This is a genomic window from Dysosmobacter sp., assembly GCF_034093755.1.
In the GTDB taxonomy this organism is placed as follows: Bacteria; Bacillota; Clostridia; order Oscillospirales; family Oscillospiraceae; genus Oscillibacter.
This window is the reverse complement of sequence record NZ_JAXEBZ010000063.1, coordinates 1-56,958: the sequence shown is the minus strand read 5'-3', so window position 1 is coordinate 56,958 and position 56,958 is coordinate 1. Positions and strand designations below refer to the sequence as shown.

General features: G+C 60.3%; 57 protein-coding genes, 1 other RNA gene, 1 pseudogene and 1 riboswitch (1 of these 60 only partly in view). Of the genes and pseudogenes, 3 read left to right on the top strand and 56 right to left on the bottom strand.

From position 1 onward, the window contains the following. On the bottom strand, positions 1-354 hold the beginning of the coding sequence (locus SOX55_RS08535; protein WP_325287018.1) for an S-layer homology domain-containing protein. The gene continues 2,190 nt to the left of window position 1, outside the view; 354 of the gene's 2,544 nt are visible here — the first part of the coding sequence; its start codon is at positions 352-354; its stop codon lies beyond the left edge, outside the window. Positions 355-468: 114 nt separating this feature from the next. Beyond that, positions 469-683, bottom strand: a riboswitch (cobalamin riboswitch). A 258-nt stretch (positions 684-941) separates the two neighbouring features. Beyond that, the gene (spo0A, locus tag SOX55_RS08530; protein WP_325287017.1) at positions 942-1,706 is read right to left on the bottom strand and encodes a sporulation transcription factor Spo0A; all 765 of its coding nucleotides are present in this window, start codon (positions 1,704-1,706) and stop codon (positions 942-944) included. Positions 1,707-1,967: 261 nt separating this feature from the next. Here spo0A and SOX55_RS11100 point away from each other — a divergent pair. Both SOX55_RS11100 and SOX55_RS08525 read left to right on the top strand, forming a co-directional pair. Then, positions 1,968-2,072 (top strand): annotated as a pseudogene (locus SOX55_RS11100) (helix-turn-helix domain-containing protein); the annotation flags it as partial. Positions 2,073-2,171: 99 nt separating this feature from the next. Beyond that, a complete protein-coding gene (locus SOX55_RS08525) occupies positions 2,172-3,083 on the top strand; it encodes a helix-turn-helix transcriptional regulator (RefSeq protein ID WP_325287016.1) in 912 nt (303 codons plus the stop codon). A 54-nt stretch (positions 3,084-3,137) separates the two neighbouring features. Here SOX55_RS08525 and spoIVA read toward each other — a convergent pair whose 3' ends face one another. From spoIVA to murD, 43 genes are all read right to left on the bottom strand, one after another. Continuing rightward, the gene (gene spoIVA / locus SOX55_RS08520; RefSeq protein WP_325287015.1) at positions 3,138-4,616 is read right to left on the bottom strand and encodes a stage IV sporulation protein A; all 1,479 of its coding nucleotides are present in this window, start codon (positions 4,614-4,616) and stop codon (positions 3,138-3,140) included. Between the two features lie 114 nt (positions 4,617-4,730). Then, entirely contained in the window at positions 4,731-6,269 is a 1,539-nt protein-coding gene (locus SOX55_RS08515) for a DUF3794 and LysM peptidoglycan-binding domain-containing protein (protein ID WP_325287014.1), read from the bottom strand. A 97-nt stretch (positions 6,270-6,366) separates the two neighbouring features. Next, complete coding sequence (locus SOX55_RS08510) at positions 6,367-7,440, bottom strand: DUF5655 domain-containing protein (protein WP_325287013.1); 1,074 nt, start codon at positions 7,438-7,440, stop codon at positions 6,367-6,369. Between the two features lie 3 nt (positions 7,441-7,443). Continuing rightward, positions 7,444-8,190, bottom strand: coding sequence for a peroxide stress protein YaaA (gene yaaA / locus SOX55_RS08505; RefSeq protein WP_325287012.1), 747 nt, complete (start codon positions 8,188-8,190; stop codon positions 7,444-7,446). 277 nt (positions 8,191-8,467) lie between these two features. Continuing rightward, complete coding sequence (locus SOX55_RS08500; RefSeq protein ID WP_325287011.1) at positions 8,468-8,620, bottom strand: hypothetical protein; 153 nt, start codon at positions 8,618-8,620, stop codon at positions 8,468-8,470. Between the two features lie 103 nt (positions 8,621-8,723). Next, on the bottom strand, positions 8,724-9,614 hold the full coding sequence (gene rsgA, locus SOX55_RS08495) for a ribosome small subunit-dependent GTPase A (RefSeq protein ID WP_325287010.1): 891 nt from the start codon (positions 9,612-9,614) through the stop codon (positions 8,724-8,726). Continuing rightward, positions 9,611-11,587: a Stk1 family PASTA domain-containing Ser/Thr kinase gene (gene pknB / locus SOX55_RS08490; protein WP_325287009.1), complete on the bottom strand. Its 1,977-nt coding sequence runs from the start codon at positions 11,585-11,587 to the stop codon at positions 9,611-9,613. Before pknB ends, rsgA begins: the two co-directional genes overlap by 4 nt. A 14-nt stretch (positions 11,588-11,601) precedes the next feature. Next, positions 11,602-12,339 (bottom strand): Stp1/IreP family PP2C-type Ser/Thr phosphatase, encoded by a 738-nt coding sequence (locus tag SOX55_RS08485; protein WP_325287008.1) that lies wholly within the window; start codon positions 12,337-12,339, stop codon positions 11,602-11,604. Next, positions 12,336-13,379: a 23S rRNA (adenine(2503)-C(2))-methyltransferase RlmN gene (gene rlmN, locus SOX55_RS08480; protein ID WP_325287007.1), complete on the bottom strand. Its 1,044-nt coding sequence runs from the start codon at positions 13,377-13,379 to the stop codon at positions 12,336-12,338. Before rlmN ends, SOX55_RS08485 begins: the two co-directional genes overlap by 4 nt. Before the next feature lie 9 nt (positions 13,380-13,388). After that, positions 13,389-14,714, bottom strand: a complete 1,326-nt coding sequence (gene rsmB, locus SOX55_RS08475; protein WP_325287006.1) for a 16S rRNA (cytosine(967)-C(5))-methyltransferase RsmB — start codon at positions 14,712-14,714, stop codon at positions 13,389-13,391. Continuing rightward, positions 14,711-15,457 (bottom strand): zinc metallopeptidase, encoded by a 747-nt coding sequence (locus SOX55_RS08470; protein WP_325287005.1) that lies wholly within the window; start codon positions 15,455-15,457, stop codon positions 14,711-14,713. Before SOX55_RS08470 ends, rsmB begins: the two co-directional genes overlap by 4 nt. Positions 15,458-15,489: 32 nt before the next feature. Then, the gene (gene fmt / locus SOX55_RS08465; protein ID WP_325287004.1) at positions 15,490-16,404 is read right to left on the bottom strand and encodes a methionyl-tRNA formyltransferase; all 915 of its coding nucleotides are present in this window, start codon (positions 16,402-16,404) and stop codon (positions 15,490-15,492) included. Continuing rightward, complete coding sequence (gene def, locus SOX55_RS08460) at positions 16,401-16,901, bottom strand: peptide deformylase (RefSeq protein WP_325287003.1); 501 nt, start codon at positions 16,899-16,901, stop codon at positions 16,401-16,403. Before def ends, fmt begins: the two co-directional genes overlap by 4 nt. Positions 16,902-16,922: 21 nt before the next feature. Continuing rightward, positions 16,923-19,388, bottom strand: a complete 2,466-nt coding sequence (priA, locus tag SOX55_RS08455) for a replication restart helicase PriA (protein WP_325287002.1) — start codon at positions 19,386-19,388, stop codon at positions 16,923-16,925. 19 nt (positions 19,389-19,407) lie between these two features. Continuing rightward, a complete protein-coding gene (rpoZ, locus tag SOX55_RS08450) occupies positions 19,408-19,662 on the bottom strand; it encodes a DNA-directed RNA polymerase subunit omega (RefSeq protein ID WP_325287001.1) in 255 nt (84 codons plus the stop codon). A gap of 48 nt (positions 19,663-19,710) precedes the next feature. Beyond that, the gene (gmk, locus tag SOX55_RS08445; protein WP_325287000.1) at positions 19,711-20,307 is read right to left on the bottom strand and encodes a guanylate kinase; all 597 of its coding nucleotides are present in this window, start codon (positions 20,305-20,307) and stop codon (positions 19,711-19,713) included. A gap of 1 nt (position 20,308) precedes the next feature. Further along, positions 20,309-20,566, bottom strand: coding sequence for a DUF370 domain-containing protein (locus SOX55_RS08440; protein ID WP_325286999.1), 258 nt, complete (start codon positions 20,564-20,566; stop codon positions 20,309-20,311). Positions 20,567-20,576: 10 nt separating this feature from the next. Continuing rightward, entirely contained in the window at positions 20,577-21,455 is an 879-nt protein-coding gene (locus SOX55_RS08435; RefSeq protein ID WP_325286998.1) for a YicC/YloC family endoribonuclease, read from the bottom strand. 63 nt (positions 21,456-21,518) lie between these two features. Continuing rightward, the gene (locus tag SOX55_RS08430; protein ID WP_325286997.1) at positions 21,519-22,154 is read right to left on the bottom strand and encodes a J domain-containing protein; all 636 of its coding nucleotides are present in this window, start codon (positions 22,152-22,154) and stop codon (positions 21,519-21,521) included. After that, positions 22,147-23,055, bottom strand: coding sequence for a DUF5685 family protein (locus SOX55_RS08425; RefSeq protein WP_325286996.1), 909 nt, complete (start codon positions 23,053-23,055; stop codon positions 22,147-22,149). The genes SOX55_RS08430 and SOX55_RS08425 overlap by 8 nt, the downstream gene beginning before the upstream one ends. An 8-nt stretch (positions 23,056-23,063) precedes the next feature. Further along, on the bottom strand, positions 23,064-23,471 hold the full coding sequence (locus SOX55_RS08420; RefSeq protein WP_325286995.1) for a SoxR reducing system RseC family protein: 408 nt from the start codon (positions 23,469-23,471) through the stop codon (positions 23,064-23,066). Between the two features lie 12 nt (positions 23,472-23,483). Further along, complete coding sequence (locus SOX55_RS08415) at positions 23,484-24,794, bottom strand: CdaR family protein (RefSeq protein ID WP_325286994.1); 1,311 nt, start codon at positions 24,792-24,794, stop codon at positions 23,484-23,486. Beyond that, complete coding sequence (gene cdaA / locus SOX55_RS08410; protein WP_325286993.1) at positions 24,787-25,623, bottom strand: diadenylate cyclase CdaA; 837 nt, start codon at positions 25,621-25,623, stop codon at positions 24,787-24,789. Before cdaA ends, SOX55_RS08415 begins: the two co-directional genes overlap by 8 nt. A gap of 135 nt (positions 25,624-25,758) precedes the next feature. Then, positions 25,759-26,892 (bottom strand): aminotransferase class V-fold PLP-dependent enzyme, encoded by a 1,134-nt coding sequence (locus SOX55_RS08405; protein WP_325286992.1) that lies wholly within the window; start codon positions 26,890-26,892, stop codon positions 25,759-25,761. After that, complete coding sequence (locus tag SOX55_RS08400) at positions 26,889-27,143, bottom strand: DUF3343 domain-containing protein (RefSeq protein WP_325286991.1); 255 nt, start codon at positions 27,141-27,143, stop codon at positions 26,889-26,891. Before SOX55_RS08400 ends, SOX55_RS08405 begins: the two co-directional genes overlap by 4 nt. Positions 27,144-27,227: 84 nt before the next feature. Further along, a complete protein-coding gene (ispF, locus tag SOX55_RS08395) occupies positions 27,228-27,713 on the bottom strand; it encodes a 2-C-methyl-D-erythritol 2,4-cyclodiphosphate synthase (RefSeq protein WP_325286990.1) in 486 nt (161 codons plus the stop codon). Continuing rightward, entirely contained in the window at positions 27,710-28,438 is a 729-nt protein-coding gene (ispD, locus tag SOX55_RS08390) for a 2-C-methyl-D-erythritol 4-phosphate cytidylyltransferase (protein WP_325286989.1), read from the bottom strand. The genes ispF and ispD overlap by 4 nt, the downstream gene beginning before the upstream one ends. 123 nt (positions 28,439-28,561) lie before the next feature. Then, positions 28,562-29,902, bottom strand: a complete 1,341-nt coding sequence (locus SOX55_RS08385; protein ID WP_325286988.1) for a butyryl-CoA:acetate CoA-transferase — start codon at positions 29,900-29,902, stop codon at positions 28,562-28,564. Positions 29,903-30,074: 172 nt separating this feature from the next. After that, positions 30,075-32,039, bottom strand: a complete 1,965-nt coding sequence (locus tag SOX55_RS08380) for a bifunctional 4-hydroxy-3-methylbut-2-enyl diphosphate reductase/30S ribosomal protein S1 (RefSeq protein ID WP_325286987.1) — start codon at positions 32,037-32,039, stop codon at positions 30,075-30,077. Further along, positions 32,036-32,671: a lysophospholipid acyltransferase family protein gene (locus tag SOX55_RS08375; protein ID WP_325286986.1), complete on the bottom strand. Its 636-nt coding sequence runs from the start codon at positions 32,669-32,671 to the stop codon at positions 32,036-32,038. The genes SOX55_RS08380 and SOX55_RS08375 overlap by 4 nt, the downstream gene beginning before the upstream one ends. After that, entirely contained in the window at positions 32,668-33,342 is a 675-nt protein-coding gene (gene cmk, locus SOX55_RS08370) for a (d)CMP kinase (RefSeq protein WP_325286985.1), read from the bottom strand. Before cmk ends, SOX55_RS08375 begins: the two co-directional genes overlap by 4 nt. An 18-nt stretch (positions 33,343-33,360) precedes the next feature. Further along, positions 33,361-34,599 carry an NAD(P)/FAD-dependent oxidoreductase gene (locus tag SOX55_RS08365; protein WP_325286984.1) on the bottom strand — a complete coding sequence of 413 codons (1,239 nt, stop codon included), beginning with the start codon at positions 34,597-34,599 and terminating at the stop codon, positions 33,361-33,363. Continuing rightward, complete coding sequence (locus tag SOX55_RS08360) at positions 34,592-35,458, bottom strand: MurR/RpiR family transcriptional regulator (protein WP_325286983.1); 867 nt, start codon at positions 35,456-35,458, stop codon at positions 34,592-34,594. The genes SOX55_RS08365 and SOX55_RS08360 overlap by 8 nt, the downstream gene beginning before the upstream one ends. 127 nt (positions 35,459-35,585) lie before the next feature. Continuing rightward, complete coding sequence (locus SOX55_RS08355) at positions 35,586-36,302, bottom strand: pseudouridine synthase (protein WP_325286982.1); 717 nt, start codon at positions 36,300-36,302, stop codon at positions 35,586-35,588. A gap of 30 nt (positions 36,303-36,332) precedes the next feature. Continuing rightward, positions 36,333-37,406 carry a D-alanyl-D-alanine carboxypeptidase family protein gene (locus SOX55_RS08350; RefSeq protein ID WP_325286981.1) on the bottom strand — a complete coding sequence of 358 codons (1,074 nt, stop codon included), beginning with the start codon at positions 37,404-37,406 and terminating at the stop codon, positions 36,333-36,335. 43 nt (positions 37,407-37,449) lie between these two features. Further along, the gene (gene ytfJ / locus SOX55_RS08345) at positions 37,450-37,842 is read right to left on the bottom strand and encodes a GerW family sporulation protein (RefSeq protein ID WP_325286980.1); all 393 of its coding nucleotides are present in this window, start codon (positions 37,840-37,842) and stop codon (positions 37,450-37,452) included. Between the two features lie 14 nt (positions 37,843-37,856). After that, on the bottom strand, positions 37,857-38,525 hold the full coding sequence (locus tag SOX55_RS08340; protein ID WP_325286979.1) for a hypothetical protein: 669 nt from the start codon (positions 38,523-38,525) through the stop codon (positions 37,857-37,859). 33 nt (positions 38,526-38,558) lie between these two features. After that, positions 38,559-39,200, bottom strand: coding sequence for an SMC-Scp complex subunit ScpB (gene scpB / locus SOX55_RS08335; protein WP_325286978.1), 642 nt, complete (start codon positions 39,198-39,200; stop codon positions 38,559-38,561). Between the two features lie 12 nt (positions 39,201-39,212). After that, positions 39,213-40,007 carry a segregation and condensation protein A gene (locus SOX55_RS08330; protein ID WP_325286977.1) on the bottom strand — a complete coding sequence of 265 codons (795 nt, stop codon included), beginning with the start codon at positions 40,005-40,007 and terminating at the stop codon, positions 39,213-39,215. Position 40,008: 1 nt separating this feature from the next. Further along, entirely contained in the window at positions 40,009-40,662 is a 654-nt protein-coding gene (locus SOX55_RS08325; RefSeq protein ID WP_325287026.1) for a site-2 protease family protein, read from the bottom strand. Between the two features lie 164 nt (positions 40,663-40,826). Beyond that, a complete protein-coding gene (gene ligA, locus SOX55_RS08320) occupies positions 40,827-42,803 on the bottom strand; it encodes an NAD-dependent DNA ligase LigA (RefSeq protein WP_325286976.1) in 1,977 nt (658 codons plus the stop codon). A gap of 22 nt (positions 42,804-42,825) precedes the next feature. Continuing rightward, on the bottom strand, positions 42,826-43,521 hold the full coding sequence (yunB, locus tag SOX55_RS08315; RefSeq protein ID WP_325286975.1) for a sporulation protein YunB: 696 nt from the start codon (positions 43,519-43,521) through the stop codon (positions 42,826-42,828). Between the two features lie 47 nt (positions 43,522-43,568). Beyond that, the gene (murD, locus tag SOX55_RS08310; RefSeq protein ID WP_325286974.1) at positions 43,569-44,954 is read right to left on the bottom strand and encodes a UDP-N-acetylmuramoyl-L-alanine--D-glutamate ligase; all 1,386 of its coding nucleotides are present in this window, start codon (positions 44,952-44,954) and stop codon (positions 43,569-43,571) included. A gap of 158 nt (positions 44,955-45,112) precedes the next feature. On the opposite strand from murD, the gene rnpB reads away from it, so the two are divergent. Beyond that, positions 45,113-45,469, top strand: an RNA gene (gene rnpB, locus SOX55_RS08305) — RNase P RNA component class A. Positions 45,470-45,671: 202 nt separating this feature from the next. Here the strand turns inward: rnpB and SOX55_RS08300 are convergent. The 11 genes from SOX55_RS08300 to SOX55_RS08250 form a co-directional block, all read right to left on the bottom strand. Next, positions 45,672-46,955, bottom strand: a complete 1,284-nt coding sequence (locus tag SOX55_RS08300; protein WP_325286973.1) for a TRAP transporter large permease — start codon at positions 46,953-46,955, stop codon at positions 45,672-45,674. Further along, a complete protein-coding gene (locus SOX55_RS08295; protein WP_325286972.1) occupies positions 46,952-47,443 on the bottom strand; it encodes a TRAP transporter small permease in 492 nt (163 codons plus the stop codon). The genes SOX55_RS08300 and SOX55_RS08295 overlap by 4 nt, the downstream gene beginning before the upstream one ends. A gap of 116 nt (positions 47,444-47,559) precedes the next feature. After that, on the bottom strand, positions 47,560-48,615 hold the full coding sequence (locus SOX55_RS08290) for a TRAP transporter substrate-binding protein (protein ID WP_325286971.1): 1,056 nt from the start codon (positions 48,613-48,615) through the stop codon (positions 47,560-47,562). Between the two features lie 83 nt (positions 48,616-48,698). Next, positions 48,699-49,676: a hypothetical protein gene (locus SOX55_RS08285; protein ID WP_325286970.1), complete on the bottom strand. Its 978-nt coding sequence runs from the start codon at positions 49,674-49,676 to the stop codon at positions 48,699-48,701. 15 nt (positions 49,677-49,691) lie between these two features. Continuing rightward, positions 49,692-50,888 carry an amidohydrolase family protein gene (locus tag SOX55_RS08280; protein ID WP_325286969.1) on the bottom strand — a complete coding sequence of 399 codons (1,197 nt, stop codon included), beginning with the start codon at positions 50,886-50,888 and terminating at the stop codon, positions 49,692-49,694. A 227-nt stretch (positions 50,889-51,115) separates the two neighbouring features. Further along, positions 51,116-52,048: a LysR family transcriptional regulator gene (locus SOX55_RS08275; RefSeq protein ID WP_325286968.1), complete on the bottom strand. Its 933-nt coding sequence runs from the start codon at positions 52,046-52,048 to the stop codon at positions 51,116-51,118. Between the two features lie 295 nt (positions 52,049-52,343). Beyond that, positions 52,344-53,747: an S-layer homology domain-containing protein gene (locus SOX55_RS08270; protein ID WP_325286967.1), complete on the bottom strand. Its 1,404-nt coding sequence runs from the start codon at positions 53,745-53,747 to the stop codon at positions 52,344-52,346. Positions 53,748-54,192: 445 nt separating this feature from the next. Then, positions 54,193-54,930: a YebC/PmpR family DNA-binding transcriptional regulator gene (locus SOX55_RS08265; protein ID WP_325286966.1), complete on the bottom strand. Its 738-nt coding sequence runs from the start codon at positions 54,928-54,930 to the stop codon at positions 54,193-54,195. A 5-nt stretch (positions 54,931-54,935) separates the two neighbouring features. After that, the gene (locus SOX55_RS08260) at positions 54,936-55,727 is read right to left on the bottom strand and encodes a Nif3-like dinuclear metal center hexameric protein (RefSeq protein WP_325286965.1); all 792 of its coding nucleotides are present in this window, start codon (positions 55,725-55,727) and stop codon (positions 54,936-54,938) included. Beyond that, positions 55,705-56,430 carry a class I SAM-dependent methyltransferase gene (locus SOX55_RS08255; RefSeq protein WP_325286964.1) on the bottom strand — a complete coding sequence of 242 codons (726 nt, stop codon included), beginning with the start codon at positions 56,428-56,430 and terminating at the stop codon, positions 55,705-55,707. Before SOX55_RS08255 ends, SOX55_RS08260 begins: the two co-directional genes overlap by 23 nt. 62 nt (positions 56,431-56,492) lie before the next feature. After that, complete coding sequence (locus SOX55_RS08250) at positions 56,493-56,702, bottom strand: DUF1858 domain-containing protein (RefSeq protein ID WP_325286963.1); 210 nt, start codon at positions 56,700-56,702, stop codon at positions 56,493-56,495. Positions 56,703-56,958: the final 256 nt, after the last annotated feature.

The window sequence follows — 56,958 nt, the reverse complement described above, 5'->3', positions numbered from 1 at the left end:
GCCGACAGTCCCGTCGCCGTAGTCACCGTAGGAGGCCACATAGTTTCCGCTGCCGTCATAGCCGTAGGCAAGACGCAGCTCCCCGCTGAAATCCAGGACGACATCCGCGGCATCCTCCGGAACCGTCACCTCATACAGCGGCGCGGTCCGCATCTCAACGGTCACGGGATTCCAGTTTTCGTCATACTCCGTCACCACAGTATACGAGTAGTCCTCCTCCGAGAGAACCACCTCCAGTGCCGTTTCCCCGCTGCGGGCGGAAAACGGCGGTGCCGCGTCATCGGCGGCCGCGGCGGGCACCGTCCCCAGAATCAGGGACACCGCCAAGCACAGGGACAGCATATTTTTCTTCATGAATACTCCTCCTTGCATACTGCCAAAGTCAAATGAAAAAGAAGGGCGCCTTGCGTCCTTCTTTGCGGCATGAGGAAAGGGAAACCTTTCCATGACAAGCAGGCCTCCCGTTTTCGGGAGGCTTGCCCTTTTGTAGGTCTTCTGACTGACATGTTCAGGCGCAGCCGCGCCAGCGCCCATCCTTCGCCTTCCCAGCCAAAGCCAGTGACCTGCTTTCGCAGAAAAAGGATGTGCTCCATGCTTACAGCACAGTGCCGGTAAACCGGTACCGTGTCCGGGGTTTTCACCCGGTTCCCTTGTTCAGCCGAACAAGATCGCGTGTCTCCGGAGAGGTCGCGCGAATGCCACAAAAGTCGGGGCAGTATGCGGTTTTCTGTGGAACCATCATAATACGCGAAAGCGCGGTTGTCAATTCCCGGCATTCCGGAAGTGAAAAACCGGCAGCCCCCGCTTCCGGAAAGGCCGCCGGTCCGCAGCGGGGATTATCCCGCCAACCTTGTAGGAAAATTTTAATTGACAAAAACTTGAAATTCAGATAAATTGATAGTAGTGGGACATTTTGTCTCATTTTGGTATATGATCATCCGTCACGCAGTGGATTCCGGCTGCTTCTCCTCCAGACAGATAATATCCGCCAGAGTCGCGATAAACTCCGAATTGGTGGGTCTTCCCGCATGAGGACTGATGGTATAGCCAAAGTATTTTTGCAGACACTCCACGTTTCCCCTGCTCCAGGCCACTTCAATGGCGTTGCGCATGGCACGTTCCACGCAGCTGGCAGTGGTCTTGTAGCATTTTGCAATATCCGGGTACAGGATTTTTGTCACCGCGCTCATGTTCTCCGGCGACTCCACCACCATCTGGATGGCCTGCCGGAGATACTGGTAGCCCTTGATATTGGCCGGAATGCCAAACTCCCGCAGAAGCAGGGAGATTCTGGCCTCCAGCGTGCCGTCGGGATGGCCCCTGACTGCCCGCGGCATGGGAAGAAGACCCGAAATGTCCCGCATGTATCGCAGCAGACCCTCCAGCTGGCTCTTGCGGCCCCGGTAATAATAAATGCCCAGCTCGGCTGACGGCGGTTCCGGAAAGTCTTTTCCGTTTCCGGAGACCACCAGGATCTTCACGGTGCTCTTCCGCTGGTGGATAAAGGGGAGCAGCACAAGCCCATTGCCAAGAGATAGGTCCATGACCACCATGTCCGGACAGCGCTCGTGAATGAGCCGCAGCAGTTCCCATCCGTCTTCTGCGGTTCCGACAACGCTGATGTCCGGCTCAAAAGCCAGCCGCTTTTTCAGAAGATCACGGAAAGCACGCTCCTGGTCTGCGATGACAACTTTGACTGTATTCACTTTTTATCCTCCCTTCTTTTTTCCTACGACCTTACTTTAGCAGAGAACGCCGATTTGTGCCTTACCGAAAATCTCCCAAAATCAGACAACATTTTTTCATCTTTTGAGGCACCGGAAAACCGCAATATTTTTCACCGTTTTTCACGCCTTCCGTCTGCCGATTTTTTTCAGGTTCATTTTCCCCGCCAATAGTTTTTTGAAAGGAGGAGCTGCGACTTGTTATTCAACCATAGCATTGCAGAAGCCGACCGCTGCGGTGACATGCTGGTCAAAAGCAGGACCCGTTCCGGATTAAGCCGGAAAGCAATGAGCCAAGCACTGGATGTCTCGGAAAGTACCATCAAAGCATGGGAAAGCGGGCAAGGCTCCCCCACTCTGCACGGAATCTTTGAATGGTTCCGGACTGTGGGCGAAAGCCCATTCCGCCCCATGCTGGATTTTTTCTGGCCGGAGGTATTTTCCGGGTTGTCCGCGGAAGATCCCGACGAACGGATCCGGCAGGCCGGAGAGTTCTACTTTTCCACAGTCGCCGGACCGGCGGAGATTCAAAAGCTTCACTATCTCATTTTCGGGCAGCACGGCTCCGAGTGGTCCGGTCTGCTGGACATGACCTCTGCCCATGTCCACACAAGCCTCGCCAGCCGGTACCGTGTGGCGGAGATCATTCAGGTATCCTATGATCTCAGTGCCGCCAACCACCTGATCCGTCAGCCTCCCAGAATTGAGGCGGACCGTCCGCTGCTGCTGAAAGCCATTGCCGCCGCGAAAGAGGCCTCACTTTCCGGGCAGAACGCCTCCGGATATACCATCTGGCAGCTCTACGAGCCGGGCTTCTGTTCCGCCATGATGGCACGGGCCAGGATTGACTCCGGCGCCACGCAAAAGGAGCTGGCAAAGGCCCTGGGAAAAACGGAGCATACCATCCACAACTGGGAATCCGGACACAGCCCGTCGTTTCTGGACCTGTGCGCCTGGTTCCGGGTCCTGAATATGCCGGCCTGGCGGTATATCCACTGCACACTTTACCCCTCGGAAAACCTGCCGGTTGTTGAGAATGACGAGACGCGCCGCGATGAGCTGATCCGCTACCTGTCCGGAACAAGCAGCCAGGAGCTTCGGAAGACCTTCTATCTGGTGGCCGGAACCCATGGCTCCAACTGGCTGGCCATACTGGAGATGATGTTTGAGCACGTCTGTTCCCCGCTGGCGCAGCGGGTGATCTCCGCCCGCTCCGTCCTCATCGGCTACCAGATGGAGCATTACAGCCAGCAGGCGGCGGGCGAGGTCCACGTCATGCCGGATCTGGAGAATCTGGAGCGCTGCATTCGCCTGGGAACCTATGCGGCCAAAAACGGGAAAGCGGCGTACAAGACCTGAAAACTTTTCGACAGTCTGAAAGCCGGACGGCCAGTGGCCGTCCGGCTCTTTTCATTACAGAATGATGCAGATCAGGCCGCCGCTGCCCTCATTGATGATGCGGGTCAGGGTCTCCTGCAGCTTCTTCCGGGCATCCTCCGGCATGCGGTGCAGCTTGTTCTGCAGGTCCTCGTTCACCAGCTCATGGAAGCTGCGGCCGAAGATGTTGGACTGCCAGATTTTCCGGGTATCTCCCTCAAACTCCTGAAGAAGGTAATTCACCATGTCCTCAGACTGCTTTTCGTTGCCAACAATGGGCGAGACCGCCGTCTCGATGTCCGCCCGGATCATGTGGATGGAGGGTGCGCTGGCCTTCAGCCGCACGCCGTAGCGGCCTCCCTGCCGGACAATCTCCGGCTCTTCCAGCCGCAGCTCCTCAATGCCGGGCACCACAATGCCGTAGCCCGTCTCCCGCACATCCTTCAGCGCCTCGGCCACCTTGTCATACTCCGCCTTCACCGAAGACAGCTTTGTCAGCAGGCTCATCAGATCGCCGTCATCTCCCACAGAGAAGCCGGACTGCTGAGACAGGGTCTGGTAAAACAGCGTCCGGGGCAGCTGGACCTCAATGGCGGCAATTCCGGTACCCAGGTCGATGCTGGTGATCTTCGCCTGGCTGATGTTCTCGCAGTCCCCCAGAGTCCGGGCCACGCCATCCACCTCCCGGATGTGGCGGAGCTGGGCGGTATGCTCCCGCACAGCCTCGTAAAGCCCGCTTTTGATGGGGTGATCCGCCGGAAGGGCGTCCACCCACGGCGGGAGAAACAGGTCCAGCTCCTGCATGGGGAATTCATAGAGCACCGCCTTGAGAATGCGGGTCACATCCTCCTCTCCCAGCTCCAGGCAGTTGACCGGCATGCAGTTCACCTGATGGCGGGCAGAGATGTCCCGGCTGATGGCGCCGGCCCGCTCAGAACCCGGCTCCGCGGAGTTCAGCAGCACAATAAAAGGCTTTCCCAGCTCCTGCAGCTCACGGATCACCCGCTCCTCCGCCTCCACGTAATCCTCCCGGGGGATATCCGCCACCGTCCCGTCGGTGGTGATGACAATGCCGATGGTGGAGTGCTCCGTGATCACCTTCCGGGTTCCGACCTCCGCCGCTTCCGTCATGGGGATTTCGTGGTCAAACCAGGGCGTGGTGACCATACGGGGCGTGTCATTTTCAAACTGCCCGATGGCGCCCCGCACCATATAGCCCACGCAGTCAATCAGCCGGACGGAAAAGGCGGCGCCGTCCTCCAGTCGGACCTCCACGGCCTCCTCCGGCACGAATTTCGGCTCCGCCGTCATGATGGTGCGGCCGGACCCGCTCTGGGGCAGCTCATCCCGCGCCCGCTCCCGGCGGTAGACATTGTCGATGCCGGGGATGACCTGCGTCTCCATGAACCGCTTGATAAAGGTGGATTTTCCCGTGCGCACCGGCCCTACCACCCCGATGTAAATGTCTCCGGCGGTGCGGGTGGCAATATTCTGATAGATGGATGTATTTGTCATAATATCCCGTCCTTTTCAGCCCTCCACGTTTTCATGCTACATCTGTATGAGCGGGGCTGAAAAAGTATGCGGCAAAAAACACGCAGCCGGCAGATACCGGCTGCGTGTTACGCATTATGCCCGTTTTTTAGGGATCAGCAGCAGCTTTTCCCGGGGAACGTCCCCCTCGCTCTCCAGCCCGTTGGCGGACAGAATATCCCCCACGGTGGTATTGTGTCGCTTGGCCAGCATCCAGAGCGTCTCGTCCCGGCCCAGGCCCCGCAGCACCAGAGACGGCGCCGCGGACAGGTCCTTGGGGGTATCCATGTCAATCCGGGCCGTAGAAAGGCAGACCCGCTTTTTCCGTGTGGTGACCTGCGCCTGAAACTCCACAGGAAACCGCACCTCAATTCCGTGATCGCCCAGACTGCCCTGCACCTCATCCGGGCAAATGGCCCGGGGAACTACCCGGCAGTCCTCCGGAATATCCATCTGGCAGGAGACATCCAGCCGGCGCTCCGTTACCAGCGGGACACCGCCCTCGTCCAGATACAGCGCCCGCACCAGTACCGCGGTCCGCAGCATGGTTCCGTCTCCCTCCCGGCCCACGGAAACGCTGCCGCAGGTGGCGGAAAGGGACAGAATGGAGTCCGCCACCACACCGATTTCCAGCACCTCCCGCACCATCTGCCGGCGGACCGGGGTATCGTACCGGTCTGTCAGCTGAAGGGGTTCCGCCTCATAGGTGACATTGTAGGCGGTGCTGTACAGATCGCTGAGGAGGGTGATGGTCTGCTCCTGCCGCAAAAGCGCCGCCGCGTGGACGTAAAGGCTGACTGCGATCTGCCGTCCCTCCGGGTCTGCGCCTCCGATCTGGACTTCCACGCCGGTCAGCTGCAGGGAAACGGACACGCCGGCGTTTTCCGGCGCTCCCTCCACCTCCATGATCTGGGAGAAGGGCAGTTCACCGCTGACGGAGGCGCACTGCCCGCCGGAGGTGCGGTACAGAACACTGACAGGAAACGTCCCCTTCAGAATCAGCTTACTGCCCACCAGCTTCGTCTCTGTCACCACCGGGGTAATCCGGCTGGACAGCACTTCGGCAGCACCGTCCTTTCCCGGCGACAGGGTGATTTCATCGGAAAAGGTGAAATCTTTTTCCGCAATCCGGGTCAGAAGCGTGGTGTGCTGTGTCTCCTGCTGCCGCTCCAGGCACAGCTCCTCCCCGCCCTCCACATCCGTGGAAAAGCACAGCGGCATTTTCCGATAGCCCACCAGCCGCAGCACCAGCTTGCAGTGGGTAAACACCTTGCGGGGATTCAGCATCCGGGTTTCCAGCGTCTCCGGCTCGGCCTCCGCCGTCAGAAAGACGCACTCTCCCATGGCTTTTCCATCGGTCTCGGCGGAAAAGGGCATGGCGAATTCCAGAGAGCGAATCCCACTCTCCCCGTCCGGCGTGTAGAGAACGCAGACGCGAACGGTGCCGGCCACCTCCGCCCTTCCGTCCCGGATCGCCCGGTCGTGGAGAAACACCTTTCCCTCCGCGGAGATGATCCGGGCAATGTCCGGACAGTAGTCCGGCACGATTGTCTCCGCCGTTTCCTCCTGTGTCAGAATCTGCTCTGCCCCGGCGTCAAAGGCGTCAAAGCAGTCTTTTTTCAACTCCAAATCCATCGAAACCATCCTTTCCCGGCCGTTCATATCATACTGAAGCATATGAATGCCTCCGGATGGTTATTCCTGCTGTTTCAGCGCGTCCTCCGGCCGCGCTTTACTTGGTATTGGCAAACCACCAGGCTTCCCGGATCCAGCCCATCAGCTCTTCATCCGCCTCAGCCCGGCATCCCAGCATCACATGGTGGGTCCAGCGGCCGGGATACGGCTCCGACGCCTGCCAGATCCGGTCCGATTCCTGCCGGTGGGACAGGCCGAAGGACACCAGAATCCCGGTATCCTTTTTCCGCCTCGGATGGGACACAAAGGCGAAGCCGTATTTCCCGGAAAAGGTGATCTGGGTTCTGGACACCTTGATCCGGACATCGCCCACCTCCGCCAGCAGCCGGTTTCGGAACGCCGTGTAGAGGTCCAGCTCCTCCGGCTTCCCGGCAAAGAACAGGATTTCCTCCGCCTGCAGTTCCGGTGCGGTATGCTCTGCCTCCCAGCGCCGCAGAACCTCCAGCTGCTCCGGCGTGTGGAACCAGTGCTCCCCGTCCTCCATCACCGTCAGGTCACAGTCAAACCGCTCTGAAAACGCCGTGATCTCCTGACGCGGTGTCAGATTGTCCTGCCCTGCATACAGCACGGCCGTCCGGATGGGCAAGGTTTCAACGGGATGCTCCTTTGCGTATTGAAAATACTGCCAGGACAGGGTTTCCCCGAAGTCGGTTTCAATGCGGCCCCGGACCTCCAGCTCCGCTTCCGTCACCCCGGCCCACTGCATCATACGGCGGATCAGCTGCTCCATATCCACCACGGGCGAAACGAACAAACACTGCTCCAATTCCTGGCCCTGAAACGCCTGCATACTGAACCAGGCGCCGATGCTGTTGGCCCGCAGGGCAATGCGCTTCCAGCGCTCTCCGGCATAGGCCAGTACCGCCTGCAGCTCCGGGATCACGTGCCACGGATCGAAGGTGCCGGTCTCAGCCTTTCGGCTGCCGTGCTCCGGCAGATCGATGCCCAGTACCTGCCAGCCCCGGGGGCAAACGATTCCGGCAAACTCCGCCGCTTCCTCCTTGCATCCGCATTTTCCGTGGATGAACAGATATACCCTGTCGGAGGGCTCTCCGTACAGCGCGGCGGGGATGTGCTGAATCTCAAATACAGACTTTTTCATCTCCAGCATACCTCACCCCTCAGCCACAAACGTACAGACGGTCTCGTCGGACTCGTCCTCTTCATAGTGATACCCCAGCCGGTCAAAGGTGCGGACCTGCTCCACCGACTCAATCTGCCGCTCCGCCAGATAGCGCACCATCTCTCCCCTGGCCATTTTGCAGAGGGTGACCTTTTCCGTCAGGCTGTCGCCGGTCCGCTGGCAAAACCGGCAGGTGACGAACCGGACGCCGTCCTTCAGATGCGCCGACACGCATTGGCTGTACTCCCGGGAGGCCAGGTTGAGCACACAGTCCGTTTCCGAGAACAATGCATCCGCAATGCTTTTACCCCAATAGCTGTAAAGGTCTTTTCCATTCTCATTGGGAAGCTTTGCCTGCATCTCCAGCCGGTACGGAACCACGCCGTCAAAAGGCCGCAGGATGCCGTAAAACCCGGACAGGATCCGCAGGTGCTCCTGCACGTACTCCAGCTCCTCGCTGGTAAAGACGCCGGGGGCCATGTACTGATACTGGATGCCCTCATACGCCAGAATCGCCGGAGTCAGGCCCCGGTGCAGGTCCATGGACTGCAGCCGCTCAACATTCTGCTGCGCGATCCGGTCGTTGCACTTCCAGAGCGCCTTCAGCTCCTCATAGGTCATCCCCTGCAGCTGCCGGCACAGCTGCTCCGCCCGGGGCAGGAAACGGGGCAGGGCCCGGCAGGCAAAGCTGTCCACGTTCCGATTCATTTTTTTGGCCGGAGAAATGATAATTCTCATAAGCACTCCCGAAAACCGCCGTCAACGGCAGGAATTTGAATAGACCACGGTTCTCATTATAAATGCGGCGGGAAGCCAGGTCAACCCATTCCCTTCCTCTCTGCCCCGGACAGGAAAACAACACACAGCCGGCAGGAGTCCTTTCCCTCCTGCCGGCTGTCCCTCTCCGCATATGTAGGGCTCACTCCCGGATTTTGAACAAGCGGCGCAGAATGCGCCCAAAGGTTTTGGGAGACTTCCAGACCACGATCTGCATAACATATGCTCCTTTCCCGCATCAATATCTGCAGCAGGCACAGCCGCAGGCGATCAAAAGAAAGGCCACCAGAAACAGCAGGGCGCCCACCGGAAAGATCGCCGCGATGAGGATCCCGGCGCCCAGTGCCACGGCGCAGATCCCAAGAATCCGGCAGCTGCCTCTCCCGCCCATATCCGTCACGCTCCTTTCTCCTGTTTCAGTATATACGGCCCCTGCTTGGCCTGACACTCCCCGCCTGAAGAAACAGCCGCCGGCTTTTGCCGGCGGCTGTCCGTTATCGCTTGTTCTTCTGCTGCCACTCCTGCAGCGGTTTCAGCTCCTCGTAAAGCCGCAGGTAGCTTTCGTGGCGGCTTTTGGGGATCTTTCCCGCCCGCAGGGCCTCCAGCACGGCACAGCCCTTTTCCTTGGTATGGCTGCACCCCACAAAGCGGCAGTCGTCCAGATAGGGCCGGAATTCTTGGAAGGTCTCCGGCAGGCGGCGCTTCAGTTCCAGGTTCAGTTCCTCCGTCTCGAAGGAGGAAAAACCGGGGGAATCTACCACATCCGCGCCGCAGGAAAGATGATACAGCTCCACGTGGCGGGTGGTATGGCGGCCGCGGCCCAGGGCCTGACTGACCTCTCCCACCTTCAGGTCAAACTCCGGGTCCAGCGCGTTCAGAATGCTGGATTTCCCTACGCCGGAGTTACCTGTAAAGGCAGATAGCTTGCCGGAAATCAGGGGCTTCAGCTCCTCCAGTCCATCCCCGGTCTCCGCGCTGACCCGCAGCGTCGGGAACCCGGCGGCGGTGTAGATGTCATACAGGCGGTCGGCCGGGTCCAGGTCGCATTTGTTCAGCAGCACCACCACGCCGCAGTCCTTCAGCGCCGCAATGGAGGCCACCCGGTCAATGAGGTATGGCTCCGTTTTGGGGATGGCGCCGGAGGCGATGATCACCAACTGGTCGATATTGGCCACGGCAGGGCGCTCAAAAGCGTTGCGGCGAGGCAGAATGCGCTCCACGAAGCCTTCGCCGTTCCCCAGTTCCCGGACCTCCACCATGTCGCCCACAAGGGGGGAAACGCCCTCCTTTCGGAACTTGCCTCTGGCTCGGCAGGTCAGCATCTGATCTCCGGCGGCCACATAATAGAAGCCGCTGAGGGCTTTCTGGATCCGTCCCTCGGTCATGAGAAGTCCACCTCAATGGTGTTGCGCACCTCGCCGTCCCAATAGTACGTTACAGTGCCGAGACCGGTGCCGGACAGGGTCACGGGATAGTTGCCCTGGCTGCACTCCACCGTTTTTTCAAACATCTTCTCGCCGTTCAGGTCCACCCGCAGAACCACGGTCTCCCGGTCTGTGGGCAATTCCGGACTGATGGTAACTTCACCGGTCTTTTCCTCCGGCTGCTGGGCAGGGCCGGAACTGACCACAAAGGCAATGGGAGTGTTGACCTCCACCATGGTGTTGTCCGGGATGCTCTGCTCCAGAATGATGCCGGCCGCCTGGTCACTCTCCTGCTCCGTTTTCCCGCCGAAGGTCAGCTTCCAGGTGCTCTCCAGCTGAGGCAGCACCGTGCTGATGTCCTGCCCCACAAACCGCGGAACCGGAGTCTCGCCGGGGCCGGTGCTGACCCAAAGCTTCACGGTATCGCCCTTTTTCAGCGGCGCGCCCACCTCCGGGTCCGTCCGGATGACGCAGTTCTGATTCACCTGATCGGAGGATTCCTCAATCTTCTCAATCTTCAGATCATAGCGCTGGATCAGGTCCTTCAGCAGCACCTTTGTGGCGTTCTGATAGGTTTCATTGGTCACGTCGATCATCACGTCACTGTCCTCGCCGGAACTGACGGTGACCTTGATCACCAGGCCGCTCTTGATCTGGGTGCCGGCCTCCGGGTCCTGCTTCATAATCTGGCCCTGCCGGTACTCGTCACTGGGGGCCGTGGCCACTTCCACCACCTCAAAAACCCCCTTGACATCCGCCAGCTCCTGGGCCTGCTCCACCGTATAGCCCAGCACTCTGGGAACGGTATAGGCCTGATTCTGGGTGCCGAAGGAGCTGAAAATGCCCCGGAACAATACCACCACCAGGGCAACCGCCGCCAGAACGCACACACCGGCAATCAGTCCCACCGGGGCTCTCCGGCTGGGGGGCCGGCGGTCTTCCGGCTCCTCCCCATAGTCCTCCCGCTGACGGGGCGGCTCCGGACGGCTTCCGTGCCGGGCACCGCCGGCAGCCGCAGCGGCAGCCACCTCCGCCGTTTTCAGGGGACGGGTCGGCTCATCCGTTTCCACCGGCCGGACATCGGACATGTTGAAATCCAGGTCCACGCCGGGATTCTTGCGGAAGGCCTCCAGATCGGCGATCATATCATCGGCAGAGGCATACCGCCGGTCAATGTCCGACGCCATGGCCTTCATGCAGATCAGCTCCAGCTGCTCGGGAATATCCGGGTTGATCTCCCGAGGCGGCAGCGGAATGGAGGACAGGTGCTGGATGGCCACGGAGACGGCGGAGTCCCCCTCAAAGGGCAGACGGCCCGCCAGCATCTCATACAGCACCACGCCGGCGGAGTAAATATCGGAGCGGGCATCGATCCGGTCACCCCGGGCCTGCTCCGGAGAAATATAGTGGACAGAGCCCAAGGCTTCCTGGGTCAGGGTCTGGGCGGCGTTTTCCAGGCAAGCGATGCCGAAATCCGTCACCTTCACGCTGCCGTCCCGCAGGACCATAATATTCTGGGGCTTGATGTCCCGGTGGACAATGCCCCGGCTGTGGGCATGGGACAGCGCCCGCATAATCTGGGTGATGAAGTGGAGGGATTCCCGCCAGCTGAGCTGGCCGCGCTTCTCCATATACTGCTTCAGCGTGATGCCGTCCATCAGCTCCATGACGATATACTCCATATCGCCGCCCTTGGACACATCATAGATGGAAACAATATTGGGATGAGACAGCTGCGCCACTGCCTGGGACTCGGTATTGAACCGGCGGCGGAACTCCTTGTCCTGGGCCAGGTCGCTTTTCAGCACCTTCACAGCCACCAGACGGTTGAGGTAATGGCATTTGGCCTTATATACCACGGCCATGCCGCCGGTGCCGATCCGTTCCAGAATCTCGTAGCGGTTATCCAGCATTTTTCCGATGTAAGGATCCATTCCATTCCCTCCTTTCATTCCTGCTGCATCAACACAGCCGTCACATTGTCCGGCGCGCCGTGGGCCTTGGCGATTTCCAGCAGACGCTGGAGGCAGGTGTCCTGCCCGTCGCCGTGGATAATTTCAAACAGCATTTCCTGATCCGTCACCGTGTCGATCAGACCATCGGTGCAGAGCAGAATGTACTCCCCGGGATTCAGCGGGGTGATATAGCCGTCACAGTCGGCCACCGGATCCGGCCCCAGCGCCCGGGTGATGAGATTGCGGTTGGGGTGGCGGCGGGCCTCTTCGGCGGTGATGTCGCCCCGGTCCACCATGCTCTCCACCAGAGAGTGATCCTTCGTAATCCGGGTGATTCCGTCAGGGGTTACCCTGTACGCCCGGCTGTCGCCCACGTTGCTGATGACCACGCTGCCGCCGCAGGTGACAGCGGACACCAGCGTAGTTCCCATGCCCCGCAGCTCCGGAGCGCTCTCCGATTTTTCATAAACGGATCTGTTGGCCAGCGAAACGGCGTAGGAAGACGCCTCCCGCAGCTGCTCCGGCGTCATCTCCGCCGTCAGGACCTTTTTCAGCTCCTGCAGGAAGGTGCTGACTGCCAGCTGGCTGGCCAACTGGCCGGCGGCAGCGCCGCCCATACCGTCGCAGACAACACAGATGGTATGTCCGGTCTCCGTCCGCAGTTCCACGCCGTAAGCGTCCTGATTATCCTTGCGCGCAAGACCGATATCCGTCATTTCCCAGACTTTCACGGAGCATCCACCCCTTTCTTCTGTTCTTCCATGGCCTTCCGCCGCAGCTGGCCGCAGGAGGCGTCAATGTCGCCTCCAAGGCTCCGGCGCACCGTGGCGGTAATGCCGTGGGATTCCAGACGCTTCTGGAACGCGGCCACCCGTTTTGAGGGCTTGAAGGGGCTTTCCACCACGTCATTCAGCGGAATGAGATTCACGTGACCCGGCATGCCCCTGATCTTTTTCGCCAGCAGGTCCGCCTGCCAGTCCTGATCGTTGACGCCGTCAATCATGGCGTATTCAAAAGAGATGCGCCGTCCCGTTTTCTGAAAATACCGGTGGCAGGCGTCAAATAGCTTTTCCACGTCATAGGCCCGGTTCACCGGCATGATCCGGGAGCGGGTCTCACTGTCCGGCGCATGGAGAGACACGGAGAGGGTCAGCTGCAGCCCCAGGTCCGCCAGGCGGTCGATGCCGGGAATCACGCCGCAGGTGGACAGGGAGATGTGCCGCATTCCGATGTTCAGCCCGTCAGTATGATTCACCAGCTCCAGAAACCGCAGCACGGTGTTCAGGTTATCCATGGGCTCACCGATTCCCATCAGCACGATATTGGAAATGGGCAGGCCGGAGTCCTTCTGGGTAAAAATCACCTGGTCCAGCATCTCCGCCGGAGTCAGGTCCCGCACCTTTCCGGCAACGGTGGAGGCGCAGAAGGCGCAGCCCATGCGGCAGCCCACCTGGGAGGAAATGCACACGGTGTTGCCGTGATGGTACTGCATCAGAACGGATTCGATGCAGTTTCCGTCGCTCAGCTCCCAGAGGTACTTGATGGTGCCGTCCAGCCGGGAGACCTGTTTCCGGGCCACTCTGGGCGGTGTCAGGAGATACTCCCCTTTCAGCTTTTCCCGCAGGGCCTTGGACAGGTTGCTCATTTCATCGAAGGAGGTGGCGCCCCGGTGGAGCCAGGTGAAGATCTGCTTGCCCCGGAAGGCCGGCTCTCCCAGCGCTTTCAGGGAGGCGGTCATCTCCTCCTGCGTCATGGATTTCAAATCAGTCATGGCTGTTCCTCAGTTCCGTTTCATGCGGCAAATGTAAAAGCCGTCCACGCCGTGGAGGTGGGGCCAGAAGGTAAACTGGCCGTCCGTCTCCCCCACCGGCTGGGGCAGTGCAAAGTTTTCCCGGGAAAAGTCCGGGTGTTCCGCCAAAAACGCGTCGGTAATCTGCTCATTCTCCTCCGGCAGAATGGTGCACGTGGAGTAGAGCAGCGTGCCGCCGGGCTTTACATAGCGGGCGGCATTGTCCAGAATGGCAGCCTGCACCACCGGTAGGCCAAAGAAATTATCGGGCCGCTTGTAGCGGATCTCCGGCTTTTTCCGGATAATGCCCAGACCGGAACAGGGGGCGTCCACCAGCACCAGATCGGCGGCACGCTCCCATTCCGGGCGGAACGTCCGCCCGTCGGCAGCCACAGTCTGAATGCTGCGCAGTCCCAGCCGCTCCGCTCCTTCCCGGACCCGCTTCAGCTTGTTTTCATGGAGATCGCAGGACAGAATATTGCCCCGGTCCCCCATGGCCATGGCGGCGCTGAACGCCTTTCCGCCGGGGGCGGAGCAGACGTCAATCACCTGCCAGCCCGGCTGGGGGGCAGCGGCTTGTGTCACCAGACGGGCAGCGCCGTCCTGAACCAGGAATTTTCCCTCCCGGAACGCCGGCAGCGCCGTCAGGTTCCCCGTGCCGGTCAGCTCCAGACAGCCGGGAACCCAGGGATGGGAATCAGCGGCGACGCCTGCCTCCCGCAGTTCCTCCAGCAGCGCCGGCTGCGTGGTTTTCAGGGGATTGACCTGAACCGTCACGGGAGCCACATCGTTATTGGCTTTGCAGAAGGCCTCCGCTCCCTCCGCACCCAGCAGCTTCACCAGGCGCCTGACCAGCCATTTGGGGTGGCTATACGTAAGGGAGATATACTGTACAGCATCTCTGCTGTCAGGCTTTGGTAAATCATTCTTATTCCGGACAATTTTTCGCAGAACGGCGTTCACCAGGCCGGAGGCCTGTCCGCGCCCCGCCTGCCGGGCCAGATTCACCGACTCGTTCACAGCGGCGCTGTCAGGGATTTTGTCCAGAAAAACGATCTGGTAAGCCCCCAGCCGCAGGATGTCCAGCAGCGGGAACTGGAGATGGTCCGGCTTCTGGGTGCAGTAGGCTGAGAGCCAGAAGTCCAGCAGCATCCGATTCTGCAGCACGCCGTACACCAACCGGGTACACAGCGCAGCATCCTGGGGTGACAGGCGGTCCCGGGTGATCTGGGCCTTCAGGGCTGCGTCCGCCCAGGCGTCCGCCCGGTTCATGGCGCACAGGACCTGCAGCGCGGTGCTCCGCGCGGTGGCCGTCATTCCCGGCCTCCTCCGCGTCGGCTTCCGCTGCGGGCCAGGAAGATCAGGACGTACCGCATCAGCTGGAGCATGGACATCAGCAGCGCCGCCACATAGGTCAGTGCCGCCGCCTGCAGGACTTTGCGGGCACCCTGCAGCTCATCATCAGCCAGCAGCTGGCGGCCCTCAATGGTCTCCAGTGCCCGGTGAGAAGCGTTGAATTCCACCGGCAACGTCACCAGCTGAAACACCGTGGTCAGGGAAAACAGCAGAATGCCCGCCAGAAACAGGGGCTGGCTGTACAGCAGCATCCCCAGCAGGAACAGAATGAAGGAGAATTTGGAGCCGATGTTGGTGGCGGGAATGATGGCAGTCCGCAGCCGCACCGGCCCATAGCCCACGGCGTACTGAACGGCGTGACCGGCCTCGTGGGCGGCCACGCCCACTGCGGCGATGGTAGGCGCGCCGTAGACGCTCTCAGACAGGTAAATGGTGTTATCCCGCGGATCGTAGTGGTCCGTCAGCTCGCCCCGGACACAGCGGATGCCCACATCATAGATGCCGTTGGCCCGCAGCACCGCCTCAGCGGCCTGGGCGCCGGTCATACGGCGGCGGTTGTTCACGGCGTTATACCGCCGGAAATTGCCGGAGACCTTCACCTGCGCCCAGACGGACAGCAGCAGTACCGGAATCAGCAGCAGGCAATACAGATTATTGGCCAGAAAAGTACCGTAGCCATAGCCGTAACCATAATAATAAGGCATAAAACGCTCCTTTTCAGTTCTTCCGGCGGAAGTTACAGCCGGATGGGATGGCCCAGCAGATAGGCGGCGGCAGCCATACGCTTTCCGCCCTGGGCCTGCAGCTCCTTGATCCGCAGCACCTTACCGTCTCCGCAGGCCATGTCAATTCCCTGCTTTCCCGCCGCCACAACGGTGCCGGGCGTGGCAGAGGTACGCTCTCCCGTCTCCTCCGCGGCGTAGATCTTCATGATCTCGCCGTTGATGGCGTCCGTGGAGGCGCAGGGCCACGGAATCAGGCCCCGGATCTGACAGTGGATGGCCCGGGCAGGCCGGGTCCAGTCAATGGGGGACATTTCCCGTCCCAGCATGGACGCATAGGTGTGCCGGCTCTCATCCTGGGGCGTCCGGACAGCCGTCCCGGCCTCCAGGTCCCGGACGGCGGCAGAAAGAACGTCGCCGCCCAGAGCGGCCAGACGCGCCGTCAGCGTGGGGGCGTCATTGTCCTCCACCGGCAGCTGCTCCATCCGGATGACATCACCGGCGTCCAGCGCCTTTACCATATACATAACAGAGACGCCGGCCACGGGCTCGTCGTTGAGAATGGCCCAGTTGATGGGAGCGGCGCCCCGGTATTTGGGCAGCAGCGACGCGTGGACGTTGATGGCCCCATAGCGGGGATAATTCAGGATTTCCTCCGGCAGCAGCCTGCCGTACGCCGCCGTCACAATCAGCTCCGGAGCCAGCTGCTCCACCAGCGCCAGAGCCTCTCCCTCCCGCACGCTGACAGGCTGGTAAACCGGCAGGTTCCGGGACAGGGCATACTCCTTCACCGGGGAAAATGTCACCTTATTGCGGTTGCGGGGCTTGTCCGGCTGGGTGAACACACCGCAGATCTCATGGCCGTCGGCCACGAGACGCCGCAGGGATTCCACCGCGAATTCCGGCGTGCCCATGAACAAAATCTTCATTCCTCGCCCTCTTCCTCTTCCAGATAGGCCTGCAGCTCCTCGTCGCTGAGGAAGTGGTCAATGTGCTCCACATAGAGGTGACCGTCCAGATGCTCGATCTCGTGGCAGAAGGCGCGGGCCGTCAGGCCCTCTCCCTCCGCCTCAAACCAGTCGCCGTTCCGGTCCTGGGCACGGACCCGCACCACGTTGGGACGGGTAACGATGCCCCACTTGCCGGGAACGCTGAGGCAGCCCTCCAGGCCGGTCTGCTCGCCGCTCTGGGCGATGATCTCCGGGTTGATCAGCTCAATGAATTCGCCGGTCTCTTCATCCAGCACCAGGCAGACCCGGCGCAGGACGCCCACCTGAGGCGCGGCCAGGCCGGCGCCGCTGGCTTCCACCAGGGTGTCGTTCATATCGTCCAGCAGCTGGTGCAGCCGGGCGTTGAAGGCAGTGACAGGGCGGCAGACCTTCCGCAGGCACTCGTCTCCCTCGGTAACAATTGTTCTCAAAGCCATATTGTACATCCTCCTGAATGATTATTCCATCGTATTGCAGTCCGCAAACACGGACAGACCCCGGTGCTCCCGCCGGGCGGCAAAGGCCTTCAGCAGCCAGGACACCCGCTCCCGGGTAGCCCGGTCATTCTTTCCCACCAGAGTCACCCGGTAGCGGAACCGGTTGTTGACCTTGACCACCGGCGCGGGGGCCGGACCCAGCACCTCCGGCTGGCTCTCCCGCATCTCCGGGGCTGCCGCCAGGCGGCGCAGCTCCTCCTTGACCCATGCCGCCCCCTTCCACACCTGGCTCTCGTCGCCGCCGGTGACGGTGAAGGTGAATAGGTCCGCGAAGGGCGGGTAGCGGCGGATGCGGCGCATCCGGATCTCGCTGTCGTAAAACTGCCGGTAATCCTGCCGGGCGGCGGCACAAATCACCGTGTTGCCCGGCGTATAGGTCTGAATGACGGCCCGGCCGGTCTTTTCTCCCCGGCCCGCCCGGCCCACCACCTGGGTCAGCAGGCTGAAGGTCCGCTCGGCGGCCCGGTAGTTATCCACATACAAAGACAGGTCCGCCGACAGAACGCCCACCAGCGTCACCCGCTCAAAATCCAGTCCCTTGGCCACCATCTGGGTGCCCAGCAGGATGGGGATATTCTCCTTCTCAAATCGCCGCAGAATGGCGGCGTGGCCGCTGCCGGCGGTGTCCGCGTCCATCCGCAGCACCGGCGAGTCCGGAAACAGCTGGTGCAGCTCCTCCTCCACCTTCTGGGTGCCGACGCCCACGTGCTTCATCCGTCCGCCGCAGTTGGGGCAGACATCGGAAGCCCGCTCCGAGTGGCCGCAATAGTGACACATCAGCCGTCCGTTGGCGGAGTGGTAGGTCAGCGGTACACTGCACCGGGGGCACTCCGGCACGCCGCCGCACTCGCCGCACAGCAGCATCCGGCTGTTGCCCCGCCGGTTGAGGAACAGGATGCTCTGATCGCCCCGCTCCAGATTCCGCTCCAGCTCTGCCTTCAGGGTCTGGCTGACGGAACCGGCGTTCCCGTCCCGGATTTCCCGGCGCATATCGGCAATCATAACCTCCGGAAGTGCCTGTTCGTTATACCGCCGCTGCAGCTGCTGCAGCTGATAGATTCCCTCTTTGGCGCTGTAGGCGCTCTCAATGGCCGGGGTGGCGGAGCCCAGCACCAGCACAGCGCCGGAACGGGCGCAGCGGAACTTGGCCACATCCCGGGCATGATACCGGGGAGAATTCTCCGACTGGTAGCTGCCCTCCTGCTCCTCATCCAGAATCACCAGGCCCAGGTTGTTCAGCGGCGCGAACACGGCGGACCGCGTCCCCAGCACCACCCGCACCTCGCCCCGACGGATGCGCTTCCACTGGTCATACCGCTCCGACAGCCGCAGAGAGCTGTGGAGCATAACCACCTGATCGCCAAAATAGGAGGTGAATTTCCGCATCATCTGAGGCGTGAGGATGATCTCCGGCACCAGGACGATGGCGTTCCGGCCCTGGGCCAGCACCTCCTGCACCAGGCGGATATAGACCTGGGTCTTACCGCTGCCGGTGACACCGTACAGCAGGACCGCCGAAGCCTTTTCCTGACGGGTCAGGTCCGCAATGGCGTCAAAGGACCGCTGCTGCTCGTCATTCAGCAAAATGGGCGGGCCCGGCTCCACCGCTTCCGCGGCGGTCAGCCGCAGCTCCTCCACCTCGGAAAAGGTGACAAACCCCGCCTTTTCCAGGACCCGGAGGGTCTGACCGGAAGCGCCGGTGTAATAGCACAGATCGCTGGCGGCGGCGCTGCCGGAAACCGCCAGCAGCCGCAGTACCTCGCTGCGCAGCGGCGCGGACCGGCGTTTCCGCTCCGCCTCCGCCATGGCGTCCTCAGCGCTGACAGCCAGGTGCACCATGCGTTTCATTTTATCGCTGATCTTCCGGAGGGCCTCCGTCTCCGATGTCAGGATTCCCTTTCTGCACAGGGCACGCAGGGTCTCCTCCACGCCGTCACCGCAGGCCTCCTTCAGCGCCGCCAGCTCTCCCCTGCCGCCGTTGGCAAACAGAAAGTCCAGTGGGCCGGCAGCGCCCTTGATCCGGCCGGAGCGCTGCTCCGCCGTCTCCCGGTCCAGGCCATCCGCCACCTGCCAGAATTCCCGGAACTGATACCACAGCCCGGCCGGCAGAATGGTCCGCACCGCCTCGTACAGCGTGCAGAAGTACCGCTGGCGCAGAAACAGCGCCAGGGCAATGCCCTCGCTGTCCAGCACCGGTTCCCGGTCCAGCACATCGCCAATGGTTTTCAGCTCCGGCGTCTTCGGGCCGGTTTCCGTACTCAGAACGATTCCCTCCGAGCTGCGGTTACCACGCCCGAAGGGAACAGTGACTCGGACGCCGGGGCAGACCTGATTCTGCAGCAGCTCCGGGATCAGATAATCATAGGGTTTGTCAATGGAATAGGGCGCGGCAGCCACCGCTATTTTTGCAATCGCGGCGCTCTCCATTCCGCATCCCTCCCCGTTCTCACACGTTGCCGCGGCTCTCCTCAATGGTCAGATCCATGCCGGAGGCGTCAATCTTACCCAGCGCCACCTCGTCAATAGCCAGGGTAACCGGCTTCTCCTCCAGCTTGGTGAAGTTCTCCTCGGCGTCCTCCGCGATCTGGCGGGCGCGGCGGGCCACCACGTTCACCAGCATGTAGCGGTTGGGAACACGGGCGGTCAGTTTGTTCATGGCGGGATAGATCATTCCCTTTTTCTCGGTTGCAATACTGGACATTGTGTATACCTTCCATTCTGCCGGAAATCCGGCGAAAATTGATTGAATTTACTGCTGGCTGATGATTTCCATCCGCTCCTGGGGCTTGCAGTGCTCCGCCGTCATGATGGCATCCAGCTCATTCACCGCGTTCTCCACGGTGTCATTGATGACAAAATAGTCATAGGTGTGGGCGGTCTGGAACTCCACCTTGGCCCGCAGAAGGCGCTTTTGCACCTTGTCGGGATCGTCGGTGCCCCGCTCGGTGAGCCGGCGCTCCAGCTCCTCCCAGGAGGGCGGGGCGATGAAGATGCGCACGGTGTCCGGCCGCTTGCTGCACACCTGGATGGCGCCCTGGACCTCAATGTCCAGAATCACATCCTTGCCCTCCTCCATGGCGGCGTCCACAAACTTTTTGGGCGTGCCGTAGAAGTTGCCCACGTACTCCGCGTACTCCAGGAACTCGTCCCGGGCAATCCAGCTGCGGAACGTGTCCACATCCAGGAAATGATAGTGCACGCCGTCCGTCTCTCCGTCGCGGGGAGCGCGGGTGGTAGCGGAAACGGAGAAATACACGTTTTTCCGCCGCTCCAGCAGGCTTTTGAGCACGGTGCTCTTGCCCACTCCGGAAGGTCCGGAGATGATAAAAGTCTTTCCCTTCTGCATGTCAGGTATCCTCCTCCGGGGTATTTTCCACCTGCAGCCTGCCGGCCAGCTTTTCCGGAGGCAGAGCCGACAGAATCACATGATCACTGTCCATAATGCAGATGGCAGCCGTTTTGCGGCCGTAGGTAGCGTCGATCAGCATGCCCCTCTCCCGGGACTCCTGCACCAGACGCTTGATGGGCGCCGAATCCGGGCTGACAACCGCCAGCAGCCGGTCCGCCGACACCATATTTCCGAATCCGATATTGATGAGCTTCATGGCCGGCGCCTCACTCGATGTTCTGCACCTGCTCGCGGATCTTCTCCACTTCCGCCTTCAGGTCCACCACCACCCGGGCAATGGCCACATCGTTGCACTTGGAGCCGATGGTGTTGGACTCCCGGTTGACCTCCTGGATCAAAAAGTCCATCTTCCGGCCAATGGGCTCGGCGGCCTCCAGCATGGTCCGCAGCTGAGAGACGTGGCTCCGCAGCCGCACCGTCTCCTCGTCCACGGCGATCTTGTCGGCGTAGATGGCGGCCTCCGTCAGGATGCGCTGCTCGTCAATGGTGGTGCTCTGCAGCACCTCCTGCATCCGGGCGGTGAGCTTCTGGCGGTACTCCGCCACCGTCTCCGGGGAGCGGCGCTCCACCTCGCCGGTGAGGGTCTCAATGGTGGTCAGCCGGCCGCCGATATCGGCAGCCAGTTTCCCGCCCTCCACGGAGCGCATCTGGTTATAAGCCTCCAGGGCCTGCTCCAGCACGGCGCACAGGTCGGCGCTGACCGTCTCCAGATCCTCGTCCTCCTTGGTGACAGTCAGCACGTCCGGGAAACGGGACAGCTGCTCCGGCAGCACCTTCGCCTCCGTGCCGCAGACGGCAGCCAGCTCCTGCAGGGCAGCCACATAGCCGGCGGCCAGTTCCCGGTTCACCGAAACCTTGGCCACGTCAGCGGCGGAAGCGTCCACCGTGATGAAAACATCCACCTTACCCCGGGAAACCGCCTTCTGCACACAGCTTTTCACCGCGTCTTCCGCGAACGCATACATCCGGGGCATCTTCACGGTACAGTCCAGATACCGGTTGTTGACGGACCGCACCTCCACCGTAATATCCCGCTTGTTCCGCATCTCGCGGGCCCGGCCGTAGCCGGTCATACTCTTGATCAAGCTTCTTCCTCCCTTATCTTCCCCGCCGGGCCGCACAGCTCCGGCAGGTCACTCACACAATTCTCAGCAGCACAGCGGCAGCATGCAGCAGTACAGCGGCAGACACATGCTGTTGGCGGCGCAGATTTCCGTACCGAAGGGGCTCCCACTGGGATGATAGGAGCCGGCGGCGCCGTTTTCCATATAGTTCAGTGCCTGGCGGTACTCGGCGTTGTCAGGCTCCATCTGGCACGCCGTCTCGTAGTAGCGCCTGGCCTCGTCCATCCAGCCCCGGCGGTAGCAGATGGCGCCCCGCAGGAAGTTCCACTCGGCGTTGTGGTCCGAATAATTGGCCAGCAGCGCCTCCGCCCGGGTCAGATCACCGGAATTGATGGCGAGGCGTACCTGCTGCAGCACGGAGCTGCTGCTGTAGCTGCCGTAGCCACCGCTGTAGCCGCCCTGATAGGAGCTGCCGCGGCTGCCGCCGTAATAGCTGCCGGAGCTTCCGCTTCCGGCATAACCCCCCCGGCCGCTGCGCCGCTTGTTGATTTCCTCATAGGCGGCATTGATCTCTTTCATCTTCTCCTGGGCAAGGTCTGCCAGCGGATTGTCATGGTAGTTGTCCGGATGGTACTTGCGCGCCAGATTCAGATAGGCCTTTTTGACCTCCGCGTCGGTGGCTGTCTCGGGAACTCCTAAGATCTGATAGGGATCATTCATGTGACTTCCTCACATTCTTGCGTTTCTTTCTATACTGTCCGCGAAGGCTGGCTCGGAACGTCCCGTTCAGAACCGCAGCGCCCACGGAGAATAAACCGGTATACAGTGTGCTTTCCAGAATCTTCTGCCAGCGGCCGAAATCCCACAGTTCAAAAGCCGTGGCCATCATATGCACCGAGTGGTCCAGCGTCAGGGCGAAGGCATGGCGGCTCTCCGCCGTCCATGTTCCGTCTGTCAGGCCGTACCGCAGTGCCACCGGGTTGTAATCGCCGGATCTGGCGTCCTTTTTCAGGTCATCCGCCGCATCCACCAGATAGATCCAGCGGCCCAGATGATACAGGATCTGCTCCAGCACCCGCCGGCGGATGGGGTCCTCCACCTCTTTGGCGGCGCCGCCCAGCAGCGCTGCGAAGGCGTCCGCCGCCCGGTCCATGGACGGGCACTGCTCCGCCTCCAGCGCGGACAGCTGCCGCAGCTGCTCCCGGGTGCCGGCGTCGAAGTCAGGCCGCAGCGCCGCCGCCTTGCGGTAGGCGCCCCGCAGCAGCCGGGAGAGAAACCGGTACTGCAGCCCCTTCCAGAAGCCGTGGTCGGCAACGCCGTCCCGCAGCTGCCAGTAGGCCAGAATCACACTCTCATCCGCCGCCAGCTCCAGCGCCGGGTCCGGCTGCTGATAGTGCCGCTTTCTGCAGGGGTGTACCACACAGCGGGCGCATCCCCGGTCCGGCTCCTGTCCGTCCGAAAAAAGGATGGCCAGAAAGGTAAAATCGTAATTCAGGATAAACCGCGTCCGGAATCCGAACCGCCGGCCCAGCGTGTGGCAAAGGCCACAGTAGGCTTCCCGGAACCGCTCCTGTTCCTCCTCCGGAAGCACGCCCAGAGGCGGGCAAACATAACCGAACACCGCAGCTCTCAGAACAGCCGGACGATGGTGAACTCCAGTCCCCCCTGCCGCCGGACACGGCGGTCATAGAGGATAGCCGGAATGATGCCGACGAAGAAGGCCACCGCCGCTGCCGCGTAGCGCATCCCCTCCGAGGGGAGGAACCAGGTCAGCAGATACCCCAGCAGGAACAGCACCACCGGCGTCAGGTAAACCAGGCTGATGATGCCCAGCATATTCTTCGTGTCGCTCTCCACGACCACCTTCTGCCCGGGCCGGGCGCCGACCGCGTTTTTGGCTTTGGCCTTCACCGCCGCCCCGTTGACGCCGCAGCCGGCGCACTCCTCGCAGTCATGGCCGCAGGCAGTTTTACGGGGCACGGAAATCACCGCGTGGTCCGCGTCCAGAATTTTTTCAACCGTTGCGATTTGCGTCATGATAAGCTCCCGTTACTGTTCTTGATTGGAATTGTCCTCTTCTCCGCCGGTCTCCGGCTCCTCCGGCTCCTCGGGCACCACCGGGTCACTGATGTTGATGCGGATTTGGTAAGACCCGATCACTCCGATGTCGCCGTCGGAATTCAGCCGGACCTCCGCCGGAACCGTGTAGCTTCCGCTGGCAGAGCTGACGTCCCGCAGGTCCGCCACAACGGTCACATCCTCCGGCGTCAGCGCGCCCACATCCACCGAGGTTCCCCGGAGGGTCACCTGAATCTGGTTGGTCAGGATGGAAATCTCTTTCCCCTCCGGCGGATTTTCATACGCAATCTGCCCGGTGGTCAGGGTATCCACCACCAGATCGTTGAACTCGATGATCATAGTGGCCCGGGAGATGCTGCTCAGATTCTCGCAGCCGTCCGGCAGCGGGATCTGGTAATAGAAAGTGGACTTGGAGCTGATGGAGGACAGGTCAAAGTCATCCAGCTTGATGGAGTTGATGTCCCGCAGCAGGGCGGCATCGCCGTAGACCTTGATGCTGGCGGGCTCAATCCGGTAGGTCACATTGTCCAGACTGGAGCCGGGAGACTCAATGAAGTTCACCTCCAGCGGCAGCTCCTTGATCACATACACCGGCAGCAGAACCTGAATCTGATCCGTCACCGGGTGGATGTTGGCGCCGCTGACCTCACGGCCCAGATCGTCATACAGCCGGTAATCCAGCGTCTCGGAGACCGTCTCCGTGGCGTTGTCGATCACCAGCGTCACCCTGGCGTAGCTGATATTCTCCACTTCGGACTGCTGGCCCCGGACCTCCAGGGTTCCCGGCTGGAACTGCAGCTCTCCGGCGATATAGCCGTCGGCCACCGCGCCCTGAATATCGCAGCGGATCTCCACGCTCTTGCGGTAAAGCTCGCCCACATTGGCGGAGATATTGAAGCTGCTGCGGTCCTTGGGCTTCATGCTGACCTTGCTGCTGTCAAAGCCGCTGGGATAGCGGGCCTTGACGGCGACGCTCTGCTGCCCTGCGGCGGTCACGTCAGTCAGGTCCACCTGCACCCGGATTTTGGAGGTATCCAGGGTCATCAGGGCCTTTTTGGTGCCGCTGATCTCCAGGCTGAAGGTGGACTCCGTGTCATCCAGCAGCATCAGACCCCGGTCCGCCAGCGTGGCCTCGCCCAGGAATTCCACCGGAATGTCCGCGGCGTTCACCGTGACCACATAGCCGCCGGCGTCATCCACAAATACCCAGATGCAGATCGCCACCAGCAGGGAGACCAGAATCCGGACAGCCTTTGTTCCATTGAAGTTCTCGTTATTCATCGTCACCGGCTCCGTCCTTTCTGGCACGCAGCCATCCAAACAGGTCAAACCGACGCTTGTCCGCCTCCTGGGACTCCCGCGGAAGCAGCTCGTTCCGCAGGAGATTTTCCAGAGTTTCCGGCATCAGGTGGCGCTTGAGCATTCCACCGGTGGCCACGGAAATGGAACCGGTCTCCTCCGACACAATGACCACCACCGCGTCGGAGTTCTCGCTCATGCCGATGCCGGCCCGGTGGCGCATGCCCAGGTCCCGGGAGAGGTTCACGTTTTTGCTCAGCGGCAGCATGCATCCGGCGCCCAGCACCCGGCCCTGCCGGATGATCACCGCGCCGTCATGCATGGGCGCCTTCACGAAGAAAATGTTTTTCAGCAGCTCATTGGACACGGCCGCGTCCAGCACGGTGCCGCTGCGGACCATATCATCCAGCTTCAGCTCCCGCTCGAAAACGATCAGGGCGCCGGTGCGGGTCTTGGACATCTCCGTGCAGGCCAGCACCGTCTGTCCGATGGCGTGGTCCAGGGCCGTCAGCGATTCTCTGGGGGAAAACAGGCCCATGATGTTGAATTTCCGGCTGCCCAGCTCCTCCAGAATCCGGCGGATCTCCGGCTGGAACAGAATGATGAGGGCCAGAACGCCCCAATTCACCAGCAGCCCCATGATATAGCTGATTCCGTGGAGCTGCAGAAGTGTGGATACCCACAGCGCCAGCAGGAATACGCCCAGTCCCTTGAAGAGGCTGGTGGCCCGGGAGTTCTTTCCCAGGGAAAGGATTTTGTAAACCACCGCGGCCATGATGATCATATCCAGATAATCCGTGATCCGGATCATCGACAAATATCTGCCGAAGTTTGTGAACCAGTTGAGAACCATGTCCTTCTCCCTTCCCCCAGTCATGAGTACTTTAGATTATATAGAATATGCGGAAGGATTTCAAGGTGGACACTGCCAAAATTCACGGTATATTCAAGATTTCCCCTGTAGGATGTCCGCAAGGGTTTCCAGAAACCGGAAAACCTCCACCTCGCTGTTCAGGGCGGAAAAGCTGACGCGCACCGTCCCGCTCTCAAGGGTTCCCGCGCTCTGATGGGCCAGCGGCGCGCAGTGCAGCCCCGCGCGCACGGCGATATCCCGCTGCGCCAGCGCCGCGCCCACGGCCATGGCGTCCATCCGGTCGCTGACAAAGGAGAGCACGCCCGTCTGGGCAAACAGATCCTCCCTCGCAAACACCCGGACGCCCGGCAGGCGCCGCAGTCCCGCGGCCGTCAGCGCCGCCAGCTGCCGCTCACCGCGGCAGATGCTCCGGACGCCCTGCCGCCGCACAAACCGGACGCCCTCCAGCAATCCGGCGATGCCGGGCATGTTGTGGGTGCCGGCTTCCAGCCGGTCCGGCAGGAAATCCGGCATCTCCTGCTGGCGGGAAAGGCTCCCCGTCCCCCCTTCCAGCAGCGGCTTCGGATTGGCGTCCGCGCCGCAGAGCAGGACGCCGGTGCCCTGCGGACCATACAGGCCCTTGTGGCCCGCCATGGCCATATAAGCCGCGCCCAGCGCGGTCATATCCAGCGGCAGAACCCCGGCGGACTGGGAGGCGTCGATGATCAGGGGGATGTGCCGGTCCCGGCACAGCGCGGCGATCTCCTCTATGGGCTGGGCAAAGCCGAACACATTGGACACATGGTTGCAGATCACCGCGTCCGCGCCGGACCGGGTAGCCTGGTCAAAGGCCTCCAGGGCCTGATCCGGCCGGAACAGCGGAGCGGAGGCCACAACGGCGCCGGCGCCGAGGGACGCCAGCGGGCGGGTTACGGCGTTGTGCTCATAGCCGGAGATCACGGCTTTCCCGCCCTCCGGAACCACGCTCTTGATGGCGATATTCAGGGCGTGGGTGGCGTTCATGGTGAACACCACCCGGTCCGGGCCTGCCGCGTGAAAGAGCTGCTGCAGCTCCGTCCGGCAGTCCAGGGCTGTTTCCGCCGCCGCCACGGCAGCGGCATATCCGCCTCTTCCCGGCGAACTGAGTTCCCGGAAGGCTCTGCCCGCCGCCTGCTCCACAGCGGCGGGCTTCTGGAAGGTGGTGGCGGCGCTGTCCAGATAGATCATGGCGCCACCTCCCGGTATCCCAGAGAATCGGAAGCATATATTCCCGCGGGACGCAGACCGGTCCCGTTGATCATCTGAATGGCCGCTGCCAGATCCTCCGCGGCGATGCGCACCGCATAGGTGCATCCGCTGTTGGCAGTCAGTTCCATGGGCGTACGGGAGATCGAAGCGCGGATTCCGGCTTTCCACAGGGCGCGTTCCATGAGCTGCGCCTGTGTCACCGACCGCACGATCAGCAAAATGGATTCCACAGACACTCCTCCTCTCTATCCAGCATACGCACGGGAAAGACAGGGGTGCCAAAAAGCGGACTGCCTGCGGCAGTCCGCTTTTGCTCAATTCGTCCGCTCCAGAAGGGCAACCGCCTGGGCCGACATGCCGGAGCCGTCGCCGGTGAAGCCCAGACGCTCCTCCGTGGTGGCTTTCACATTCACCTGCTCCGGGGCAATGCCCAGGCAGCGGGCGATGTTCTCCTCCATCCGGCTCTTATAGGGCGCGATCTTCGGCGCCTGGGCAATCAGCGTGGCGTCGATATTCACCACCGCATAGCCCCGCTCCCCCAACAGCGCTGCCACGTGGCGCAGCAGCTCCAGGCTGGAGATGCCCTTGTACCGGGGATCCGTGTCCGGGAACAGCCTGCCGATGTCGCCGCCCTTAGCGGCGCCCAGCAGGGCGTCCATCACCGCGTGGACCAGCACGTCGGCGTCGGAATGGCCGTCCAGCCCCTTTTCATAGGGGATGTCCACGCCGCCCAGAATCAGCCGGCGGCCCTCCGTCAGCCGGTGCACATCATATCCCTGTCCGATCCGCAGAGCCGTCATGCCCGCCCCCACCTTTCCCGCAGAATCGCCGCAGCCACCACCAGGTCCACCGGAGTGGTGATCTTCAAATTCTCCTCAGAGCCCTCCACCAGATAGACCACCTTCCCCAGCCGTTCCACGGCGGAGCAGTCGTCGGTAAGCTGGGCGCCGGCCTCCAGGGCGGACTGCAGCGCCGCTTTCAGCAGGCTGGCCTCAAACACCTGGGGCGTCTGAACCGCGGCCAGCGTGCTGCGGTCCAGCGTCTCCGCCACCGCGCCGTCCCGTACCACCTTCACCGTGTCCTTCAGGGGAACCGCGGGAGCAGCGGCGCTGCAGCGGGCGGCGGCTTCCACCACGGTGTCGATCAGCTCCGGCGTCACCAGCGGGCGGGCGCCGTCCTGCACCGCCAGAAGCTGCGTGCGGGGGTCCGCCTCCAGCGCGGCACACAGCACCGAGGCCTCCCGGTTCTCCCCGCCCCGGACTACCTTCACCGGCTTTCCGATGCCGTAGGTGCGGCACAGTTGGGAAAAAGGCACGATGTCCTCCTCCCGGGCGGCGATGACGATGGCGTCCACGCTCCGGGCCTGGTCCAGTGCCTGCAGCGTCCGAGCCAGCACCGGAATGCCCTCCAGCGGCAGCATCAGCTTGCTGACGCCGCCGCCCATGCGGGTGGAGCTGCCGGCCGCAGCCACCAGCGCGGTGCAGAAGGGGCGCTTTGCGTCCCGAAACCGTTTGAAAAAGCCCATAACAACCTCCGCTCAGGCAGATTTTGAAGCATCGATTTTATTATACCGTCCGGCGCTGCCATTGACAAGCGTTTTCCGGGCCGAAAAAGGCGGACGGCAAAGCTGCCGTCCGCCCGGTGAAAATCACTTGTTGCTTCTGCGCCAGATGCCCATCTTCTCCGCGTCCTTGATGAGCTGCTCCCGGAAGTCGGGGTGCGCCAGGGAGATGGCCGCCTCCGCCCGCTGCCAGGTGCTCAGGCCCTTCATGTTCACCATGCCGTACTCGGTGACGATGTAGTGGGTGCAGCTGCGGGGATCGGTGGCGATAGAGCCGGGGGTCAGGGTGGGCACAATGCGGCTCTTGACGTTGCCCTGCTTGTCCGTCATGGTGGAGGACATGCAGATGAAGCTCTTGCCGCCCTTGGACAGATACGCGCCCATGGCGAAGTCCAGCTGGCCGCCGGTGCCGGAGATATGCTTGGTGCCGGCGGACTCGGCGTTCACCTGGCCGAACAGGTCCATATCGATGGCGTTGTTGATGGAGATGAAGTTGTCAATCTGGGCCATGACCCGCACGTCGTTGGTGTAGTCCACCGGCGCGGCCATCACGTCCGGGTTCCGGTCCACATAGTCATACAGCTCCTTGCTGCCGGCAGCGAAGGCAAACACCTGACGGCCCTTGTCCAGCGCCTTGCAGCGGCCGGTGATCTTGCCGGCCTTCGCCATGGCCACGAACGCGTCCACGTACATCTCCGTATGGACGGACAGGTCCTTCAGATCGGACTGGGCGATCATGGCGCCGATGGTGTTGGGCATACCGCCGATGCCCAGCTGCAGGCAGGCGCCGTTGGGAATCTGGGGAACCACCAGGTTGGCCACGGCCACGTCCACATCCGTGGGGGCAGCGCCGCCGCCCAGCTGGGCCACGTCGGGGTTCTGGCCCTCCACCACCATATCCACGTCGGCGATGTTCACCTCGGTGCCGGTGAGGCCGTTGACCCAGGGCATCTTCTCGTTGACTTCCACGATGACGCACTTGGCGCGGGCGATGATATCAGCGATGTGAGAGCAGCCCAGGCCGAAGTTGAAGTTGCCGTGGACGTCCATGGGGGTGGTCTGCAGCATCACCACATCCACGGGGTCCAGATGCTCCCGGTAGAAGCGGGGCAGTTCGGAATAGCGCATGGGGCTGAAATAGCCCATGCCCTTGGCAATGATCTTCCGGTCAATGCCGCTGCAGTGCCAGGAATGCCAGGCAAAGTGGTCGCCGGCGTCCTCCGCCTTGGCAATCTCCGGCATCCACATGGTCACGCCGCCCCGGACCTTCACGTCATGCAGCTCGTCCTTCCGGGCCGCCAGAGCCTTGTCCAGCTCGATGGGATGGTTGGTGCACCAGGTGTAATCCACCCAGTCGCCGCTCTTGACAACCTTGACGGCTTCCGCCGCAGTAGTCAGTTTCTGCTGATACTGTTCCTGATAGGTCATTCTATATCTCCTCCTGATTCAATTCGCTCTTTCGCTTGAGGCAGATTGTATTTTCATACTTTGCGATTATAACACAGCAAATCGTGCAATGCAATCCAATATGTGAAATAAATCACGATTTCCCGAAAAAACAAGGCAGGCCCGCAGGCCTGCCTTGCAAAATGCCGGATGATTACTCCTCCACGGGAGCCTCCTCCGCAGCCTCTTCGGCGGCGGGGGCCAGCAGAGCGCGGATGGACAGGGAGATCTTCTTCTTCTCCTCGTCCACAGCGATGATCTTGGCGTCCACGATCTGACCCTCGGACAGCACGTCCTCGGGCTTCTCGATGCGGCGGTCGGCGATCTGGGAAATGTGGATCAGGCCGTCCACGCCGGGAACCACCTCGGCAAACGCGCCGAAGCTCATCAGCTTGACGATGCGGACAGAGGCCACGTCGCCCACAGCATACTGGTTCATGAAGGACTGCCAGGGATCGACGTTGTGATCCTTGACGCCCAGGGAGATCTTGCGCTTCTCGGGATCGTAAGAGATGACGTACACATCCAGGGTGTCGCCCACCTTGCAGACCTCAGCGGGGGTCTTGATGCGGCTCCAGCTCAGCTCGGAGATATGTACCATACCGTCCACGCCGCCGATGTCCACAAACACGCCGTAGGAAGTCATGGACTTCACGGTGCCGGTGTAGTGCTTGCCGGCCTCGATGTTGGCCCAGACCTCGGCCTGAGCAGCCTGACGCTCCTCGTTCTGGACGGCACGGATGGAGCCCACCACGCGGCGGCGGGCACGGTTCACCTCGGTGATGCGCAGCTTCACCTTGGTCTTGATCAGGGCGGACAGCTCCGCGCCGCGGGGCAGGCCGCTCTGGGAAGCGGGAACGAACACCCGCACGCCCTTGACGGAAACCACGATACCGCCCTTGTTCTCCTCGGTAACGGTGCCTTCCATGACGGTCTTTTCCTCAACGGCCTTCTCGATGTTCTCCCAGATCTTGACGGCGTCCAGCCGCTTCTTGGACAGCTCGGCATAGCCCTCCACGTCATTGACGCGGACAATGTAAGTCTCGATCTCGTCGCCCACCTTCACGATATCCTCGGGCTTGGCGGTGGGATCGTCAGACAGCTCGCTCAGCTTGATGTAAGCGGCCTGCTTGGCGCCCACGTCCACCTGCACCTCAGTGGGGGTGATGGCCGTGACAATACCGGTGACCTTCTCTCCTGTATTTAAAGTTTTGAAAGACTGATTCAGTAATTCCTCGAAGGACTCCTCTTTGCCCTCGGCCACTTTGATTTCTTCGCTCATCGTTGCATATACCTCCTTAATGATGCCCGCAGGCGTGGAAGCACCGGCCGTAAGACCTGCAACAGAGCAACCATTGAACTGATCCGGTGAGAGCTCGTCCGCGTTTTCGATCTGGAAAACGTTTCTGCAGCTCTCTTTACAAATTTCCGTCAAATGTTTGGTGTTCGCGCTTTTACGGTCCCCTACCACAACCATAACGTCAACTTTGGCCGCGATCTCGGCGGCTTCCGACTGGCGTTTATGCGTAGCATTGCATATTGTATCAAATATTTTTGCGTTTGTACACTGTTTTTTTAGTTTTTTTGCGGAAGTTTCAAAAAGTTCACGAATGCAGGTGGTCTGAGCCACCACCGTCAGGGGGATTTCCCGGTTTTTTTCATCGGAATCCAGCCATTCCTGCACTGCCTCCGGCCCCTCAAAAATCAGCGGATCGGCGCACCAGCTGGCCACGCCCAGCACCTCCGGATGGTTGGCCTCGCCGATGATGACCGCCCGGCGTCCCTCCTGCTCCGCCCGGGCCACCAGGTTCTGAATGCGGATGACGTTGGGGCAGGTGGCGTTGACGCAGCACACCCCCGCCGCCTCCAGCCGGTCCAGCACGTCCTTCCGCTCACCGTGGGAGCGGATGATCACCGTGTCCCGTTCCGTCAGTGCGCCGGGGTTCTCCGCCTTCCGGACGCCCCGCTGCTCCAGGGAGCGCACCACGTGGGCGTTGTGGATCAGATCTCCCAGCATGTAGCAGCCGCCGCTCCGGTCCGCCGTCTCCTCCGCCAGACGGACCGCCCGTTCCACGCCGTAGCAGAAGCCGGCGCTTTTGGCCAGAATCACTTCGTTCACAGCGGTTCGCCTCCCACCTTCTGGCCGCCCAGGGCATAGGCGGCGGCCAGGATGTCATCGGCAATCTTCTGCATCTCATCAGAGGTGCCGTGGCGGCCGCTGTACACCGGCTGATAGGGATCGCCGAAAATAATGCGGGTCCTGTGGAAGGTCTTTTTCTTCCCGTCCACAAATACCGGAATCATGGTAGCGCCGGTGCGCACGCCGATCACCGCCACGCCGGCCTTGGCGTGGGCCGGCAGGCCGTCCACGTAGCCGATGCCGTCCCGGATCACCGTGCCCTCCGGGAAGATCAGCAGGTTGTCGCCCTGCTTGATGGACTGAATGGAGGTCTTCACCGCCTGGATGTCAGAGGCGCCCCGGTTCACCGGAAACACGCCGCACTTTCTCAGCAGCCAGCCCAGCAGCTTGTACTGAAACAGCTCTTCTTTTCCCATAATGTGCAGCCGGTAATTCACCGGCAGCTTCAGCGCCACCAGAATCGGGTCCCAGTTGCTGGCGTGGTTGGGACACAGCAGCGCCCCGTGCTCCGGCAGCTTTTCCAGCCCCTCCACCGTCACCGGGTGGAGAATGTCGGCAATAAAGCCAACTAAATAATAAATGAATACGAACAGTCGGTTAAACGGTTTCATAAGCTCGTCCTCTCCCGGATGATATCCAGCAGGGCCTGGCGGCTCTGCGCGAAATCCAGCTCCGTGGTGTCCAGATACACGGCATCCTCCGCCTGGCGCAGAGGCGCCGCGGCCCGGTGGGTGTCGTTGTAATCCCGCCGGCGGATGTCCTCCAGAACCTTCTCAAAGGGCTCCGGCGTCCCACGCTGCTCCAGCTCCCGGCAGCGGCGGGCGGCCCGGGTCTCCGGGGAGGCGGTCAGGAACACCTTGACCTGCGCCTCCGGCAGCACCACAGTGCCGATGTCCCGGCCGTCCATGACCACGCTGTTGCTCCTGGCCAGCGCCCGCTGCATCTCCAGCAGGTAGGAGCGGACCTCCGGATGGGCGGACACGGCGGAGGCGTACATGGAGATCTCCGGCAGGCGGATCTGCGCGGTGACATCCTCGCCGCCCAGCAGCATGTGCTGCAGGCCGTCGTCCCCGTAACGCATTTCGATGCGCAGGCCCGGCAGGGCCGCCGCCAGGGCCGCGCCGTCATGGGGGTCCAGCCCGTTGGCCCAGGCATAGTAGCCGATGGTGCGGTAAATAGCGCCGGTATCCACATATAAATACCCCAGCTCAGCGGCAACCGCCTTGGCCAGGGTGCTTTTTCCGGCCCCGGAGGGGCCGTCAATGGCAACGCTGATATTCATAAAATCGTTCCAATCCTTTTATTCGCTGTATTCCTCCGCCGCAGCCTCTCCCGCGGCCCGGCCGGTGGCCCAGGCGATCTGGAGGTTGAAGCCGCCGGTATAGGCGTCCACATCGATCAGTTCACCCGCAAAGTGCAATCCCTTTACAAGCTTTGATTCCATTGTGGTTGGGTTGATCTCCCGGATTTTTACGCCGCCTGCCGTGACAATGGCGTCCGTCACCGGGGAGGGGCCGGCGATATCCACCGGGAAATGCTTCAGCAACCGCAGCAGCTCCCGCCGCTGTTCCCGGGTAATCCCGTGTACTTTCTGATGGGGCGGAATGCCGGAGGCGTCCACCATCACCGGGATCAGCTTCTGGGGCAGCAGATCCTTCAGGGCGTTGGCAAAATCGCTGTTGCTGTATTTTTCAAAGTCGGACAGCAGCCGCTTATCCAGTGTCGGTTCGTCCAGAGCAGGCTTCAGATCGATCTCCAGGCGGTAGTTCTTCTTGTCGAAATGCCGCATATGGGCGGAGGCCGACAGAATCAGCGGACCGCTGACGCCGAAGTGGGTGAACAGCATCTCGCCGAAGTCCGTATAGAGCCGCTTGTCATTTTCAAACACCGTCAGCCCCACGTTCCGCAGGCTCAGCCCCTGCATCCGGGCGCAGGTGTTTCCCTTTTCCCGCAGAGGCACCAGGGAACCCCGCAGAGGCGTGACCGTGTGGCCGGCCGCCGCCGCCATCCGGTGGCCCTCACCGGTGGAGCCGGTGGCGGGATAGGACACGCCGCCGGTGGCCAGAATCACCGCGTCCGCCGGATAGTCCCCCTTCTCCCCTTTCACGCCCCGGGCCGTTCCCTCCTTTAGGGTCAGGGAAACCGCCCGGTCCCGCACCAGGGTGACCTGCAGCGCCTTCAGCCGCCGCTCCAGAGCGGCGCTGATGTCAAAGGCCCGGTCGGAAACCGGAAAGACCCGGTTGCCCCGCTCCGTTTTCAGCGGCACGCCGAGGCCCTCGAAAAACGCCATAGTATCCCGGCCGTCGAACCGGGAAAAGGCGCTGTAGAGGAATTTTCCGTTTCCCGGGACGTTGGCCAGCAGCGTCTCCAGTCCCGCGTTGTTGGTGACATTGCAGCGGCCCTTTCCGGTGATATTCAGCTTCTTTCCCAGCCGCTCGTTGGGCTCCAGCAGCGTAACCTTCGCCCCCCGCTCCGCGGCGGTAATGGCAGCCATCATTCCAGCGGGGCCTCCGCCCACCACAACAACCGTCTTACTCATCGTCTGTCTTTCCGAACACACCGTATTCGTCCCAGATGTCCTCCAGCTGGGCGAAGGTGGCGGAGACCTCCCCGTTCTTCCGGTAGCCCAGCGCCACCAGCAGCGCGTTGATGATGGACATGGGGGCCACCAGGGAGTCCACAAAGGAGAACATCTCACTGGGCACCAGCAGCGACACATTCGCCAGCTGATAGATGGGGGAAAGCTCGCTGTCGGTGATGGCGACAATGGTGGCGCCCCGGTCCTTGACGAACTGCACCGTATTCTTGGTCACCTTGGAGTACCGGGGGAAGGTAATGGCCAGCATCACATCTCCGGGGCCGACGCGGAACAGCTGCTCCAGCATCTCACCGGCGGCGTTGGTCTGCACCAGCGTGACGTTGTCAAACATCAAGTGCATGTAGAAATTCAGGTAGCCTGCCACAAACGTGGAGGAACGGGTGCCCAGAATATAGATCCGCCGGGCCTTCATAATCTCGTCGCACACCCGGTTGAAATCATCCCGGTTCATCTCGTCCACAACCATCCGCAGCTTGTCAATGTCCGAATTGACCACCGTGGACAGCAGGTCCTGTCCGGAGAGCATATCTCCCGTGGCCTTGATGCGCTGGGTGGAGGTCAGGCGGCTGCGGATCATTTCCTGCAGAGCCCGCTGCATGCTGGGATACCCGTCATATCCCAGTTCAGAAGCAAACCGCACCACCGTGGACTCGCTGACGCCCACCAGCTTGCCCAGCTTGCTGGCGGTCATAAACGCGGCTTTGTCATAGTTTCCAAGGATATATTCGGCAATTTTCTTCTGTCCCTTGGAAAACCCCTTCATGTTGTTTTCAATTGTATGTAAAATGCTCTTTGCCATGATCGGTCCTCCTGTATGGTTTCGCTTTTTCTATTTTACCACACATCCTGCATTTTTCAAACAATTTTTGCAGGAAATCCGTTATATCCTGCAAAAAATTTCAGTGAGTGGCTGTCAGCGAAGCCGCTCACTGTCGTGTACGCGTTTTCAGGGCGGAAATTTCCTCCGCCGTCAGGCGGCGCCACTTCCCCGGCGCGAGATCGCCCAGCCGCAGCGTATGCTCCTGCACCCGCCGCAGCCGCAGCACCGTAAGTCCGCAGGCGGCGCACATCCGTCGGATTTGCCGGTTCTTCCCCTCCCGGATGGTAACGGAAAGTTCCGCCGTCTGGGGCGTCCGCCGCAGCAGGGCTGTCTCCGCCGGGCGGATCGGCTCTCCGTCCAGCTCCCGCACCGCCGCCAGACGCTCCGCGGCGCCCTCCAGCGCTCCGGACACCGTCAGCTGATAGGTCTTTGCCGTCTCATACTTCGGGTGGGTCAGCCGCTGCATCAGCTCGCCGTCATCCGTCATCAGCAGCAGTCCCTCGCTCATCAGGTCCAGCCGCCCCACGGGAAAGACGCGCCGGCCCACATCCCGGGTCAGGTCCGCCACCGTGGGACGCCCCTTCTCGTCGGAAAGGGTGGTGACATAGCCCACCGGCTTGTGAAGCATCAGGTAGAGATGCTCCCGGGGGCGGGAGATGGGCTTTCCGTCCACCGTGATAGTATCCCGGTCCGGGTCCGCCTTCTCCCCCAGGCCGGCCCGCCGGCCGTTGACCTGCACCCGGCCCGCCGCCAGCAGTTCCTCGGCGGCCCGCCGGGAGCAGATGCCGGCGGCGGCAATCAGTTTTTGCAGCCGTTCTTCCACGCCGGCCCTCCCTTTCTTCCCTGTCCGGGATTATGCTCCGTCTTTCCCAACCGCCGATACGGACACGCCGCACACCAGCCGGACACGGCCCACTTCCTCACCGCCAAGATGAACCGACGCCCAGCCGACAGTCTCCCCCGCCTGCACCGGAGCATCCAGCGTCCCCGGCAGCTCCAGGTTCACCGTCAGCCGCTCTCCCTCCCCCACAGGGTAGGAAAAAGAATCTGCCGCCAGAACAGGAACCACTGTCCCCGCGCCGTTTCGCAGCGGCAGACGGGCGATCACCTCTCCCCGGGTCACTGCCCGCTTTGCGGGGTAGGCGGAAAAGCCGAAGTCATACAGCTGCTGGTGATCCACCCAGTCATTGCCGTCCTGCAGCGTCACCGCCACCAGACGCTGCCCGTTCCGCTGGGCGCAGGACAGCAGCGTCCGTCCGGCGGCCCTGGTATAGCCGGTCTTCAGGCCGATGCAACCGTCCACGTAAGACAGCAGCTTGTTGTGGTTGTACATGGTGCGGCCGCCGATGGCAACACTCCTGGTGGAGGCAATCCGCATCAGCGTCTCGTTTTTCACCGCGGCGCAGGAAAGCTTCGCCATGTCCATGGCGGTGGAGTAATGCCCCTCCTGATCCAGTCCGTTGGGGTTGGCAAAGGAGGTGTCCTCCATGCCCAGCGACGCGGCCTTGCGGTTCATCATGTCCACAAACCGCTCCTGGCTTCCGCCCACAGCCCGAGCGATCACCAGCGCCGCGTCATTGCCGGAGCACAGCAGCAGCCCGTAGAGCAGCGTCTCCAGCGTCAGCCGCTCCCCTTCCTTCAGATACATGGAGCTGCCCTCCACCAGCGTCTCCGCCCGCCGGACGGTTACCGTTTCGGAGAGGTCACCGTTTTCAATGGCCACCAGCGCCGTCATGATCTTGGTGGTGCTGGCGATCCGCATCCGCTCCGCCCCGTTCTGCTGATACAGCACCCGGCCGCTGTCAGCGTCCATCAGCACGGCGGCAGCCGCGGAGGTACTGACGGCCGCAGCCTGTCCCACAGTGCCCGTCAGCAGCAACAGGGCGCAAAGCAGCCCGCAGATCCGATTGTGTTTGTGTTCCGGCATCCAATCACCACTCCTGCATCAGAGTGGTCTTAGTATACCCCGGTCACAGCTCGTCTTTTTCCTTCTTTTTGTCGAAATATTTTTCCACCTTATCCATCAGGTCCGGAACCATGTCAATGACCCGGTCCACCGTGGACGCCGGCGGCACCGCCACAGGCAGAACGCGGGTGACGCCGTCCTTGATCACCAGGAAGGCCACGGGGTCAATTTTCACACCGGCGCCGCTGCCGCCACCGAAGTTCTGGGTGCTCTTTCCGTAATCTCCGCCGCCGGCGCCGAAGCCGAAGCTGACCTTGGAAATGGGGATCAGGGTCACGCCGTCCGCCGTGCTGATGGGCTGGCCGACAATCGTATTGGTGTCCACCATTTCGTGAATCTTCTCCATCGTGGAACGCATCAGATCGTTGAGAGGGGTCTTTTTCTCCAGATTGTCCATGAAAACCATCCTTTCTATGCCGCCGGACGTTTTTCAGCCGGTTCGGTGTTCGGCGTCGCCGCCTGTTTGTGGCGCTTCCGGAAGCGCAGATACCATTTCAATGCCGGGATGCCGATCTGCAGCCCGACTGCCAGCAGCGTCCCCACCCGGATGGTGACGCCGGCCCGGACTCCAAAGCAGTCCTGCCCCTGTTCAAAGTCCATCCCGATATGAATATGGGGGTGGGGAATGTCCAGCAGCTGCTCCAGCGCCGGCATGGCGGACCAGACGGCGGCGTTGGCGTACCCGTAGTTTTCCGCCGCCTTCGCCGGATCATCCCTACCGCCCAGCACCACTGACACCTCCAGGGGGGCAATGCGGATCCCGCGGCGGGTCCGGCCCAGCGCCCGCTTCAGCGGCGGCCACAGTTCCGAGACAGCGGACCGGATGTCGCTCCGGTCCGGCCGGGGAAACGCCGGCTTCTTTTTCTCCTTCGTTTTTTCCGGAGCCGGTTCCTGTTCCGGCTTTTTCCGTTTCGGTTTTTCCTTTTTTGGCTCTTTCCCTGGAACCGCCTGAAACCGGAACGGCCCAACGGCGGCGCGGACCGTCAGCGTCCCGTCATAGCTGACCACGGCGCCTACCCGCAGCAGACATACCAGCACCAGCAGTCCCAGCAGAATGCCCAGAACCCACAGCAGTATCACGGCCCGTCACCCCCTTTTTCTCAGGTTTGTTCCTCAGTCCTCCGGACGGATGTCCTCCGCCGTCTCCGGGCGGTCCGCGTCCACGATCACCCGCTCCTCCGACTCCGGGTCAATGATGGCGCCGTCATCCCCCAGCCGCATCTGGCCCTCCCCGGCCAGATCCGGCATCTCCGGAAGTTCGTCCAGGCTGGTCAGATGGAAGGCCCGCAGGAAATTCTTCGTGGTGCGGTACAGGTGAGGACGGCCCGGAACCTGCAGCCGGCCGCATTCCTCAATGAGCTTCCGCTCCAGCAGCAGTCCCACGGTATAAGAGCTGTCCACGCCCCGGATCTGGTCCACGTAGGCCCGGGTGGTGGGCTGATAATAGGCGATGATGGTCAGCACTTCCAGGGCAGGCTGGCTCAGCTTGGCGGGCTTCCGGATCTCGAAGGCCCGGCGGATGGCGTCGGCATAGTCCGGCGCGGAGCACAGCTGCCAGGTGTCCTCCATGTGCAGCAGGCGGATGCCCCGGCGCTCATAGGCGTAATAGTCCATCAGCTTCTGGAGCATCTGCTGCACCGTGGGACGGTCCAGCTCCAGGGCGGCGGCGATGCGGTCCTCCCGCACCGGCTCCCCCGCCGCAAACAGAATGCCCTCAATGGCGGACTCGATCTCCTTCATCTCTAAGTTTTCCATGTTGGGCGCTCCTTAAAACGTCAGATTATCCGGCAGTTCCTGTTCCTGCCGGACGGTGCAGTCCGTTTCCGAACCGGCCAGGCGGATGATGTGGGCGCGGCAAAGCTCCAGTACCGCCATGAACGTGGCCACTACCTCGCTGCGGCTGCGGTTTCCCCGGAACAGCAGCAAAAACCGGGTCATCCCGCCGGTTTTCAGCCGCTGGATGATCTCCCGCGCCTTTTTCTCCACCGGATACGGCTCGTGGCGGACAATGGCGTCAAAGGCCGCCCTGGGCGGCGGCAGACGCCGCTCCGAACGGTTCTGAATCTCCGCCATGGCCAGAATCAGGTCCGCCGTGGCGTGGTCGTACTCATATATCTTGCCCCGCTCCACCGGCTCCGGATTGCGGGTGACAATGTTCCGGCCAAACTCCCCCATGGGCGCCAGCTGGGCGGCGGCTTTTTTGATTTTGCCGTAGCTCTCACTGCGGCGCCGCTCCTCCAGGGACTGGATCAGGGCGTCCATCTCCGACTGGGCCTCCTCGTCCTCAATGGACAGCAGCATCCGGGTTTTGATATACATCAGGTGGGAGGCCATGGTGATGAACTCACTGGCCACCTCCAGGTCCATCTTCTGCCGCTGCTCCAGCCAGGCCAGATACTGGTCCAGAATGGTGGAGATGGAGATGTCCTGAATCTCCATCTTGTTCTTGCCCAGCAGGAACAGAATCAGATCCAGCGGCCCCTCAAAGTCCTGCATCTCCTCTTCGGCGCGGCCATGGACCACCTTTTCCAGTTTGTAAATGGGGTTCTCCAAGAAAGTCACCTCAATAGATCAGATCATACAGCAGCAGCCACACCCGGGAGATGCCCCTGCCGATGGCATAGCCGCCGATCCCGGTCAGGGACAGCACAATGAGCAGCAGCATTCCGAACCGCTCATAGCGCATCAGCTTCCAGTAGGCGCTGTCCGGCAGAAAGGACGCCAGCACCTTGGAGCCGTCCAGCGGCGGGATAGGAATCAGGTTGAACAGGCCCAGGCCCACGGAAAGGATGGACGTATCCACCAGAAAATTGAATATCACATAGGCCGCGTAGGAGGACGGATTGGCAAGGTAAATTGCTTTACTGATCAGCAGCAGCAAGGCTGCCAGCAGAATATTGGACACCGGGCCCGCCAGGGCGGTGACGGCCATGCCCTCCTTGGGCTTCCGGAAATACCGGGGATCCACCGGCACCGGCTTTGCCCAGCCGAAGCCCACGAAAAACATCATGGCAAGGCCGAACCAGTCGATGTGGCGCAGCGGGTTCAGGGACAGACGGTGCAGCTCCTTGGCGGTGGGGTCACCCAGGCAGAAGGCAGCCAGGCCGTGGGAGGTCTCATGGATGGTCAGGCAGAGGAAAACGCCCGCCATCCGCGTGGCGGCCTCTCCCATGGAGGCCAGATTCAGCTGACTCAGAAGGTTCTGAAGATAGTGCATCAAGCAAAGATCGCCCCTTACCGGCCCAGTGACCCAAAATATGGTTCATTATATCAGTTTTTCACACAAAATACAAGACAATTCCCGCAGCGTCCATCTGTCCGCAAAAAACACGCCGTACCCGGGCTGCCTGTCCGGATACGGCGTATGCTCTGCCTTTCAGATCACTCCAGCATTTTCAGGAATTCCGCCTCACTGAGCACCGGAATGCCCAGCTCATTGGCCTTGCGCAGCTTGGAGCCGGCCTCCTCCCCGGCCACCACGTAGGTGGTCCGTTTGGACACGGAGCCGGCGGCCTTGCCGCCCCGCTGCTCAATCATCTCCTGGGCGGTTTTCCGGTCCAGCTGCTCCAGCGTGCCGGTCAGCACAAAGGTCATGCCCTTGAAGCGCTCGTCCACCAGCCGGGCAGTGCTTTCCATGTTGACCCCCGCCTCTTTCAGCCGCTCCATCAGGTCCAGGGACTGGGGGCTGGCCAGCCAGTCCAGAATGAACTGCGCGGTGATGGCCCCCACGTCGTCAATCTCCGTCAGCTCCTCCAGAGAGGCGGCGGCCAGCGCGTCAAAGCTCTTGAAATGGTTTGCCAGCACCCGGGCCGCCTTGACGCCTACCTGCCGGATGCCCAGGCCGTACAGCAGCTTCGCCAGATCGTTGCCCTTGGACTTCTCAATGGCCCGGACGGCGTTGTCCGCCGACTTCTCCCCCATGCGGTCCAGTCTGGCAATGTCCTCCGCCCGCAGGCTGTAGAGGTCCGCGGCGCTGTGGACCAGCCCCGCGTCGATGAACTGCTGAATCACCGCCGGACCCAGGCCGTCGATGTCCATGGCGTCCCGGCTGGCAAAGTGGGTGATGTTCCGCAGCAGCTGGGCCGGGCACTCCGCGCCGGTGCAGCGGACGGCGGCGCCGTCCGCGTCCCGGGAAACCGGGGCGCCGCACACGGGACAGGTCTCCGGCAGGTGATAGGCGTCCGTACCCTCCGGACGTTTGGAGAAGTCCACCTCCACAATCTCCGGAATGATCTCTCCGGCCTTCTGAACGATAACCGTATCGCCCACACGGATATCCTTTTCCGTGATATAGTCCTGATTGTGGAGGGTGGCGCTCTGGACGGTGGTTCCCGCCAGATGCACCGGGGCCAGAATGGCCTTGGGGGTCAGCACGCCGGTGCGGCCCACCTGCACCACAATGTCCAGCACGGTGGAGGGCTTTTGCTCCGGCGGATACTTGTAGGCCAGCGCCCACTTGGGGTACTTCACGGTGCTGCCCAGCTTCTCCCGGTCCGCCAGGGAGTTGACCTTGATGACGGCGCCGTCCATGTCGAAGGGATAGCTCATGCGGCGCTCGTTGATGTCCACAATCTCCTGCTGGCAGTCCGCCGTGGAGGACACCTTTTTATAGGAAATCACTTTGAAATTCTGGGACTTGAGATAGTCCAGCGTCTCGCTGTGGGAGGTAAACTCCCGGCCCTCCGCCAGCTGCAGGTTGAAGATCTGGATGTCCAGACGGCGCTGGGCAGCGATCTTCGGGTTCAGCTGCCGCAGGGAGCCGGCGGCGGCGTTGCGGGGATTGGCCATCAGCGGCTCGCCCCGGATCTCCCGCTCGGCGTTCAGCTCCTCAAACACGCTGCGGGCCATATAGACCTCGCCCCGGACGATCAGCCGGGGCAGCTTCTCCGGCAAGGACATGGGGATGGAGCGGATGGTCCGCAGATTCTCCGTCACATCCTCGCCCACATGGCCGTCGCCCCGGGTGGCGCCCCGGACGAACACGCCGTCCCGGTACTCCAGCGCCACGGACAAACCGTCCACTTTGGGCTCCACGGTGTACTCCACCGGCGTGCCCAGGGCAGCGTCCATCTTCCCGCAGAACTCTTCCACTTCCTCCGCGCTGAACACGTCCTGCAGACTTTCCAGGGGCACGGGGTGCTCATAGGTGGCAAATCCCTCCAGAATCCGGTCGCCCACCCGCTGGGTGGGGGAATCCGGCGTAATCTCCTCCGGGTGCTCCCGCTCCAGCTGCACCAGGCGGCGGTTCAGCATGTCGTACTCATAGTCCGACATGGTGGGCGCGTCCATCACATAATACAGATAGGCGTTGCGGTTCAGCTTTTCCCGCAGCTCCTTCATTTCCTCCCGGTAATCCATGGCAACCATCCTTCCTTTGTGCTCATCGGTTCATGATATATTCCTCCGCCAGGTCCTCCATGGGCTGCGGCGAGGTAAAGTTGGTATACGTTTCCGGCACGGAGCCCACAATGATGGTCTCCGCCACCACCACGGAGTTGGAAACCTTTGTGGCGGTGGAAAAGCCCGGTAGCAGGATGCTGACGGACACGTCAATGTTCAGCCGCACCTGGTGCTTTGTCTGGTTGATGCCTGCGGAGACGAAGGCGTTTTCCAGCCGTGCCGTGGATGCGCCCACCGATTCCATCCGCACCGTGATCCGCGGTCCCCGTCCGGCCGTCAGCGCCGAGCCGGTGAGGCTGCCCAGAGGAATGGACAGGTCCCGGGAGGAAACGTGGTCGATGCGGTCCAGCACCTCCCGCAGGATATAGGACTGGAGCCGGTTGAACTCCGGCATGTTGCTTTTCACCGCGGTGATGCGCCCGTCGTTGTCCTTTTCAAAGGAGACCATCCGGTCATATTCAAATTCCCCGCTGTCCACTGCCAGATTCACGGATTCCAGCACAATCTGATTCACCGTATTGGTCACCCGCGAGGTGGCCATACGGGTCAGCATGGACTTCATCTGGGTGGTAAACACCACCACGGCAGCCGCCGTCCCTGCCAGCAGGGCCGCCAGCAGCACACGGGCCAGTATTCTCCGCGGCACATACCGCCGGTAACCGTAAAATCCGCGCATGGACCCACTCCCCCATCGGAGCCATCTTATGCGCCGGCGGCTTATCCTTATTTCAGCTCGTTGACGATGGCTTTGAAGACCTTGCCCCGCTCCATGAAGTTCTGGAAGCGGTCAAAGGCGGCGCTGGCGGGAGACAGCGTCACAATGTCCCCCTCAGAAGCGTGGGCGGAAGCCGTCTCCACAGCCGCACGGAAATCGTCCAGCTCTATGATCTCCGGCTTTCCGGCCTCGTATCCGGGGGCGTTCACCACCGCCTGGCGGATCTTGTCCGCCGTGGCGCCGCACAGCACCAGCAGCTTCACATGCTCCACAATCTCCGGCCCGATGACGTCATAGGGAATGTGCTTGTCATAGCCGCCGGCAATGAGAATGACCTTCCGGTCGAAGGACCGCAGGCCCGCGATGGCCCGGGAGGGGCTGGTGGCGATGGAGTCGTTGTAGTACCGCACGCCCCGCAGCGTCCGCACCAGCTCAATACGGTGCTCCACGCCGTTGAAGGTCCGGGCCACCTCCCGGATGTCCTCATCCGGCACCAGACCGTCCACGGCGGCGATGGCCGCCATGTAGTTCTCCACGTTGTGGACGCCGGGCAGGCGGATATCCGCGGTGGTCATGATCTGCCGCTCAACGCCGTCTTTCCGGGAGAGGATGGCGTCACCCCGCAGGAACACGCCCTCCTCCGGCTCCTGCTGCCGGGAGAACATACGCGCCCTGCCCACGGCCTTCCCGGACAGCTCCCGGGTGATCTCATTGTCCAGATTGAACACCGCAATATCTTCTGCCGTCTGATGTGTAAAGATATTTTCCTTTGCGGCGATATACTCCGCCATATCCTTGTGCACATCCAGATGGTTGGGCGCCAGATTGGTGAGAACGGCAATGTGGGGACTTCTGCGCTTCATGGTCAGCAGCTGGAAAGAGGACAGCTCCAGCACCGCCGCATCCTCCGGCGTCATCTCCCCCGCCTCCGCCAGCAGCGGATGGCCGATGTTGCCGCCCAGGTGGACCGTCCTGCCCGCCTTGCGCAGCAGCTCGGCGATGATGGTGGTTGTGGTGGTCTTGCCGTCGCTTCCGGTGACGGCGATGATGGGACAGGGGCACACTTCAAAAAACACTTCCATCTCGGAGGTGATGACGCTGCCGCCCCGCACAGCCTCCAGCAGCTCCGGCACATCGGGCCGCATGCCGGGGGTGCGGAAAATGATGTCCTGATGCAGCCCCTGGAGATAGTCCGGACCCAGATGGAGCCTGGCGCCCATGGCCTCCAGCCGCTCACCGGTCTCCCCCAGGGCGGCCCGGTCCTTTTTATCGCAGGCAGTGACGTCGATGCCCGCCTTCAGCAGCATCTCAATCAGCGGACGGTTGGAAACACCGATGCCGATCACCGCCACAGTCTTGCCCTTCAAAGAGTTCAGATATTCGTTCAGATTCATTGGAACCGCTCCTTACTATTCCCTCCCGCCGGTGGCGGGACAATTTGCATACATGGAAATTATAGCACGCCCTCCGGCAAATAGCAATTCTTCCCACGGTCATTTTCTCCCCTTCGCAGCCGTTGACTTTTTCCGGCACATCCTGTACAATGGGCCTGCGAGTAAAACAGACAGTCGCGTGGGCAGGCCGAAAGGCCGTCCATGAGGAAAGTCCGGGCTCCACAGGGCAAGGATAACGGGTAACGCCCGCCGAAGGCGACTTCAGGAAAAGTGCAACAGAGATATACCGCTGCGGCCTGCCACGGCAAGCCGGCAGTAAGGGTGGAAAGGCGAGGTAAGAGCTCACCCGTCACATGGGAACATCGTGACGCTGTAAACTCTATCCGGAGCAACACCGGTATGGGAGCATGAAGGTCGGCCCGGCCGCTCCCGGGGTGGCTTGAGCGTGCCGGCAACGGTACGTCGAGATAGATGACTGTCAAATACAGAACCCGGCTTACAGTTTTGCTCGCAGATATACGAGGCCGTCCGCGCGAACACGCGGACGGCCTCTTCCCTGTTTTCCGGATGGATGCTTCCCGCAGAGATTGCACAAAAGTTTACTTTTGTGCAATCCTTTGAGTTCCCACGGGAACGCCCGCAGAGCTTCAAAAGCATGGCTGCCGGATCACGGCTTCCATGCTTTTGAATTGCGTAATTGGAAGAATTGTCAAACGATCAATGGAGAAGAATTCCCGGCAGCCAGAGTGTGATTGCCGGAATATAGGTAATGATGAGCAAGGCAATGAACAGCGGAATCCAGAACGGCACAATGGATTTGACCACATCGGAGAACTTCATTTTCGCCACGGTCGCCATGATCATCAGGCCGGAGCCCACGGGAGGCGTCGTGGTTCCCAGCAGTCCAACCAGGGTATGAACAATGCCGAAATGAATCAAATTGATGTCCAGCGCCATAATCACCGGCAGCAGCAAAGGCACCGTAATGATGCGGACAACCGTAGCTTCCAGGAACATGCCGAGGATGGTCAGGAAGATAATGATCAGCAGCAGCATGAGATACTTGTTGGTGGTAATCCTCAGCAGCCACTCCGTCATTTTGTGAGGGATGCGCTCCAGGGTCAGAACGTAGCCGATGCCGTAGCCCATGCCGATGAGGAACATGATGATGGAAGAGGATGCCACAGTGTCCTTGATAATGGCGAACAGGTCCTTCAGCTTGAACTCACGATAGACCATGCTGGCAAACAGAGAATACACAACCGCGATAATTCCCGTTTCCGTGGCGGTTACAACGCCGCTGAACAGGCAGGCCAGCATAATGACCGGAGCCATCAGGGCAAAGAAGCCGTCCAGGAACGTGCGGAACACCTTCCGGACGCTGAATCTGGAAGGCGGCGGACAGGCAACCTTCCCGCTTCTTGCGATAACGTAGTTGGCAATCATCATCAGCAGGGCCAGGGTCAGACCGGGAAGGACGCCGGCGATAAAGAGTTCCGTTGTGGATACGCCGGTCAGGCTTGCGTAAACAATAAAGCCGACGCTGGGAGGAATGATCGGTCCCAGGATGGAGGATGCCATCGTAATGCCGACGCTCCACTTCCGGTCATATCCGGCTCTGTCCATCGCTTCGATTTCCACCATGCCAAGGCCGGCGGCATCCGCGGAGCTGGTACCGGAAATGCCCGCGAAAATCACGCTGGAAATCACATTGACCTGGGCCAGACCGCCGTGCATCCAGCCAACCAGCGATTCGCAAAAGGCGAAAATGCGGTTTGTAATGCCGCCTTTGTTCATGATGTTGGCAGCCAGGACAAAATAAGGGATGGAAATCAGGGTATAGCTGTTTGCGCCCTTCTGGATCAGCATCGGAAGCGTGGAAAAATCATAGCCGCCGGCAATCATGGCCGCAAAGGTGCCGATTCCCATGCCCATACTGATGGGGGTGCCCAGGAACAGGACAAACAGAAATACCACAATCAGAACAGCACCGACGATCATGACGCCTCACCCCCTGCCGATCTTTTCTTCTGCACGCTTTTCAGAATCTTTCCGAAGTAAACCAGCGCCAGCTGCAAAAACACAATCACCATCGCCAGCGTATACCAGAAATACGGGATCTCGCTTGTGAGCATGCTCTTGCCCAGGCGCAGGATCAAAAGCTGGCAGCTGTAATAAAAGAGCACCGAACAAATGGCCATGACCATCACATCGTTGACGATCTGGACGATCTCCCGGATCTTCGGCGGAAATCTGCTGATGAAAATGTCCACGTAAACATCCGTGCCTTTATAAGAGATCATTACCATGCCCGGGAAAATGAACCACATCATGCCAAGGAGCGTGACGTCCTGAATCCAGTAAAAGCTTGCATTGAATGCAAACCGCCTGAAAATCTCCACCGCATTGACCGTGATTGTGAGAATCAGGGAAATCGCGGCAATCAGCAGCATGACTTCGGACATCTTTTTCATGATTCTGTCGTACAATATCCTACCTCCTTCATTCTGATTCACATCGGCTCTGCGAAAAGAGGCACGACGGCATTGCTGAACCGCGTGCCTCTTTGCTCGCTAAACGGTATGCTTCAAAGGGTTGGGGAACATCACTGGGCCAGAACAGTGTCGCAGGTGCCTGCGGGCAGGGTTCCGTCCGCCTCCAGCGCGTAATAGAAATCCTTCAGCGCTTCGCGGGCAGGCGTCGTGTCGATCTCAATGAACTCGACGCCGTCGGCCTTCATGGCGTCAATGTTTGCCTGCAGGGATTCATCCGTCAGAGCCGACACGTCACGGCCAAGCTGATCGGCGCACTCCTTCAGAATCTTCTGATTCTCTTCAGAGAGCTTATTGTAGGTCTTCTCGCCGGCCAGAACGAACACGGTGGAAACGTACTCATTGATATAGGTGACATACTTGCAGATCTCGGTGTAATTCTCACCCTTCAGAGCGCTGATGGTGCAGGTGGCCGCATCGACGGTGCCGTTCTGCAGTGCCATATACACCTCGCTGTAAGGAATGACCAGCGGGTTGGCGCCCAGCGTCTCGTAGGCGGTGATGTAATTCTTGTTATCGAAGGCGCGGAAGCGGAGTCCCTGCAGATCGCTGATCTCACGGATAGGCTCCCTGGAAGCCAGCACACGATAGGGTCCGCGGAAATAGTTCCGGGCTTCGTTCAGCTGGATCAGGCCGTTGTCGGCCAGAATCTTCTTCTGTGTTTCGGCGGCGCCGCTGTCGTTCAGAACCTTGGAAACGGAATCGTTGTCCGCGTACAGGAACGGAATGGCCTCAATGCCGAAAATGCTGTCATAGCTCTTGAAATCGCTGGCGGGAAGAATGACGATATCAATGTTCCCCAGCTGCGTGCTTTCAATGGCGGTGGCCGGCTCACCCAGCTGGCCGTCCGCGTAGATTTCAATTTTCACTTCGCCGCCGGTCTTGTCGAACACATTCTGCGCGAACATCTCGGTGGCTTTGACTTCCGGAGTGCCGGTGGCCATTTCCGTGGCCAACTTCAGGGTTACGGTTTCGACGGGAGCCTTGCCGCTGGCACTGGGCGCGGCAGAGGAAGCCGCCGCGGGAGCCTTGGAACCGCCGCAGGCCGTAAGGCTCAGCAGCATTGCGGAGGCGATCAGTGCGGAGAGGATGCGTTTTGTAGCTTTCATATGAAGTCTCCTTTCTATTTCGCGCAAAATTGCATGCAGGTCTTTTGCGTCGCATGAATACGGGAAACGCAGGCGGGAAGCGCTTATTTTGCCTCGTAGGTTTTATACTCGTCGGCAAAGCGGAAGCAGGCTGTGCCAATGCCCCAGGGATAGTAGAAATAGGCCCAGGCGGCCACCTGATTGGTGTAGAGGGTAAAGGCGTCAACAACGCATTGGAACTCATCTCTCGTGAGGGTATGCTTCGCAATCAGCGCCCGGATTTCTTTCGAGAATTCCCGGAGCTGCTTCAGGCCGTAGCTGCCCAAAACACCGGTATAGCCGGGCTCCGTTTCCAGATAAACCGTTTCCAGGCTCCGCACATCCATATCCGTCGTATGGCACATATGGGAAATGGGATACAGCGTGTACATGGACAGATCGCGGCTCAGGCTGTAGACAAATTCCCAGGTGCTGAAATACTGTCCGCAGCTGCCGACGCCGGCCACCTTGCCGGTGCGGGCCAGCTTGTTCTCCTCCGGCTCTGCCTTTGTGGCCTCCAGAGCCTTTTCCAGAATGCGGTCCACCAGATCCGTGACCTCCGGGCTGCAGTTTTCCGGACGGATCACAGAGGGCTTTTTCGGTTCCTGATTGCTGTCATCCCCAACGCGGCTCACCCGGATGTGCAGCTCCTTTTTGCTCATGAAGATGGATTCGCGGGCCTTCTCCCCCACCTTCTTCACAACTTCAATGTCCTCAGGGATGACTCCGCCCAGCACGGTTCCGTTGACATCCTCGTAGCAGGGCGCATACTGCACAATCAGCTTGTTTCCGGTGCCCTGCGAATACCGCAGACGGCCGATGGGGGCCTGATCGATGCGTTCCTTGTAGTGGATGGGGGCGAAGCTCAGCAGCGGAAGCCAGCAATACATGGAGCCGTCCGTAATCACGGCATTGTTCATAATGCTGTCCAGGGGCAGCGCGTTCCACAGGTCATCGCACAGCTCCTTGTTCTTGTCATCCGCAAGCTCCGCGGTTGCTTTTAATCCCAGATCGGGCCACTCAAGAAGAATTCTGCGATTCATACGTTCATCTCCTTATTACAGTTGAGGCTTTCCGTGCAGCCACAGCTGCCTGGCATTGCTGATGGTGTCCAGAGACTTGGTGACGTCGCCGGGGAAAGCGACAACGTTGGCGTGCTTGCCCACCTCCAGGAGGCCCAGATCGGGGCGGTCCACAATCTTGGCGGAAATGCTGGTGGCGTGGGCGATGGCCTGAACAGGGTTCAGATCGGCCGCCTCCGCAATGGTGCGGATTTCGTCGGCCAGCCAGCCGTAGGTGTCGGTGCCGGTTCCGACGGGAATACCCGCCTGAATGGCCTTTTTCACGGAGATGGCGTGGGGACCCCAGATTCGCTCCTCCAGCAGAGGAATGCTGGCCTTCTTCTGGGCGGTAACCGGCTTGATGAAGAAGGAGCCCTTGACGCCGGTCATGGTCGGAACCAGCGGGGTTCCCTTCTTGACCATCAGCTCAATGCACTCGTCATCCATCATAACGCCGTGCTCCACGCAGTCGAAATCCGCCTGCAGGATGCGCATGATGGCCTCCTTGGGGTAAACATGCGCGGTAATCTTGTATCCCGCGTCATGGGCCACTTCCGAGGCAGCCTGCAGCTCGCGGAGCGTGTACTCGGGGTACTTGGGATCTTCCCGGGGGAAGGCCTCCAGACCGCCGCTTGCCATCATCTTAATGAAATCAGCGCCCGCGCGAATCTCCTCGCGAACCGCCTTCATCACTTCCTCGCAGCCGTCCGCTTCCTTTGCGTACTTGTAGCAGTGGCCGCCGGACTGAACGATGTCCATGCCGCAGGTAATCATTTCAGGTCCCGGAACCAGCCCCTCCTTGATGGCGCGGCGGAGCGTAAGCGCGGTATAGCCGCCCAGACCGAAGTCCCGGACAAAGGTAATGCCCTCTTTCAGCATCTCCTTCATGTTGTGCACGCCGTGCATCAGCATGTACTCCTTGGTCTCCCCCATGAACTGGGCGGAACGGACACCCAGAGGAAGATCCGCGTCAAAGCGCAGCTGCTTGCGGTTCACATGGTCATGCAGGTTGAAGAGGCCCGGCGTCAGCGTGCACTCGCCCATATCAGTCGTGTTGTGCTCGTTGGCCGCTTCCGGCTTAATGGAGTCCACATACGTAATTTTATCCCCGTCAATACCGACCCAGATCGGGGACAGGGTTTTTTCGCCATCACCGATAATGCCGTGCTTTGCCGTGATATAAATGGTTTCCATATTTGATCTCCTTTACACGTTTTCGGGAATACGCTTGGATGGTTCTAACCTTACACTTTAGCTTGCTAATTGTCTAACAGGGATTCAGGGTTGGGCAACAGGCAAACACCTGTTGAAAAAGAAAAAACAGACAGTCATATTGCCTGTCCAGTCGTCTGAACGCACACGAAAAAGCGCCCCGCACACGGAATGTGCGGGGCGCTTGAGAATCAGGTTTCGTTTGCGGGTCAGGGCTTGGAGGCCTGATACGCATTCATCATCATGCTGATAAACTTTCTGGTGGCCATGGAGCAGTATTTGCTTTTCAAGTAGTTGACGCAGATATCCTTGGAGAGGGAGTCATCCCACGGATAGATGTAAAACGGCTGATTGTTGGTTTTATTCTTATAGGCGTTGATAAATACTTCGGGGCAGACCAGGATTCCCAGACCGGCCAGGCAGAACTGCAGCGCCGTATCCACGCTTTTCGTCTCCAATATAATCTGCGGTGATATGCCGAGGGTCTCGCAAATGGTGACAAAGGGCTTGCCCGCTTCAAACCTCGAATCCACAGAGACAAAGGGGCAATCCTTGAAGAGCATCCAATCCACTTTGCGTCCATCCGGCAGGAGTTTGTATTTATACTGGATCAGCTGGGAATCCATAATGCTGGGCGGGATGATTGCAGAAACGTGCTCCCTGGTGATGACCAGACTCTCCACGTTTTTCCGGTTTTGCGGCGGAAAGCCAACCGTAACATCCACCTTCGCCTTGAGCAGGGCCTCCTCGATCTCGCTGACGGACCCCTCCACCACTTCCAGCCTGATATTCGGGTAAATCTCGTGGAATTTACTCAGCACCGGCGTCAGATAGGTACTGCCGCGGGAGCGGGTGATGCCGATGGAGAGGTTGCCGTTCTGGAAGTCTCTCAGGTCAACCAGCTCCTTGCGCAATTCTTTCTCCATATTCGACAGCGACTGCGCCTTTTCCAGAAAGATGATCCCCTCCGGCGTCAGGGACAGCGGCGGAGTCCGATTGAAGAGCTTGCAGCCGTATTCCTCTTCAATCTTCGCGATGTGTCCGCTCAGTGTTTGCTGGCTGATATACAGTTTCTGGGCCGCTCTGGTGAAATTCATCTCTTCCGCAGCGGTTAAAAAGCACCGAATGTTATCAAAAGTCATAGCAATCTCCGATGTGTCGATTTCAGGCCGCTCCCCTTCCGGAGGGATCGTATCTCAAAACTGTGTACAGATGCAGTATAGCACCCGGATAAAGCGAATGCAATGACTCTGTCCACGGAATGGGATATTGGAAACCGTCCGCTTTCACAGCAAGGGTGTCATTCCTTATCGGTGACGTACTTCTGCGAACAGACAGGAAAGGGAGCGGGATTGCTCCCGCTCCCAATACCACAGTTTTATGAATACAGCAACCTTTCACATTTGGAACGCAAATGATTCAAAGCTATCTCCTCGCTTATTGATTCAGGACAGCGGCATCGACAAACACGCCGCCAAAGGTATTCGCGCCGCCCTTCAGCATACTGCTCATGGCACTCAGCATCTTAACATGGTTCCCCTGTACCTCGTTTTGAAGTTCCATGTAGTGGATTTTGTTGGCACCGTAAGCCCGATTGGCCTGCTTCCCATAGTAATCTACCGGATCGGTGACTTGGGTCCCCTTGGTCACATTGTAAAGTACGACAGCACTCCAGTTACTGACGATCTTATACCGCACATCTGTCAGAACGCACAAATCACCATTCAAATCAGTATAAGCATAGACGTATGCGCACTGTGCAACCGCATGGGGATGCTCACGTCGAATATCACGGAAAACATTGCCGGCGATATAAGCATAATCGGCAGAATTTGCAGAAACCGCAGAACCGGAAGACTCGTTATGCGCCATAACATAATCTTTGAACTGGTTATATGTGCTTTCGGTCTTGTCAAAACGAATATATCCCCAATTATTAAAAACCACGGTCCCGTCATACTCGGCAACGGTATATGACATTGTTTTCTTCTCAGCAGAAGTCTGCGTCTTGGCGGAGTTTTCTGCGTAGAAATATTCCGCGGTCTTGTTCAGGGTTAAAACACTGTCGGCGAAGGTGAACGTTCCTTCCTCGTAAGCTGTGAACAGCGGATTATCATTTGCATCAAAGCATCTGTAAGCGCAGGAATAGTCGTTTCCACTAAAAAGATAGCACTCGATAAACTGTGAGCCGTCCGAAGTTTTGTTGACGCCAAGCCAGTAGCCCTGCAGATCAAGGGTTTTCTCTTCAGGAACAGCAGGAGCTGGGTCAGGCTGCGCGTCTTTTTTTGGTGCGGACAGCGCCTTGTAGGAGATCATTGCCACATCGCCGCGGGTAAACGCGGATGCGCCGGAATACTCACCATTGGTAATCCCCAAAGTGTCGGAAAGCGTGTAGGATGTGGCTACTTCGAAATCTGCACCGGATTCATACCCCAGCGCACGGAGAACAAAAGCGATATACTGGTTGGCCTTTATGGGATTTGTGCCGCAGTAGGTGGTGGCAGTATAACCATTGGTCAGACCGTTGGTATAGGCATAGCCAATGTAAGGCTTCATGTTGTCAGTGACATCGGTAAAGGGGATGCTCCATGTTCCTTCAAGCGCTTCCTCCTCTTTGCCCAGCAGACGGATAAGCATAATAATCGCCTGATTGCGGGTGGGCGTCTTGTCCAGGTCAAAAATCGGGGTTCCGTCAGAATTGGTGCCCGTTCCTTTGAAAAGCCCCAGTTCATACAACGCCTCCGCCGCAGCCGTTGCTTCATCACTTGCCGCAAATGCTGTCGGCATAATACCGCACAGCATCACAGCAGCCAGGAGTAAACTGATGATTTTCTTTTTCATGGTTCCCGTTCCTTTCGTCTGTTGAATCAAAAATAAATCCCGCCGTGCCGACTGCTGTCTCGTATTTATGCACATATTATGTTTCCCCTCAAAACAACATAACACATACGGAATCAGCATATTGCACGGCTTTCGTACGTTCCATGATATATATTTATATATATATTGTCAAGGTTTTTTTCGAAATTTAACCAGTTTTGTAAGTTTCAGGAATTCCTCTCAAAAAATGACTGCGGTCCTGCAAGTATTTCGTACAGATGGAGAATTGCCGTGCCACGGAAAGGGACCGTCTGTGATTCCCACTTTTCCTTAAAAAAGTGCAAAAAGAGATTGAGATTATTCCGATCACTCCGAATGGTTTTCGGAGTAAACTTCCTAACCCCAATCTCTACGAAATACGCTCGTTTTAACGAAAATCAGCTTGTTTTCTTCCGGATAAGTTTGCTCAGTCGTTGTCCCAGTTGTGCCAGACGTTCTGCACGTCGTCGTTGTCCTCCAGCATGTCGATGAGCTTCTCCATGTTCTTCACATCGCCCTCAGCGGTCAGAGTGATGTAGTTCTGGGGGACCATCTCCAGCTCGGCGCTGGCGAAGGTGTAGCCCTTCTCCTCCAAGGCCTTCACCACGTCGTTGAACGCCTCGGGAGAGGTGGTGATCTCCAGCATGGTGCCGTCGGCCTCGAAGTCATCGGCACCGGAATCCAGAGCGTCCATCATCACGGTGTCCTCGTCCAGCTCGCCTTCCTCGTTGTCGATGACGATAACGCCCTTCTTGTCGAAGGACCAGGACACGCAGCCCTGAGCGCCCAGGTTGCCGTTGCACTTGTCGAAATAGTGGCGGATCTCAGGGGCGGTGCGCTGACGGTTGTCGGTCAGGCCCTCCACGATGACGGCCACGCCGCCGGGGCCGTAGCCCTCGTAAGTAACAGCCTCGTAGTTGTCGGTGTTGCCGGCGCCCAGAGCGCGGTCGATGGTGCGCTTGATGTTGTCGTTGGGCATGTTGGCAGCCTTGGCCTTGGCAATGACGGTGGCCAGGCGGGAGTTGTTGGCGGGATCACCGCTGCCGCCGCCTTCCTTCACGGCCACGATGATTTCCTTGGCGATCTTGGTAAAGGTGGCGCTGCGCTTGGCGTCAGCCGCACCCTTGGTCTTCTGAATATTGTGCCACTTAGAATGTCCGGACATAGTTGTCAATCTCCTTCTACATAATACTGGATGACTTCCCTGTGGGAGGCCGATTTTTGAATTTGCAGCTCCGGGAACCGCCACTGCAGTCCCTCGATGACCTCTCGGCAGACCACATCCTCCGTGGGGAAATGGCCGGCGTCAATGAGGTTGATGCCGTTGGGCCCGGCGTCCAGGAAATCGTGATAGCTCAGATCCGACGTCACAAAGGTGTCGCAGCCCAGTGCCATGGCGCGGCCCACGTACTCGCCGCAGGCACCGCCGCCCACCGCCACGCGGTGGACCGGCTTTCCGGCGTCGGCATAACGCAGGCCGTTGCAGCCAAGAGCGCGGCTCACCCGGCGGACAAACTCCGCCAGCGGTACAGGTCCGTCCTCCAGCCAGCCCACGCGGCCGATCCGCTCCTCCGTCAGAGGCCCAGGATCAACCACCTTCAGCGCGCGGAGCAGCGCGTCATTGACACCGCCCTCCGCCGCATCCAGATTGGTGTGCATACAAATGGCGGCAACATCCGCCCGGGCCATCCGGCGCAGCATGCGGCCCTGGGGCGTATCCTCCCGCAGCGTCTGCACCGGCAGCCATTTGCAGTTCATCAGCGGGTGATGGGACACAATCAGCTCCGCACCCATGGCGATGGCCTCTTCCACCACATCCGCCGTAATGTCCAGAGACACCAGAACCCGGTGGATTTCCTTCTCCGGATCTCCCACCAGCAGCCCCACGTTGTCCCAGTCCATGGCCAGTTCTTTGGGCGCCCATTCAAACAGCGCCGATTCAATTTCCCGGGCAGTTGGCACGACGCCACTCCTCTCTCATTTCCAGCAGTGCGGTGATGATCTCCCGCAGCTGGTCTGCTTGTTTCTGCGTCTCCGCCACCGACGCCGATCCGCGGTTGCAGCCCGCCACAGCGCCCTGATACTGGAGGATGCGGTGAATGAGATACCGGTCCCCCATGGGGTCATGGAGCAGCTTCGCGCCGCCGTAGACCTGTCCCAAAGACAGCGTCATCTCCCCTGCTGTCACCAGCATCAACGGGTACAGCGTGTCCCTCTCCGGGACAATTGCCTCCCGCAGGATGGCGTAGCCGTGGTCCGCCAGGAAGCTCCGCAGCACCTCCACCCGGCTCATGGGCTGGAGAATCAGGGTGTGTTTTCCGTCCGCCGTCCAGGGGGCCGCCTCCAGAATGGCGGCGATGTTCTCACCGCCCATGCCGGCAATAACAATGGTGTCCGCTTCCTCCGGACCGATTCCGCTCAGCCCGTCGCACAGGCGCAGGTCGATGCCCTCCACGCCGAAGCGGCGGCAGGTCTCCCCCGCCTTTCCCAGCGGGCCCTTCCGCAGGTCACTGGCGATGGCCGCGGAAACGCGGCCGCTCTGCACCAGCCAGGCCGGGAGATACCCGTGGTCCGTGCCCACGTCTGCCAGCCGCGCGCCCTCCGGCACCCAATCCGCCACCGCCTGCAGCCGCGGCGTCAGTTCTATCCTTCGGGAATGACCCATGGATGCTTCCTCCCATCCGTGGAAAACGCATACGGAGAAGTTCCGTATGCGCTCTCATGTGCTTATTCCGCGGACTTGTTGGCCTCGGCGTTCACCAGCTCCAGCAGCTTATCCACGTCCACGCCGTGGACCATGCAGGCCTCCTCCACGGTCTCGCCGCGGGAAGAGGGGCAGCCCAGGCAGTGCATGCCGATGGAAAAGAAAATGGGAGCGGTCTGGGGTGCAACATCCAGAATGTCACCAATGATGGTGTCCTTCTTGATTTCGATCATGAGGAATTCCTCCAAAACAAGTGTATTGTCGATTTTCATTGGAAAATGACCGATGATATTATACCCCTCTTTCACCCGGAATTCAATAGAATTTTCCGAAGAAAGTGCAAAAAAGGTGTAGGATTACAATACATGTTGGACAAGTAAATAAAAAGGATGAAGGATAGGGCCTTATCGGTTAAAGTTGAGTTACCACACCACAACTTAACGAAAGGGGGCCATATCCTTCATGAGCAAGAGTATAACACAGGACATG

Coding starts and splice junctions, on each gene's coding strand:
- spoIVA (WP_325287015.1), bottom strand. CDS start 4,616: ATGACAAATACATCCATCTATCAGAATATTGCCACCCGCACCGCCGGA.
- SOX55_RS08515 (WP_325287014.1), bottom strand. CDS start 6,269: ATGGATTTGGAGTTGAAAAAAGACTGCTTTGACGCCTTTGACGCCGGG.
- SOX55_RS08510 (WP_325287013.1), bottom strand. CDS start 7,440: ATGCTGGAGATGAAAAAGTCTGTATTTGAGATTCAGCACATCCCCGCC.
- yaaA (WP_325287012.1), bottom strand. CDS start 8,190: ATGAGAATTATCATTTCTCCGGCCAAAAAAATGAATCGGAACGTGGAC.
- SOX55_RS08500 (WP_325287011.1), bottom strand. CDS start 8,620: ATGGGCGGGAGAGGCAGCTGCCGGATTCTTGGGATCTGCGCCGTGGCA.
- rsgA (WP_325287010.1), bottom strand. CDS start 9,614: ATGACCGAGGGACGGATCCAGAAAGCCCTCAGCGGCTTCTATTATGTG.
- pknB (WP_325287009.1), bottom strand. CDS start 11,587: ATGGATCCTTACATCGGAAAAATGCTGGATAACCGCTACGAGATTCTG.
- rlmN (WP_325287007.1), bottom strand. CDS start 13,379: ATGACTGATTTGAAATCCATGACGCAGGAGGAGATGACCGCCTCCCTG.
- rsmB (WP_325287006.1), bottom strand. CDS start 14,714: ATGACGGCCACCGCGCGGAGCACCGCGCTGCAGGTCCTGTGCGCCATG.
- SOX55_RS08470 (WP_325287005.1), bottom strand. CDS start 15,457: ATGCCTTATTATTATGGTTACGGCTATGGCTACGGTACTTTTCTGGCC.
- fmt (WP_325287004.1), bottom strand. CDS start 16,404: ATGAAGATTTTGTTCATGGGCACGCCGGAATTCGCGGTGGAATCCCTG.
- def (WP_325287003.1), bottom strand. CDS start 16,901: ATGGCTTTGAGAACAATTGTTACCGAGGGAGACGAGTGCCTGCGGAAG.
- priA (WP_325287002.1), bottom strand. CDS start 19,388: ATGGAGAGCGCCGCGATTGCAAAAATAGCGGTGGCTGCCGCGCCCTAT.
- rpoZ (WP_325287001.1), bottom strand. CDS start 19,662: ATGTCCAGTATTGCAACCGAGAAAAAGGGAATGATCTATCCCGCCATG.
- gmk (WP_325287000.1), bottom strand. CDS start 20,307: ATGCAGAAGGGAAAGACTTTTATCATCTCCGGACCTTCCGGAGTGGGC.
- SOX55_RS08440 (WP_325286999.1), bottom strand. CDS start 20,566: ATGAAGCTCATCAATATCGGATTCGGAAATATGGTGTCGGCGGACCGG.
- SOX55_RS08430 (WP_325286997.1), bottom strand. CDS start 22,154: ATGAATGATCCCTATCAGATCTTAGGAGTTCCCGAGACAGCCACCGAC.
- SOX55_RS08420 (WP_325286995.1), bottom strand. CDS start 23,471: ATGACGCAAATCGCAACGGTTGAAAAAATTCTGGACGCGGACCACGCG.
- SOX55_RS08415 (WP_325286994.1), bottom strand. CDS start 24,794: ATGAATAACGAGAACTTCAATGGAACAAAGGCTGTCCGGATTCTGGTC.
- cdaA (WP_325286993.1), bottom strand. CDS start 25,623: ATGATCCGGATCACGGATTATCTGGATATGATCATCATGGCCGCGGTG.
- SOX55_RS08405 (WP_325286992.1), bottom strand. CDS start 26,892: ATGATCTATCTGGACAGCGCCGCCACCACCTTCCAGAAGCCCGCCGCT.
- ispF (WP_325286990.1), bottom strand. CDS start 27,713: ATGACGGCTCTGCGGATCGGACAGGGATATGATGTGCACCGGCTGACG.
- ispD (WP_325286989.1), bottom strand. CDS start 28,438: ATGGGCTTTTTCAAACGGTTTCGGGACGCAAAGCGCCCCTTCTGCACC.
- SOX55_RS08385 (WP_325286988.1), bottom strand. CDS start 29,902: ATGACCTATCAGGAACAGTATCAGCAGAAACTGACTACTGCGGCGGAA.
- SOX55_RS08375 (WP_325286986.1), bottom strand. CDS start 32,671: ATGAAACCGTTTAACCGACTGTTCGTATTCATTTATTATTTAGTTGGC.
- cmk (WP_325286985.1), bottom strand. CDS start 33,342: ATGAATATCAGCGTTGCCATTGACGGCCCCTCCGGGGCCGGAAAAAGC.
- SOX55_RS08365 (WP_325286984.1), bottom strand. CDS start 34,599: ATGAGTAAGACGGTTGTTGTGGTGGGCGGAGGCCCCGCTGGAATGATG.
- SOX55_RS08360 (WP_325286983.1), bottom strand. CDS start 35,458: ATGGCAAAGAGCATTTTACATACAATTGAAAACAACATGAAGGGGTTT.
- SOX55_RS08350 (WP_325286981.1), bottom strand. CDS start 37,406: ATGCCGGAACACAAACACAATCGGATCTGCGGGCTGCTTTGCGCCCTG.
- ytfJ (WP_325286980.1), bottom strand. CDS start 37,842: ATGGACAATCTGGAGAAAAAGACCCCTCTCAACGATCTGATGCGTTCC.
- scpB (WP_325286978.1), bottom strand. CDS start 39,200: ATGGAAAACTTAGAGATGAAGGAGATCGAGTCCGCCATTGAGGGCATT.
- SOX55_RS08325 (WP_325287026.1), bottom strand. CDS start 40,662: ATGCACTATCTTCAGAACCTTCTGAGTCAGCTGAATCTGGCCTCCATG.
- ligA (WP_325286976.1), bottom strand. CDS start 42,803: ATGGATTACCGGGAGGAAATGAAGGAGCTGCGGGAAAAGCTGAACCGC.
- yunB (WP_325286975.1), bottom strand. CDS start 43,521: ATGCGCGGATTTTACGGTTACCGGCGGTATGTGCCGCGGAGAATACTG.
- murD (WP_325286974.1), bottom strand. CDS start 44,954: ATGAATCTGAACGAATATCTGAACTCTTTGAAGGGCAAGACTGTGGCG.
- SOX55_RS08300 (WP_325286973.1), bottom strand. CDS start 46,955: ATGATCGTCGGTGCTGTTCTGATTGTGGTATTTCTGTTTGTCCTGTTC.
- SOX55_RS08290 (WP_325286971.1), bottom strand. CDS start 48,615: ATGAAAGCTACAAAACGCATCCTCTCCGCACTGATCGCCTCCGCAATG.
- SOX55_RS08285 (WP_325286970.1), bottom strand. CDS start 49,676: ATGAATCGCAGAATTCTTCTTGAGTGGCCCGATCTGGGATTAAAAGCA.
- SOX55_RS08280 (WP_325286969.1), bottom strand. CDS start 50,888: ATGGAAACCATTTATATCACGGCAAAGCACGGCATTATCGGTGATGGC.
- SOX55_RS08275 (WP_325286968.1), bottom strand. CDS start 52,048: ATGACTTTTGATAACATTCGGTGCTTTTTAACCGCTGCGGAAGAGATG.
- SOX55_RS08270 (WP_325286967.1), bottom strand. CDS start 53,747: ATGAAAAAGAAAATCATCAGTTTACTCCTGGCTGCTGTGATGCTGTGC.
- SOX55_RS08265 (WP_325286966.1), bottom strand. CDS start 54,930: ATGTCCGGACATTCTAAGTGGCACAATATTCAGAAGACCAAGGGTGCG.
- SOX55_RS08255 (WP_325286964.1), bottom strand. CDS start 56,430: ATGGGTCATTCCCGAAGGATAGAACTGACGCCGCGGCTGCAGGCGGTG.
- SOX55_RS08250 (WP_325286963.1), bottom strand. CDS start 56,702: ATGATCGAAATCAAGAAGGACACCATCATTGGTGACATTCTGGATGTT.